General features: G+C 33.4%; 42 protein-coding genes and 1 pseudogene (1 of these 43 running past the window's edge). 12 read left to right on the forward strand and 31 right to left on the reverse strand.

Going from position 1 to position 57,671, the window contains the following annotated elements; translation table 11 throughout:
- The 3 genes and pseudogenes from B3C18_RS00060 to B3C18_RS00070 form a co-directional block, all read left to right on the forward strand.
- Positions 1–1,887: pseudogene (locus B3C18_RS00060) on the forward strand (DNA-directed RNA polymerase subunit beta'); the annotation flags it as partial.
- A 10-nt stretch (positions 1,888–1,897) separates the two neighbouring features.
- Positions 1,898–2,209, forward strand: a complete 312-nt coding sequence (locus B3C18_RS00065) for a DUF3467 domain-containing protein (RefSeq protein WP_291140465.1) — start codon at positions 1,898–1,900, stop codon at positions 2,207–2,209.
- Between the two features lie 350 nt (positions 2,210–2,559).
- The gene (locus B3C18_RS00070) at positions 2,560–3,294 is read left to right on the forward strand and encodes a hypothetical protein (protein WP_291140468.1); all 735 of its coding nucleotides are present in this window, start codon (positions 2,560–2,562) and stop codon (positions 3,292–3,294) included.
- A 74-nt stretch (positions 3,295–3,368) separates the two neighbouring features.
- Here the strand turns inward: B3C18_RS00070 and B3C18_RS00075 are convergent, their stop codons facing one another.
- Together B3C18_RS00075 and B3C18_RS00080 are read right to left on the reverse strand one after the other, a co-directional pair.
- Positions 3,369–4,961, reverse strand: coding sequence for a peptide chain release factor 3 (locus tag B3C18_RS00075; protein ID WP_116751454.1), 1,593 nt, complete (start codon positions 4,959–4,961; stop codon positions 3,369–3,371).
- A gap of 155 nt (positions 4,962–5,116) precedes the next feature.
- Positions 5,117–6,556 (reverse strand): alpha-amylase, encoded by a 1,440-nt coding sequence (locus B3C18_RS00080; protein ID WP_291140474.1) that lies wholly within the window; start codon positions 6,554–6,556, stop codon positions 5,117–5,119.
- Positions 6,557–7,045: 489 nt separating this feature from the next.
- Here B3C18_RS00080 and B3C18_RS00085 point away from each other — a divergent pair, with 489 nt between their 5' ends.
- A complete protein-coding gene (locus tag B3C18_RS00085) occupies positions 7,046–8,473 on the forward strand; it encodes a peptidylprolyl isomerase (RefSeq protein ID WP_291140477.1) in 1,428 nt (475 codons plus the stop codon).
- A 78-nt stretch (positions 8,474–8,551) separates the two neighbouring features.
- Complete coding sequence (locus B3C18_RS00090; protein ID WP_291140480.1) at positions 8,552–9,505, forward strand: AAA family ATPase; 954 nt, start codon at positions 8,552–8,554, stop codon at positions 9,503–9,505.
- 41 nt (positions 9,506–9,546) lie between these two features.
- Here the strand turns inward: B3C18_RS00090 and xrtN are convergent, their stop codons facing one another.
- On the reverse strand, positions 9,547–10,860 hold the full coding sequence (gene xrtN, locus B3C18_RS00095; RefSeq protein ID WP_291140484.1) for an exosortase N: 1,314 nt from the start codon (positions 10,858–10,860) through the stop codon (positions 9,547–9,549).
- On the reverse strand, positions 10,788–13,283 hold the full coding sequence (locus B3C18_RS00100; RefSeq protein WP_291140486.1) for an XrtN system VIT domain-containing protein: 2,496 nt from the start codon (positions 13,281–13,283) through the stop codon (positions 10,788–10,790). Before B3C18_RS00100 ends, xrtN begins: the two co-directional genes overlap by 73 nt.
- Before the next feature lie 422 nt (positions 13,284–13,705).
- Between B3C18_RS00100 and B3C18_RS00105 the strand changes: the two genes are divergently transcribed.
- Positions 13,706–16,477, forward strand: a complete 2,772-nt coding sequence (locus tag B3C18_RS00105) for a bifunctional aconitate hydratase 2/2-methylisocitrate dehydratase (protein WP_291140489.1) — start codon at positions 13,706–13,708, stop codon at positions 16,475–16,477.
- A gap of 121 nt (positions 16,478–16,598) precedes the next feature.
- On the forward strand, positions 16,599–18,863 hold the full coding sequence (locus B3C18_RS00110; protein ID WP_291140492.1) for an aconitate hydratase: 2,265 nt from the start codon (positions 16,599–16,601) through the stop codon (positions 18,861–18,863).
- A gap of 78 nt (positions 18,864–18,941) precedes the next feature.
- On the opposite strand, the gene B3C18_RS00115 is transcribed toward B3C18_RS00110, so the two are convergent.
- The gene (locus B3C18_RS00115) at positions 18,942–20,318 is read right to left on the reverse strand and encodes a Kelch repeat-containing protein (RefSeq protein WP_291140494.1); all 1,377 of its coding nucleotides are present in this window, start codon (positions 20,316–20,318) and stop codon (positions 18,942–18,944) included.
- Between the two features lie 246 nt (positions 20,319–20,564).
- On the opposite strand from B3C18_RS00115, the gene B3C18_RS00120 reads away from it, so the two are divergent.
- The gene (locus tag B3C18_RS00120; RefSeq protein ID WP_291140497.1) at positions 20,565–21,716 is read left to right on the forward strand and encodes a C40 family peptidase; all 1,152 of its coding nucleotides are present in this window, start codon (positions 20,565–20,567) and stop codon (positions 21,714–21,716) included.
- Here the strand turns inward: B3C18_RS00120 and B3C18_RS00125 are convergent.
- The 7 genes from B3C18_RS00125 to B3C18_RS00155 all read right to left on the reverse strand — a co-directional run bounded on the left by B3C18_RS00125 (position 21,708) and on the right by B3C18_RS00155 (position 28,406).
- Positions 21,708–22,109 carry a response regulator gene (locus tag B3C18_RS00125; protein WP_291140500.1) on the reverse strand — a complete coding sequence of 134 codons (402 nt, stop codon included), beginning with the start codon at positions 22,107–22,109 and terminating at the stop codon, positions 21,708–21,710. The two genes, B3C18_RS00120 and B3C18_RS00125, sit on opposite strands and share 9 nt — an antisense overlap.
- Positions 22,099–23,532, reverse strand: a complete 1,434-nt coding sequence (locus B3C18_RS00130) for a sensor histidine kinase (RefSeq protein WP_291140503.1) — start codon at positions 23,530–23,532, stop codon at positions 22,099–22,101. Before B3C18_RS00130 ends, B3C18_RS00125 begins: the two co-directional genes overlap by 11 nt.
- 423 nt (positions 23,533–23,955) lie before the next feature.
- Entirely contained in the window at positions 23,956–25,509 is a 1,554-nt protein-coding gene (locus B3C18_RS00135) for an ATP-binding protein (protein ID WP_291140506.1), read from the reverse strand.
- A complete protein-coding gene (locus tag B3C18_RS00140; RefSeq protein ID WP_291140509.1) occupies positions 25,510–26,031 on the reverse strand; it encodes a hypothetical protein in 522 nt (173 codons plus the stop codon).
- Positions 26,028–26,219, reverse strand: a complete 192-nt coding sequence (locus B3C18_RS00145; protein WP_291140512.1) for a hypothetical protein — start codon at positions 26,217–26,219, stop codon at positions 26,028–26,030. Before B3C18_RS00145 ends, B3C18_RS00140 begins: the two co-directional genes overlap by 4 nt.
- A 17-nt stretch (positions 26,220–26,236) precedes the next feature.
- A complete protein-coding gene (locus B3C18_RS00150) occupies positions 26,237–27,937 on the reverse strand; it encodes a hypothetical protein (protein ID WP_291140515.1) in 1,701 nt (566 codons plus the stop codon).
- 19 nt (positions 27,938–27,956) lie between these two features.
- Positions 27,957–28,406, reverse strand: coding sequence for a hypothetical protein (locus B3C18_RS00155; protein ID WP_291140518.1), 450 nt, complete (start codon positions 28,404–28,406; stop codon positions 27,957–27,959).
- A gap of 291 nt (positions 28,407–28,697) precedes the next feature.
- On the opposite strand from B3C18_RS00155, the gene B3C18_RS00160 reads away from it, so the two are divergent.
- Complete coding sequence (locus tag B3C18_RS00160; protein WP_291140521.1) at positions 28,698–30,107, forward strand: APC family permease; 1,410 nt, start codon at positions 28,698–28,700, stop codon at positions 30,105–30,107.
- 252 nt (positions 30,108–30,359) lie between these two features.
- On the opposite strand, the gene B3C18_RS00165 is transcribed toward B3C18_RS00160, so the two are convergent.
- From B3C18_RS00165 to B3C18_RS00195, 7 genes are all read right to left on the reverse strand, one after another.
- Positions 30,360–30,764, reverse strand: coding sequence for an MFS transporter (locus B3C18_RS00165; protein WP_291140524.1), 405 nt, complete (start codon positions 30,762–30,764; stop codon positions 30,360–30,362).
- Positions 30,765–30,921: 157 nt separating this feature from the next.
- The gene (locus tag B3C18_RS00170) at positions 30,922–31,383 is read right to left on the reverse strand and encodes a DUF1810 domain-containing protein (protein WP_291140527.1); all 462 of its coding nucleotides are present in this window, start codon (positions 31,381–31,383) and stop codon (positions 30,922–30,924) included.
- Between the two features lie 156 nt (positions 31,384–31,539).
- Positions 31,540–32,166, reverse strand: coding sequence for an alpha-ketoglutarate-dependent dioxygenase AlkB family protein (locus tag B3C18_RS00175; RefSeq protein ID WP_291140530.1), 627 nt, complete (start codon positions 32,164–32,166; stop codon positions 31,540–31,542).
- Between the two features lie 7 nt (positions 32,167–32,173).
- Complete coding sequence (xth, locus tag B3C18_RS00180; protein ID WP_291140533.1) at positions 32,174–32,950, reverse strand: exodeoxyribonuclease III; 777 nt, start codon at positions 32,948–32,950, stop codon at positions 32,174–32,176.
- A gap of 71 nt (positions 32,951–33,021) precedes the next feature.
- Positions 33,022–34,401, reverse strand: a complete 1,380-nt coding sequence (locus B3C18_RS00185) for an exonuclease domain-containing protein (RefSeq protein WP_291140536.1) — start codon at positions 34,399–34,401, stop codon at positions 33,022–33,024.
- Positions 34,402–34,443: 42 nt separating this feature from the next.
- The gene (locus tag B3C18_RS00190; RefSeq protein WP_291140539.1) at positions 34,444–35,703 is read right to left on the reverse strand and encodes a Y-family DNA polymerase; all 1,260 of its coding nucleotides are present in this window, start codon (positions 35,701–35,703) and stop codon (positions 34,444–34,446) included.
- A 128-nt stretch (positions 35,704–35,831) separates the two neighbouring features.
- A complete protein-coding gene (locus B3C18_RS00195) occupies positions 35,832–36,281 on the reverse strand; it encodes a LexA family protein (RefSeq protein WP_291140595.1) in 450 nt (149 codons plus the stop codon).
- A gap of 98 nt (positions 36,282–36,379) precedes the next feature.
- Between B3C18_RS00195 and B3C18_RS00200 the strand changes: the two genes are divergently transcribed.
- Positions 36,380–37,153, forward strand: a complete 774-nt coding sequence (locus B3C18_RS00200) for an XRE family transcriptional regulator (protein WP_053472327.1) — start codon at positions 36,380–36,382, stop codon at positions 37,151–37,153.
- 96 nt (positions 37,154–37,249) lie between these two features.
- Here B3C18_RS00200 and B3C18_RS00205 read toward each other — a convergent pair whose 3' ends face one another.
- The 10 genes from B3C18_RS00205 to B3C18_RS00250 form a co-directional block, all read right to left on the reverse strand.
- The gene (locus B3C18_RS00205) at positions 37,250–38,968 is read right to left on the reverse strand and encodes an ATP-binding protein (RefSeq protein WP_291140547.1); all 1,719 of its coding nucleotides are present in this window, start codon (positions 38,966–38,968) and stop codon (positions 37,250–37,252) included.
- 214 nt (positions 38,969–39,182) lie between these two features.
- Positions 39,183–40,307, reverse strand: a complete 1,125-nt coding sequence (locus B3C18_RS00210; protein ID WP_291140550.1) for a sensor protein KdpD — start codon at positions 40,305–40,307, stop codon at positions 39,183–39,185.
- Between the two features lie 206 nt (positions 40,308–40,513).
- Complete coding sequence (locus tag B3C18_RS00215) at positions 40,514–41,593, reverse strand: porin (protein ID WP_291140553.1); 1,080 nt, start codon at positions 41,591–41,593, stop codon at positions 40,514–40,516.
- Between the two features lie 354 nt (positions 41,594–41,947).
- The gene (locus tag B3C18_RS00220; protein WP_291140555.1) at positions 41,948–42,499 is read right to left on the reverse strand and encodes a K(+)-transporting ATPase subunit C; all 552 of its coding nucleotides are present in this window, start codon (positions 42,497–42,499) and stop codon (positions 41,948–41,950) included.
- 95 nt (positions 42,500–42,594) lie between these two features.
- On the reverse strand, positions 42,595–44,652 hold the full coding sequence (kdpB, locus tag B3C18_RS00225) for a potassium-transporting ATPase subunit KdpB (RefSeq protein ID WP_291140557.1): 2,058 nt from the start codon (positions 44,650–44,652) through the stop codon (positions 42,595–42,597).
- Positions 44,653–44,850: 198 nt separating this feature from the next.
- Positions 44,851–46,572, reverse strand: a complete 1,722-nt coding sequence (kdpA, locus tag B3C18_RS00230; protein ID WP_291140559.1) for a potassium-transporting ATPase subunit KdpA — start codon at positions 46,570–46,572, stop codon at positions 44,851–44,853.
- 91 nt (positions 46,573–46,663) lie between these two features.
- Complete coding sequence (kdpF, locus tag B3C18_RS00235; protein WP_081909388.1) at positions 46,664–46,741, reverse strand: K(+)-transporting ATPase subunit F; 78 nt, start codon at positions 46,739–46,741, stop codon at positions 46,664–46,666.
- A gap of 162 nt (positions 46,742–46,903) precedes the next feature.
- Positions 46,904–47,185, reverse strand: a complete 282-nt coding sequence (locus B3C18_RS00240; RefSeq protein ID WP_026730398.1) for a DUF7674 family protein — start codon at positions 47,183–47,185, stop codon at positions 46,904–46,906.
- 280 nt (positions 47,186–47,465) lie between these two features.
- Complete coding sequence (locus tag B3C18_RS00245; RefSeq protein ID WP_291140564.1) at positions 47,466–48,812, reverse strand: sigma-54-dependent transcriptional regulator; 1,347 nt, start codon at positions 48,810–48,812, stop codon at positions 47,466–47,468.
- 50 nt (positions 48,813–48,862) lie between these two features.
- Positions 48,863–51,301 carry a sensor histidine kinase gene (locus B3C18_RS00250; protein WP_291140567.1) on the reverse strand — a complete coding sequence of 813 codons (2,439 nt, stop codon included), beginning with the start codon at positions 51,299–51,301 and terminating at the stop codon, positions 48,863–48,865.
- A 164-nt stretch (positions 51,302–51,465) separates the two neighbouring features.
- Here B3C18_RS00250 and B3C18_RS00255 point away from each other — a divergent pair, with 164 nt between their 5' ends.
- A complete protein-coding gene (locus B3C18_RS00255; RefSeq protein WP_291140570.1) occupies positions 51,466–53,484 on the forward strand; it encodes a sigma 54-interacting response regulator in 2,019 nt (672 codons plus the stop codon).
- A 165-nt stretch (positions 53,485–53,649) separates the two neighbouring features.
- Here B3C18_RS00255 and B3C18_RS00260 read toward each other — a convergent pair whose 3' ends face one another.
- Positions 53,650–54,435, reverse strand: coding sequence for an alpha/beta fold hydrolase (locus B3C18_RS00260; protein ID WP_291140572.1), 786 nt, complete (start codon positions 54,433–54,435; stop codon positions 53,650–53,652).
- Positions 54,436–54,817: 382 nt separating this feature from the next.
- Between B3C18_RS00260 and B3C18_RS00265 the strand changes: the two genes are divergently transcribed.
- Positions 54,818–56,050 (forward strand): polysaccharide deacetylase family protein, encoded by a 1,233-nt coding sequence (locus tag B3C18_RS00265; RefSeq protein ID WP_291140575.1) that lies wholly within the window; start codon positions 54,818–54,820, stop codon positions 56,048–56,050.
- Between the two features lie 252 nt (positions 56,051–56,302).
- Here B3C18_RS00265 and B3C18_RS00270 read toward each other — a convergent pair whose 3' ends face one another.
- A protein-coding gene (locus tag B3C18_RS00270; protein ID WP_291140578.1) for an ABC transporter permease/M1 family aminopeptidase crosses the window boundary here: on the reverse strand, positions 56,303–57,671 show its 3' end. It continues 2,171 nt past the right edge of the window; 1,369 of the gene's 3,540 nt are visible here — the last part of the coding sequence; its start codon lies beyond the right edge, outside the window; it ends in the stop codon at positions 56,303–56,305.

Consider the following 57,671-nt stretch of genomic DNA (forward strand, 5'->3'; position numbering starts at 1 on the left):
GGATACTTAACAAGAAGGCTTCATGACGTTTCTCAAGATGTTATTGTTAACATCGAAGATTGTGGAACTTTAAGAGGTGTTGAAGTTTCTGCTTTGAAGAAAAATGAGGAAATCGTTGAATCATTAGGAGAAAGAATTTTAGGACGTGTTGCATTGCAAGATGTTATAAATCCACTTACTAATGAAGTAATGGTTCAATCAGGTCAACAAATTACTGAAGCAATTATGAGAACTATCGAAGCTTCTCCTATTGAAAAAGTAGAAGTTAGATCTCCATTAACTTGTGAGGCTTTAAAAGGTATTTGTGCTAAATGTTACGGTAGAAACTTAGCTACTGGAAAAATGACACAAAGAGGTGAAGCTGTCGGAGTTATTGCAGCTCAGTCTATTGGAGAACCAGGTACACAGTTAACACTTCGTACGTTCCACGTTGGAGGGGTTGCCGGAGGTATTTCTGAAGAATCTAGTATCATTACAAGATTTAATGGTAGACTTGAGATTGAAGATTTAAAAACGGTTAAAGGTGAAGACAGTGAAGGTAATGCGGTAGATATCGTAGTATCACGTTCAACTGAATTAAAATTAGTTGATGAGAAAACTGGAATCGTCTTAAATACACATAATATTCCTTATGGTTCTAGTATCTTTGTTAAAGATGGAGAAACTGTTGCTAAAGGAACTGTAATCTGTAAGTGGGACCCTTATAATGGTGTAATTGTTTCTGAGTTTACTGGTAAGATTGCTTACGAGGATTTAGAGCAAGGACAATCATTCATAGTTGAGATCGATGAGCAGACTGGTTTCCAGGAAAAAGTAATTTCTGAGGCTAGAAACAAAAAATTAATCCCAACTTTATTAGTTTATGGTAAAGAAGGTGAATTGATTCGTTCTTACAACTTACCAGTAGGTGCACACTTAATGGTTGAAAACGGTGAGAAAATTAAAGCAGGTAAAGTATTAGTAAAAATTCCACGTCGTTCTTCTAAAGCAGGCGATATCACGGGAGGTTTACCAAGAATTACTGAGTTGCTTGAGGCTCGTAATCCTTCAAACCCAGCGGTTGTATCTGAAATTGATGGTGTTGTTTCTTTTGGAAAAATCAAAAGAGGTAACCGTGAGATCGTTATCGAATCTAAATTTGGTGAAATTAAAAAGTATTTAGTTAAACTTTCTAGCCAAATCTTAGTACAAGAAAATGACTTCGTAAGGGCGGGAGTTCCATTGTCTGACGGTGCAATTACACCAGATGATATCTTAAGAATTCAAGGACCGGCTGCTGTTCAACAGTACTTGGTAAATGAAATTCAAGAGGTTTACCGTTTACAAGGGGTAAAAATTAATGACAAGCACTTTGAGGTAGTTATTCGTCAAATGATGCGTAAAGTAAGAGTTCAAGATCCAGGAGATACATTATTCCTAGAAGATCAATTAATTCACACTAAAGATTTCATCGTTCAAAACGATAAATTATATGGTATGAAAGTAGTTGAAGACGCTGGAGATTCTGCTGTATTGAAACCAGGTCAGATTATTTCTCCTCGTGATTTACGTGATGAAAATTCATTATTGAAACGAAATGATAAAAATCTTGTTGTAGCAAGAGACGTAATTACTGCAACTGCAACGCCAGTTCTACAAGGTATTACAAGAGCTTCGTTACAAACTAAATCATTCATTTCTGCGGCTTCATTCCAGGAGACAACGAAAGTACTTAACGAAGCTGCAGTAGCTGGTAAAGTAGATGACTTAGAAGGATTAAAAGAAAATGTAATTGTTGGACACAGAATTCCTGCGGGAACTGGTATGAGAGAATACGATAACACTATCGTAGGATCTAAAGACGATTACAATGAAATGATGGCTAATAAAGAAGAATACATTTATTAATTAGGAAACTATGAGTAATCCGAAACAACAACAAGAGCAAATTAACATTGAGCTAGACGAAAGTATTGCAGAAGGAATTTATTCTAATCTTGCGATTATCAATCACTCATCATCAGAGTTTGTTTTAGATTTTGTCAGCATTATGCCGGGTATTCCTAAAGCCAAGGTAAAGTCAAGAATTGTCTTGACACCACAACATGCTAAAAGATTATTAAGAGCAATAGGTGAAAATATCCATAGATTTGAGGCCGCTCATGGCGAAATCAAAGAAACGGAACAAGTACCAATACCGCTTAATTTTGGTCCGGCAGGACAAGCATAAATTTTAAAGCCCCATTTTAATGGGGCTTTTTTTGCTTTAGAGTTAACAATAAATGCAGTTAATCTGATTTAATATACTTTAATCGACTAAATTTCCCTGCGTAGTTATATTGTTCTAATTTGGCTCTGCCTATGAAAGATTAATTTTTGAAATATAATGACTTAGTAAGGTTGATTTAATTCAAATTAAAAAAAAGCGCTAATCAAATTAGCGCTTTTTTTATGCTCAAAAACGAATGAATCAATTTATAATTTGAAAATATTTTAATCTCTTCCCAACCTTTTTATTTAAAATGTACTCTATATAAGTAAGAACCATTAACAAAGGTTTTAACTTAAATAAAGTATAGTATGAAAAAGAAATTCACCTTAGAAATAAAAAATCCTTGTTCTGAAAATTTTGATAAAATGATTCCTAATGCAGGTGGTTCGTTTTGTGATTCATGCATGAAAAATGTGATCGATTTAAGTAAAAAATCAAATTCTGAAGTTGCTAGATTCATTGCCGGAAATAAAGATGCAAATATTTGTGCACGATTAAAAACAACACAGCTTGAAGAACAGTTTGAATACAGCGAGACTTCTAAAATAAATACTTTAAAATATGCGGCAGTTGCAGCAACTATTTTGCTTGCATCAAATCTTACCGCACAAGAAAAAGAACCTGTTAAAATTGAAAAAGCCTGTGCAGAGCCAATGTATAGATTAGGCAAAGTGGTTTCTAATCAAACTGTAAATGAAGAAATTCTGGTTACGATAAAAGGAAAATTATTAGAAGCAAAAACACATAAACCTTTTAATAAAGAAACATATCCAGATTTAATGTTATCTGTTAATGGTTCAGAAACTCCTGTGAAAGTAAATCCAAAAACAGGAGAGTTTTCTATAGCAGCGCAAGTTTCAAAAAATAGCAAAACACTAATAGTTACGATTTCAGGAAGCGATTATTATCTTTCAAAAGAAATACCTTTTACTATAAAAGCAGTTAAAAATAATGTTTTATCACAAAATATAATTATTGATGCAGATGAGCTGACTAAAATTTTTATTGCCGGCGGATTAGGAATTAATTATACAGATCAATAAAACAAAATGTTGGGGATGTAATGAAAAAAGGTTGTCTAATAATAGACAGCCTTTTGTATTTTCTAAAGAAATGATTAATCAAATTCAGAAGTAAAGTATAATTTCACACTTGGATATTTACTTTGCGTCATTTGAATGGTAAAATCAGAATCGGCTAAAAATACCAGCTGACCATATTTATCATGAGCAAGGAATTTTTGTTTGATACGTTTAAATTCTTTGAATTCTTCATTTTTAGCATCATCAGGTTTTACCCAGCAAGCTTTATGAACAGGGAAGTTTTCGTAAGTACATTTCGCACCATATTCGTGCTCTAAACGATATTGAATAACCTCATATTGAAGCGCTCCAACTGTTCCAATAACTTTACGATTATTCAGCTCTAAAGTAAACAACTGTGCTACACCTTCATCCATTAATTGATCAACCCCTTTTTCTAATTGCTTAGCTTTCATCGGATCAGCGTTATTGATGTATCTAAAGTGTTCCGGAGAGAAACTTGGAATTCCTTTAAAGCTCATTACTTCGCCTTCAGTTAAAGTATCTCCAATTTTAAAGTTTCCTGTGTCGTGTAAACCAACAATATCTCCAGGATAAGAAATATCAACGATTTCTTTTTTCTCTGCGAAAAAGGCATTCGGGCTTGAAAATTTTAAATTTTTCTTTTGGCGAACGTGGTAATAAGGTTTGTTTCTTTCAAAAGTTCCAGAAACAATTTTTATAAAAGCTAAACGGTCACGGTGTTTCGGATCCATGTTAGCGTGAATTTTAAATACGAAACCAGACATTTTTTCTTCTGCCGGATCAACCAAACGAGTTTCAGAATCTTTTGGTCTTGGAGACGGAGCAATTGCCACGAAACAATCTAACAATTCGCGAACTCCAAAATTATTCAAAGCTGAACCAAAAAATACTGGCTGAATTTTTCCATCTAAATAATCCTGACGTTCAAATTTTGGATAAACTTCATCAATTAATTCTAATTCTTCACGAAGTTTTTCTGCTGCTTTTTGACCAACAATTTTATCTAATTCAGGATTGTTTTGAACATCAGAAAATGCAATAGTTTCTTCGATATTTTTACGGCTGTCTCCGCTGAAAAGATTGATGTTTTCTTCCCAAAGATTATAAATTCCCTGAAAATCATAACCCATTCCGATAGGGAAACTTAATGGCGTAACTTTTAACCCCAGTTTTTGTTCCACTTCATCCATCAAATCAAAAGCATCTTTACCTTCACGGTCTAACTTATTGATGAAAACAATCATCGGAATGTTACGCATTCTACAAACAGCAACTAATTTCTCCGTTTGTTCCTCAACCCCTTTTGCAACGTCAATAACTACAATTACACTATCAACTGCGGTTAAAGTTCTAAAAGTATCTTCGGCAAAATCCTTGTGTCCCGGAGTATCAAGGATATTGATTTTTTTATCTTTATAATTAAAAGCAAGTACAGAAGTCGAAACCGAAATACCTCTCTGGCGTTCGATTTCCATAAAGTCACTCGTTGCTCCTTTTTTAATTTTATTATTTTTTACGGCTCCAGCTTCCTGAATCGCCCCTCCAAATAACAATAATTTTTCCGTTAATGTTGTTTTACCGGCATCGGGATGCGATATAATTCCAAATGTTCTTCTGCGTTGTATTTCTTTTAAAAAGCTCATATTTTGTATAAATAGGTTGCAAAAGTACTATTAATTACGGCTTAATAAAAATATTCAGTTCTTAAATTGAAAGCGATAACTTTTCAAAACAGTACTTTTTACAAAAAAGTAAGGCTGTTTTTAAAAACAGCCTTACATTGATATTGAAAAATAAATTATTGGTTAATTGACCAAACAGAATATCCTTTTGGCGGACATTGAATTTTTACCCATTTATCAGCCTGAGTTGTTGGGTACCAAGTTGAATTTCCTGTAAAATCTTTAATCTGTGTATTAGCCCAATTGGTTTGAATCCATCTTTCCTGCCAAGCATCAGAATTATTGATGTAAACTACTAATCCCGGATTTCCGTTGTAACCGTTTCTTCTTGCCACATATTCATCATTATCAGAATATAAAATAGAAGTTGTACCCGTTGCTTTGTTGTTATGAATCCAGATCAAGTTGTTTAATTTCGCTTTATCCAGCCATTCTTCATAATCTCTGTAGAAAATGGTTGGATATCCTTCGTGAGTTAAAATATACGAATACGCCAGCATTTTGCTCCAAATTTCATCTGTATCATGATTTGTTACAAAAGTCACCGCTTTATACGGATTTCTTTTCCACATCATATCATCATTTAAAAGCGCCAGATTGTTACCGTCAAAGGCATCATTCATTTTATAATAACATGCAAAGTCAAAAACAGAGCTGTTAGCAGCGTTTGCCCAGTCATTTAATACGTTTACATTCGAATCCCATAATTCTCCAACCGAAAATCCGCCTACATTAGCGTTCCATGAATTTACAACCCACGCGCCAAATCCTTTTACGTAATCAAATCTCCATCCGTCAAACTTCATGGTATTTTTGTAATATTTACCAACTCCGTCAGCTCTCAGCCAAAGCCAATCCTGAACATGAGGATTTGCATGGCATAAATCAGGGAAACCGCCAAAAGCGCCTTCATCATTATTTCCGTAGCTGTTTTTATAGAAGTCATTATAATTACGTGTAAATTTTCCAGAAGCAACACCGCTGAAATTTGTCCACGTGCTAGTGCCTGTATATGGATTTGCTTCAGATTGACCGCCGCTATTGTGATTAATTACGATATCGGCATACACTTTTATGTTTTCAGTGTGAGCAGACGTTATTAGGCTTACTAATTCTGTTTTAGAACCAAAACGAGTTTCGGTACTTCCATTTTGATTGTAATCTCCAAAATCAAAATAATCCGTTGGATCATATCCCATAGAAAATGCTCCATTTTGAGCTTTAGAAGCGGGTGGAAGCCAGATAGAGCCAATTCCAGCATTTCCCCAGGCAGTCACTTTTCCTTTTACAGTATTCCACCAGTTTCCACCCGCAGGAACGTCCCAGTAAAAAGCCTGCATCATTACGCCTCCGCCCGGATTGTCTACATATTTTCCGGTTGGAGATGATAAAGAAGCTCCGGTGCTAAAAGGTTTTCCATCGTGGTTAGTGACGTTGATAATCTTAAATTGCTGACTTTCTGCTTTAGCGTCAACATCATTCGTTTCATTTGTACATGAATACAAAAAGGTTGTAATTGCAGTAAGAAAAAATAATCTTACAATAGGTTTTTTCATAATAGATTGTGGTTAAGGTTAAATTAATAAAGTTTGAAATTGCTAATTTTAAGACTTTAAAAACAAGATATTCTTATTTTTTGCCGCTATAAATTATTAATAACGCACCTAAAGTAAGAGTTTTTTGATTCGATTTGTTTTTGTAGGAAAATAGTTTTACAACGAAAACGTTGTAGTGTTTACAACTTTTTTTTAGAGGCTTGAAAATCAATAGATATTGTTTTGGCGGTTTTGAGGTTAACAGCTTTTTGAAAAAGAAAAAGATTGGAGAATTAAACTTCTTATCGTGAATTTAAATACGATCCACATAATTTTTTGTTAATACTATGGCTGATAGTTGTATTATGTAATTGAATTGTTATTTTTGTTCGTTTTATAAAAGAAAACAGAAGTTCATTATTTAGTTTTCAGAATAACTTTTGAAAATAAATAATAGCCGATTAAAATTTAGAATACAGATCTTTACATCCAAAAATTAAATTTAAAATAATGTCATTAAAAAAATTGCAACTAAAAACAATTGATTATAAGGTAGTCTTAACAATGTGTTTTTTATTTTTTTTCAACTCAGTAATTTCAGCACAGGAAATTATTAAGGATGTTGTAGCCGAAAAGCCGGTAGAAACGGTACACGGAAAACAAAAAATTGACGGTATCATTGCTACGGTTGGAGATTATATTGTTTTAGATTCTGATATTGATAAAGGTTATTTAGAGATTGCAAGCCAAGGTGGTAATACTAAAGATATTACAAGATGCCAAATGCTTGGTAAACTTTTAGAAGATAAATTATACGCACACCAGGCCATTCAGGATAGTATTATTGTTAGTGATGCTGAAGTTAGAGGGATGATGGAAGAGCGTTTGAATTATATGATTCAGCAAGTTGGCGATATCAACAAAGTGGTAGAATATTATAAAAAGAGTTCTGTAGAAGAATTTAAAACATATTTTGCTGACATCTTAAAAGAGCAAAAATTAGCCTCAGAAATGAGAGATAAAATTGTAAAAGATGTAGAGATTACTCCAGAGGAAGTTCGTAACTTTTTTAAAAAAATCCCTAAAGATGAATTGCCGACTTTTGGAGCTGAAATGGAAGTAGCGCAGATTGTTACTGAACCTAAAGTTTCTAACGAAGATAAACAGAAAGTTAAGGATAGATTAAACGCTATTAGACAAGATGTTTTAGAAGGTTCAAGTTTTGCTACAAAAGCAGTTTTGTACTCTCAGGATCCGGGATCTGCACCAAATGGAGGTTATTATAAAATGACTCGTAAAACGCCTTTCGTAAAAGAGTTTAAAGATGTTGCGTTTAGTTTGCAGGAAGGTGAAATTTCTCAGCCATTTGAAACTACTTTTGGTTTCCACATTATAATGGTTGACAAAATAAAAGGACAGGAAGTTGAATTAAGACATATTTTAATTGCTCCGGTAGTTTCTGAAAGTGCTTTGAAAGAAGCTAAAGAAAGAGCGGCTAATATTAGAGAGAAAATCGTAAGCAAGCAAATTACTTTTGCAGAGGCTGCAAGAACAGAATCTGACGAAAAAGAAACTAGAGCAAACGGAGGAACTTTAATAAACCCAAATACTCAAGATACTCGTTTTGAATTAACTAAAATGGATCCAACTTTATACGGTCAGGTTTCTAATTTAAAAGATGATGAAGTTTCTCAGCCGCTTTTAAATACGGATGATAAAGGAAAGAAAACGTATAAATTAATAACTGTTACAAACAGAATCGACGAGCATACTGCTGACTACGCTAAAGATTATACGAAAATTAAAGAATTAGCTTTAAAAGAAAAACAAATCAATGCAATTGCAAAATGGTTTGATACTAAAATTAAAGATACATATATCAAAATTATTGGAGAGTACAGAGATTGTACGTTTGCTAACAATTGGTTGAAAAAATAATTTTTATTAAATAAAGAAAAAGAGTTAGTTTTATGAATTCATTTAACTAACTCTTTTTAATTTAAAATACATTCATAAATGTCTGACGTAACAGCAATTCATAACTTAGTTCAGAAACGCAACGAATTAAAAAACGAAATAGCAAAAATCATTGTAGGGCAGGATGCCGTTGTTGACCAAATTTTACTTTGTATATTTTCAGGAGGACATGCTCTTTTAATTGGTGTTCCTGGTTTGGCAAAAACCTTAATGATTAATACTTTATCTCAAGCTTTAGGTTTAGATTTTAAAAGAATTCAGTTTACACCGGATTTAATGCCTTCGGATATTTTAGGAAGTGAAATTTTAGATGAAAACAGACAATTTAAATTCATAAAAGGGCCAATTTTTTCTAATATCATTTTGGCTGACGAGATCAACAGAACGCCGCCAAAAACGCAGGCAGCTTTATTGGAAGCTATGCAGGAACGTTCGGTAACAATTGCAGGACAAAATTATAAATTAGATTTACCTTATTTTGTACTGGCAACACAAAACCCAATTGAGCAGGAAGGAACTTATCCTTTGCCAGAAGCGCAATTAGACCGTTTTATGTTTGCTATTAAATTAGAATATCCAACTTTTGAAGAAGAAGTAAAAGTCGTAAAGCAAACTACATCTGATAATAAAGTAGAAGTTAATCCATTATTTACAGCGCAGGAAATTATAGATTTTCAACATTTAATCAGAAGAATTCCTGTTGCAGATAATGTTATAGAATATGCAGTAACATTAGTAAGTAAAACACGTCCTGATAATGCTTTGTCAAATGATTTTGTAAAGAATTATCTAGATTGGGGAGCTGGGCCAAGAGCGTCACAAAACTTAATTTTAGCAGCAAAAGCTCACGCCGCTTTCAATGGTAAATTTTCACCGGATATTGAAGATGTAAAAGCAGTGGCAACCGGAATTTTACGCCACAGAATTATTAAAAACTACAAAGCAGACGCTGAAGGAATAACGGAAGAAGTTATTATTAAAAAGCTGATGTAAGATATATCTAAAAAGCCTGATTTTTAAATCAGGCTTTTTTTTTAGTTCAATTCTTTAATACTAGTTTCGTTTATCAAACGTACCGTTTTGTTGTGAAAAAGTTTTAGCAGTAAAACTTCGGTAAGCGATGTGTATTTTTTATTGTCATATTCATACCACCAATAAGAGAAATATCTAATATTATTCTTTTCTAATTTCGTCAGCCATATTTTTTCATTGCTTCTCATGATTTCTTTAGACTCAATGATTTTATATCCGTTTCCTGTCCAGCAAATTAAAGGTTTGTGAATAGGTGTTTTTATATAAGTTAAGGTTTCTGGAGCTGCAATCTTAAAAACTTCATTATTGACCCAGACTCCTTTTTTAATGTTATAATGAGGGTTAAGATTTTCTAACAGCGAATAATTTTGCTCCTTTTTAAGCTCTAAACTAGTAATAAACAATATTCCGGTCGCAATTATCATTGGTGAAAATTTTGGAAAAAATGAATTGCCGGTTATGCTTTCTTTTTTGGGATTAAAGAATCGTATTAGAAATAAAAGAGGAACAATTTGATAAAATATAAAACACATAATTCCAATAGTGTGATGCAGTATATTTTCCTCGGTACAATTGAATAAAACTAAAGTGATAATTCTGAAATAATTGGAGATAATATTCAGAACTACTATTATACAGCAAAACAATAAAATTTGCAGAATGTTGAAATACTTTTGGTTTTTGCGTTCTTCTAAAGTCAATAAAAAAGCTCCGAATAATAATCCCGTTTTAAACATCGATAAACCCATACAAGCGGTATCTATCGAAACTTTTGCATTATTGATATAAAAATTAACACCTTCTATTTTAGTTATCGGAATGAAATTTTTTAATGTTAAATACACTCCGTAACAAAGCGTCTGTTTTATTTCGACAGTTAAATAATTGAATAACTGATCAAAAATTGACGAAAACAAAAAGAGACAGATAAAAGCGATAAAAGAAAACTTTTGGGTAAAGCTGTAATAAACAAAACATCCAAATAACAAAAGAGCATGAAAATGCAATGACTTTGTATGCAGTCTGTAGCTTATAAATTCTAATAAAAAAATTAATGCAAGCAGCGGATAACTTATTCTTAAAGTAGTTTTTCTTCCTGCATAAAGAAATAGGAAAATAGAAAATATAACGCCAAAAAAATTATTGTCTAGTCCTGTTGATACAATACTATAGTTTAGAACTAAAAGCATGATTATAGCAAGAATAGCAATTAATTTGGCGTGTGACTGCAGTAAAACTTTTATTAAGCTTTTTGTTTTTTGTTTCTTTGATAGTAAAATAAAAGAGTAGTCAAGCCAATAATAATCATTACCCATTCATGAGGTTCCGGAACCGCACCGTCATTTTTAATCGAAGCGTTGCCAAGAGTATCCACATTTTTCTCGATTCCGTTATTTTTGTAATCTGCATCCGTTTCCAAAACAATTAAAGACGAAATTGGCGTTACAATATTGGCATCTTTTGCAAGGTTTACATATTGATTTGCGGCTAAAGTATCATTCTGAATTTTAATTTGTTCTTCTAAAACTTTTCCAAAAGCATACATTCTGTAAATATGATTTGGTCCATTACTTTTAATAGTACTGTCTTTTGGTTTTTCCTGAATCGAAATGTTTGAAGGTTCAATATTGACCACATTATCAGCAGTTTTATACTTAATGAAATAATTTTCTTCCAGCATTTTTAAACTATTTCTGAAATTGGTCTCGTAAAAATCTACATATTTTTGCTCTTTTACAGTCTGCCAAAACGGATTAATCTCTCCAGAAATATTAATAACTTTCAGGTTTTGTGATTTAGTCTGACTTCGAATCTTTTTTAAATATTCAGATTCCTTAAGTTCTTCAAAATTTGCAGAAAAATTTCCGGATTTGGTTATAATCAAACTATTTTGTTTGATTGTATATAAGGGTAATAAAGAATAATGCAAGTATTTGAAATCTAGAAAAACAGTTTCGAAGTTTTCTTTGTTTATTTCTTTTTTCTCCTTGTCATCATACACATAAAATTCCTTTCCTTTTACGTTTACAAATGATTCTATTTCGTTTAAAGTCCAGCTGCTGTTTAAATCTAAAATGACCTCTGATGCATTAAAAGGAATATTTACTTTTTGACTCTCTTTTACCTCGTATATTTTATCCTTCCATGCAAAAGAATTTAACTTCGATATTTTGCTCAAAGGTATCATTGCCTCCCAATCATCAAGACCTTTTGATTCATTGATATAGAAATTATTTTGCAGTTTAAAATTCTTACTTGTCTCTACATCACTTTTTCCTGTCATCTGGATTCTTGAAATTGTAGAAGCATTTGATATATTTGGGCCCTTAATAGAAAGGCTTTCATATTTCAATTTATTATCTTCAACTTTTAAAGGAGTAGTGAAGCCGCATTTAAAAGTTCTTGGCGTTTTATAGTTTACAGGAAAAACCCTCACAACAACTTTGTTTCCTTCTCTCCATTGCATTAAAGATGGATCGCGACTTTCTGCACCAACAATTTGTTTGTATGCTTTTTCTGCTTTCTCTTTTGTCGTTAAAACTCCTTTTCTTTCAATACCGTTTACCCATAATGAAAGTGAAGTTGCAACAGAACCTTCAGGAAGCTGGAAAGAATAAATGGCTTCCTGATCTCTCCATGTATCTTTATCACAGGCAATATCCATAGTAATTTCTGTATAAGCAAGCCTGCTGTCTGGATATAATTTTACATCTTCTTTGATGTCTTTGGTAATCAAATCTTCACCGCTCCACAACTTTTCTTCGGTTTCTAATCGTTTGTCAAAATTAGATTTAAGAATATTAATTCGGTCGTCTTGGCTCAGATTAAGATCTTCACAAAAAATGTAAGCTATTGTAATAAAAGGATTGTGGATTTTTCTTTCGTTAAATTGTTGAATTCCAAAAGAACCAAGATCGTAATCAAAGTACTTTTCAGGGGCAGTATAAACGATGTCTTTTTTGAGTAAAATTTCATTTAAAAAGTTAGGTTCAAGACTTTGTGATATTTTAATATAATTGGGTAAATCTTCATTTGAAGTAAAAGAGCTGATGGGACGTCTAACATTAATAAGCCTGCTTTCTCTGTCAAGCATTATAACAAAAGAAAATAAGAGAACTAAAATAAACCCAAAACCTGCGATGAATGAAATCAAATGTCTTTTGTTTTCCTGAAAATAACGAGCTATAGTTACTATATGGATAATGGAAACAAGTAAAGGGACTAATGCATAAAAACCAATTCCTAATAATAGAATTCCAATGCAGGCAAAGGGTGTAAGGGGCAATAGATAAAATGTGAAATACAATATTAAACTATAAGATAATCCATTTATAAAAAAGATAGAAAGAATAAAACTATTTTCTTGTGGTTTTTGGTAAATGAAAAAATTACTAATAAAAAAGAGTAAAATGGTGAAGTAAACCCAGAACGGAAGATCTTCAAATATAGGTACGAAAATATTTAGGCAGAAACATCCAATAAACCAGTTAAGTATAAGAAAAGGAGTTAAATGAAGGTATTTCTCCCTTTTTCTAAGAATAAGAAATGTAACGGTAACTCCGTAAATAAACTCCATTATCAATGTAAGAGTGCCTAATGCTCCAGCACCGAAAAATTTAGTGTTTTCATTTAATAATAAAATCAATAAAAAAAAGCCACTGAATAAACTGGTAAAGACACTAAAGCCCACACCAATTTGACTAATGTAATCGTTCGCATTTTCTAATTTGTATTTCATAGTTTTGTGTTTTTGAAAGAACTTTGAATTGCAAAGTTAAAAGAAAAATTGAATTACAAATATTTTATGAACTTTTTTTAATGTGAAATTTGATAAAACTTTAACTCGGGAAAAAGACTAAAAACAGACGTCAAAAATCGCAACTATAACGTTATAATTGTTTATTTAGAACTATTCTTTGCGAAAATAGAGGTAAAATCTCACTTACTTTATAACACCAAATTTCGACTTTGTTAAAGAAAAGATTTTAAAATATCAATAATTCATTTTTTTAATACAAAATTGATATTTTGACAAAAACAAGCAGTGAAAATCGTTTTTTAACAATAATAATTTTTGAAAAGGCGACTTCTATTATATTATTTTTAATTATCCGCATTAATGATTAAATTTGCGAACAAAAAAATAAATCTGCCTTAATTATGAATATTTATAAGGATTATATCCAAGAGATTGAAGAACGTAAAAATCAGGGACTTCACCCAAAACCAATCGATAGCGCTGAATTATTAAGCGAAATTATTGCACAAATTAAAGATTTAGATAACGAGTACAGAGAAGATTCTCTTAAATTTTTCATTTACAATACTTTACCAGGAACAACAAGTGCTGCTGGTGAAAAAGCCAAGTTTTTAAAAGAAATTATTCTGGGGCAAGCTGTAGTAAAAGAAATTACACCAACTTTTGCTTTTGAATTATTATCACATATGAAAGGCGGACCTTCTATAGAGGTATTGCTGGATTTAGCTTTAGGAAATGACGCTGCCATTGCAAAAGAAGCAGCTAAAGTTCTTAAAACACAAGTTTTCCTTTATGAGGCTGATACTGACCGTTTAATAGAGGCATTCAAAAACAATAATGCAGTTGCAAAAGAAATCCTTGAAAGTTATGCTCAGGCTGAGTTTTTTACAAAACTTCCAGAAGTAGCAGATACAATTAAAGTAGTTACTTTTATTGCTGGTGAAGGTGATATCTCAACAGATTTACTTTCTCCGGGTAATCAGGCGCACTCACGTTCAGATCGTGAATTACATGGTCAATGTATGATTACGCCTCAAGCGCAGCAAGAAATTAAAGCTTTACAAGCACAACATCCTGATGCAAGTGTAATGTTGATCGCTGAAAAAGGAACAATGGGAGTAGGTTCTTCTAGAATGTCAGGTGTAAACAACGTGGCACTTTGGACAGGAAAACAAGCAAGCCCATATATTCCATTCGTTAATATCGCGCCAATTGTTGGTGGAACAAACGGAATTTCTCCAATTTTCCTAACAACTGTAGATGTTACCGGTGGTATTGGTTTAGACCTTAAAAACTGGGTTAAAAAAGTTGATGCTGATGGAAATGTTATTCGTAACGAAAACGACGAGCCAATCCTAGAGCAAACTTATTCTGTTGAAACAGGTACAGTTTTAACAATCAACATTAAAGAGAAAAAACTTTATAATGGCGATCAGGAATTAATTGACATTTCTAAGGCATTTACGCCTCAAAAAATGGAATTCATTAAAGCTGGTGGTTCATACGCTATCGTGTTTGGTAAAAAACTTCAAACATTAGCAGCGAAAATTTTAAATGTTGAAGCTCCGCTTGTATTTGCTCCATCAAAAGAAATCTCTATTGAAGGACAAGGGCTTACAGCTGTAGAAAAAATCTTTAACAGAAACGCTGTTGGTGTACCCGCAGGTAAAGTATTACACGCTGGTTCTGATGTTCGTGTAGAAGTTAATATTGTAGGTTCACAAGATACTACAGGTCTTATGACTGCTCAGGAATTAGAATCTATGGCGGCAACAGTAATTTCACCAATCGTTGACGGTGCATACCAATCAGGATGTCACACGGCTTCGGTTTGGGATAAAAAAGCGCAGGCAAACATTCCAAAATTGATGAAATTCATGAACGATTTTGGTTTGATCACAGCTCGTGACCCAAAAGGTGTTTATCATGCAATGACAGACGTTATCCATAAAGTACTTAACGATATTACGATTGATGAGTGGGCTATCATTATTGGTGGTGACTCTCATACAAGAATGTCAAAAGGTGTTGCTTTTGGTGCTGATTCAGGAACTGTTGCTCTTGCTCTTGCTACTGGTGAGGCTTCAATGCCAATTCCGGAATCTGTAAAGGTAACATTCAAAGGAGATATGAAAAGTTACATGGATTTCCGTGATGTGGTTCATGCTACACAAGCGCAAATGCTTCACCAATTTGGTGGAGAAAATGTTTTCCAAGGTAGAATTATTGAGGTTCACATTGGAACACTTACTGCTGACCAGGCCTTTACATTTACAGACTGGACTGCAGAGATGAAAGCAAAAGCTTCTATCTGTATTTCTGAAGATGATACTTTAATTGAATCATTGGAAATTGCAAAAGGAAGAATCCAGATCATGATTGATAAAGGTATGGATAATGAAAAACGTGTTCTTCAGGGATTAATCAACAAAGCTGATAAGAGAATTACAGAGATTAAATCTGCAGAGAAACCAGCTTTAACTCCAGATGCAAATGCTAAATATTATGCTGAAGTTGTAGTTGATCTTGATCTGATTGCTGAGCCAATGATTGCTGACCCAGACGTAAATAACGTTGATGTTTCTAAAAGATATACTCACGATACCATCAGACCTCTTTCTTTTTACGGAGGAGTGAAAAAAGTAGATCTTGGATTTATTGGATCTTGTATGGTTCACAAAGGAGATATGAAAATCCTTGCTCAAATGTTGAAAAATGTTGAAGCACAAAACGGTAAAGTTGAATTCAATGCTCCACTAGTTGTTGCGCCGCCTACATATAATATCGTAGATGAGCTTAAAGCTGAAGGTGACTGGGAAGTTTTACAAAAATATTCAGGTTTCGAATTCGACGATAATGCTCCAAAAGGTGCTGCACGTACTGAATATGAAAACATGTTATACTTAGAGCGTCCGGGATGTAACCTTTGTATGGGTAACCAGGAAAAAGCGGCAAAAGGTGATACAGTAATGGCAACTTCAACTCGTCTTTTCCAAGGAAGAGTTGTAGAAGATACTGAAGGTAAAAAAGGAGAGTCATTGCTTTCTTCTACACCAGTTGTAGTTTTATCTACAATTTTGGGTAGAACTCCAACATTAGCTGAATATACAACTGCGGTTGAAGGTATTAACCTGACTAAGTTTGCGCCTTCTAATAAGTCGTTAGTAATGTAATCTTACGATTATTAATATTTCAAAAGCCCGAGTGATAAACTCGGGCTTTTTCTTTTCTGGCACTTCTATTTTTTGTAACTTGTCATGTTCAAAATAAAAAAAACAAAAACAATTATAACTTATGGCTTTTGATATTGAAATGATTAAAAAAGTGTATGAGAACATGCCAGGTCGTGTTGACAAAGCACGCGAGATTGTTGGTCGTCCACTTACTTTAACGGAGAAAATTTTATACAATCACCTTTGGGATGGAAATCCAACAAAGGCGTTTGGAAGAGGAGTTGATTATGTTGATTTTGCACCAGATCGTGTTGCATGTCAGGATGCAACGGCTCAAATGGCATTATTACAATTTATGCACGCTGGAAAATCTAAAGTGGCAGTACCTACAACGGTTCACTGTGATCACTTGATTCAGGCAAAAGTAGACGCTGCAACCGATTTAGCGAGAGCAAAAACACAAAGTAATGAAGTTTTCGATTTCTTATCGTCGGTTTCTAATAAATACGGAATTGGTTTCTGGAAACCGGGAGCAGGAATTATTCACCAGGTAGTGCTTGAAAACTACGCTTTCCCAGGAGGAATGATGATCGGAACCGATTCTCACACGGTAAATGCAGGAGGTTTAGGAATGGTAGCCATTGGTGTTGGTGGAGCTGATGCCGTAGACGTTATGTCGGGTATGGCTTGGGAACTTAAATTTCCTAAATTAATTGGAGTTAAATTAACGGGTAAGTTATCAGGATGGACAGCTCCAAAAGATGTTATTCTTAAAGTTGCCGGAATTCTTACTGTAAAAGGAGGAACTGGTGCAATCGTTGAATATTTTGGAGAAGGCGCAACTTCTATGTCATGTACTGGTAAAGGAACTATTTGTAACATGGGAGCAGAAATTGGAGCTACAACTTCAACTTTTGGTTATGATGATTCTATGAGTCGTTACCTGCGTTCTACAAACAGAGCTGATGTTGCAGAGGCTGCAGATAAAGTGGCTTCTTATTTAACAGGAGATCCAGAAGTTTATGCAAACCCAGAGAAATATTTTGATCAGGTTATCGAAATCAATTTATCTCAATTAGAGCCGCACTTAAACGGTCCTTTTACGCCAGATTTAGCTACTCCAATTTCTAAAATGAAAGAAGAAGCAATCAAAAATAACTGGCCGTTACAAATTCAGGTTGGATTAATTGGTTCTTGTACCAACTCTTCTTACGAAGATATTTCTCGTGCAGCTTCTTTAGCAAGACAAGTTGCAGATAAAAACTTAAAAACAAAAGCCGAGTTTACCATTACTCCGGGTTCAGAAGTAGTTCGTTCAACCATTGAAAGAGACGGATTTATTGATACTTTTCATAAAATTGGAGCAACCGTTTTTGCTAACGCCTGCGGACCATGTATTGGTATGTGGGATAGAGAAGGAGCAGAAAAAGAAGAAAGAAACACAATTGTACACTCTTTCAACCGTAACTTCTCAAAACGTGCAGACGGTAACCCTAATACATTAGCTTTCGTAGGTTCTCCGGAATTAGTAACTGCAATGGCGATTGCCGGAGATTTAGGATTTAATCCATTAACAGATAAATTAATCAACGAAGACGGTGAAGAAGTAATGCTTGATGCTCCAACAGGAGATGAGCTTCCAGCTAAAGGTTTTTATGCCGAAGATCCGGGATTTCAGGCTCCGGCTGCCGATGGTTCAGGCGTTCAGGTTGTAGTTAGTCCTACATCAGAGCGTTTACAATTATTAGCTCCGTTTGATGCTTGGGATGGAAAAAACATTACAGGTGCTAAATTGCTAATCAAAGCATTTGGAAAATGTACTACGGATCATATTTCTATGGCTGGACCATGGTTACGTTTCCGCGGGCACTTAGATAATATTTCTAACAATATGTTGATTGGTGCAGTAAATGCATTTAACCAAAAAACGAACTCGGTTAAAAATCAATTAACAGGACAATACGATGCTGTTCCTGCTGTTGCACGTGCATACAAAGCGGCTGGAGTTCCGTCTATCGTTGTGGGAGATCATAACTATGGTGAAGGTTCATCTCGTGAGCATGCGGCTATGGAACCACGTTTCTTAGGCGTTAAAGCAGTATTAGTAAAATCGTTTGCCCGTATTCACGAAACAAATCTTAAAAAACAAGGTCTTTTAGGATTGACTTTTGCAAACGAAGCAGATTACGATAAAATTCAGGAAAACGATACAATCAACTTTACTGATTTAACTGAATTTGCTCCGGGAAAACCATTAACGTTAGAATTTGTTCACGCAGATGGTACAAAATCAATTATTTTGGCTAATCATACTTATAACGCTGGACAAATTGGATGGTTCGTTGCAGGTTCTGCACTAAACTTAATTGCAGCTGGAAAAGCTTAATCTTTAAGATTTATTATATACCAAAAACGCTCTGTGAAAACAGAGCGTTTTTTATTTGTACTAAAGAAAATAAGCTTATTAATTAGTTTTAGCCAAATCTGATTCCTGATATAAAGTTTTAATCCGATTTGGTTTCGTTCTTTCAAATTCTTCAATTGAAATACTATAGGTTTTATCAGATGGTGTTTTAGAATAATCAGTATAAGTATAGCCGCCAATGATGTACAATTTATCATTGTAAAAATGCAATGCACTAAATTTTAAAGGAAGATCAACGAGATATTCTTTTAATACTTTTGATTTTGTATCATAGACGTACATTTTTTGGTCTTCAAAAAAGTAGATGATATTATCATGATAAGTAATAGCGGGTCTTTCCATACTCGAAAAAAGATGACCTTCTGTCTGCCATTTTTCGGAAACTAAATCAAAAGTTTCAATTTCTGATAAAGGCTTTCCATTATTTCCTCCAATTAAAAATATTTGATCACCAATTAGGATTCCATTTACTTCTTTCGCTGTTGACATATTTGAAAGTTCGTACCAATAACCCGTCCCAATATTGTATAAATGCACTTTATTGGTAAAATCTTTTTTACCGCTTTCGGTCATTTTTACAGAACCGCCCATTACAATAATGTTATCTTTATAGGTAAATGAAGCAAAATCAGCAGCCTGATGCGGATTCGTATTATCAACTTTTATGGTTTGTTTAGTAAGGTCGAAAACCTCGATTTGATCTTGTAAATATTCAAATTTACCATTTACAGAAATTCTTTTTCCGCCTAATACATAAATGGAATTGTCATATAAATGAATATTGTGATGCGCTCTTTTTGTGAATTTAATTGGTGAAATCTCCCAGATATCATTCTTGATGTCGTAAGCAGCAAAATCTCCTTTGTAAAATAGAAAAGTAGCATTTCGACTTAATTCATCCTGAAGGTCTTTTAATGTAGGCTCTACTTTTTCTGCGGCGAGTTTCTTCCAGGAATCAGCTTCGCGGGATCCATTTCCGCCAATTACATAAATTTTGCCATCTTTTAAAAATGATCCAAAAGAGAAAATAGGATTTTTGAGAGATGCTAATAACTCATAATTTAATTTTGATTTTAGCTTTAACTCATGATTAGCTTTGATCGTTAATTCCGATAAATCTTCAGTCTTTTGTTTTAAAATAACTTTAAAATTTGCTTCTCTAAGCTTATTTACGGTGATTTTGGTTGTCTTGTAACTAATGTGAGAGAATTGTAAAGTATCGTTTTCACGAAAGTTCAATCCGTCTTTTAAACTAAATTGCCCGTTTTTATCGGTTAAAGCCGTTGTGTTTTTAGATAAATAAAAAACATTCACATCTTGAACAGGTTGATTATCGACAGAAATAACAATTCCTTTTAATTCTTGAGCAATTGAAAATATTGGAAATAGAAGAAAAATAAAAAGTAGTTTTTTCACAAGTTTTAAGGTTAAGTTATTTTCAGTTTTTGCAAATTCTATGAATATTATTAAAAAACTGCGGTTCAAAAAGTTGGCTCAATTTTTATGCCGAGCTTGTTAATTTGAAGTAAATTAGTTGTTAAAAAAGGTTTGTTTTTTAGTTTAAAAAGTTAAATTCGCCTTTTAGGTAATATATTCGCGCTTTTTTGAGTTTAAAATAGTATCTAAACTTAAAAAAGGAGTAATAAACTTTAATAGGTAAATATGGTTTTTAGATTAATTATAGTATTGTTTTTTTTCAGTGTTGGAGCTTTTTCTCAGGAAAAATTTATCAAACATAAAATCTCAAAAGGAGAAAACCTTACTGTAATTGCTAAAAAATACGGATTAAAAGCTAAAGATATTAAAGAAGCAAATCCAGATGCGCCTAAAGTTTTAAAACTCAATTCGATTTTATTAATTCCGAATAAAAACGCAAAGTCTCCACAAAATACTCCTCAAACAGTTGCCAATAATAACCCCGGTTCACATGAAGTTTTGCAAAAAGAAACACTTTGGGGAATATCAAAAAAATATAATGTTTCTGTTGATGATTTGAAAAAAGCAAATCCTACATTAGAAACAGAAGGATTGAAAATAGGTCAGCAAATTATAATTCCATCAAATAGTAGTTTAACAGTTTCTGAGAGTACAGTAAAAAACCCCGAACCTGAAAAAACAGAAATAGTTCCTTCTACAGATGTTGACTTAGTTGTAGAAGTCCAGCCAAAAGAAACAAAATACGCAATAGCAAAGAAATACGGAATAACGGTAAAAGAATTAGAACGTCAAAATCCATTTATAAAAGGGAAACTTCCAGTTGGATACGTTTTAAAAATAAGGACAACTAAAGAAAAAGCTGATGCATTAAACGCAGTAAGTTCTCCAGTGCCTCAATTAGAAAATCCAACTACTGCACCTACAACTCAAATTGCAGATAATACAGTAGTCATAAAAAAGGATTCAACTTTTGTTTACAATGGCAATCACTCTGATTTAATTGATCAATTGATTCTAAATGCAACAGAAAATATCGGAACCCGTTACCGTTCTGGCGGAACTACAAAAGCAGGTTTTGATTGCTCAGGTTTAATGTTCTGTACCTTCGGAAATTTTGATATAAAACTGCCAAGAAGCTCCATCGAGCAATCTCGCATTGGTACAAAAGTAGCTACTACAGAAGCGCAAAAAGGAGATTTAATTTTCTTTAAAACTAACGGAAGACGCCATATAAATCACGTCGGAATGGTAGTTGAAAATGCTGACGGTGAAATCAAATTTGTTCATTCTTCGACTCATGGGGGTGTTATGATTTCTTCAACCAAAGAAGCTTATTACCAAAGAGCTTTTTCACAAATCAATCGTATTTTAGAATAAAAAATAGCTGGTAAGCTGTTTCTTTAATTCTTCAATTGGAAAGGGTTTATTTAAAAAATCCTTCACGTATATATTGTCTTTTATTCGGTTGATTTCTTCCTGATCTAAAGTAGAAGACATTACGAAAATCTGAATTTCGTTTTTAATTTCTTCGTTTAGAGTTTCGAATATATCCAGAAATTCAAAACCGTTCATTATCGGCATCTGGATATCTAATAAAATAATTAAAGAGTGGCAGATTTTTTTATTTTTAATAATCCACTGCAAGCCCTCAAGTCCATTATTGGCAACAAAAATCTGATCGATATCCAGAACTTTTTTCAGCAGTTTTTTTGTAACAAGCTGATCAATTAAATTGTCTTCAATTAATAGAAATAAAGGTTTAAGCTCCATAAGAAGTTGGTATTGTTACAATAAATTTACTTCCAATATTGCTTTCAGAAAACACCGAAATATTTCCTTTAATGTTTTCTACCGCTTCTTTAACGATATAAAGACCTAACCCTGAGCCTTTATTTTTGTTTGTTCCAAAATACATTTCAAAAATATAATCCTTGCAGTCGTCGTTAATTCCAATTCCATTATCAGAGACCTCAATATTGTTAAAACCTTCGTGTATATAAGTTTTAATCGAAATAAACATTTCTTGTTTGGTGTTATCAGCGTACTTGATAGCGTTAGAAAGTAAATTGCTGATAATGATTTTTAAACGCAGGCCGTCACTTTCAATTTTGTCAACTAATAATTCCTGTGTAAAAGTTATTTTGCTGGCATTTTCAATATGCATCAATTGCGAAATAGCTTCATTAAAAATCTCCTGCAGACTTACAGGTTCCATAATAATTTGTTTCCTTTTATTTTTAGAATAGTCAATAATATCGCTGATAAACTGATCTTGTTTCGCAAGACTCTGATACATCAAACGCAGATAATCTCTTATTTGATCAACATCATCTTCCAGCTGTGTAATTTCAATCAAGCCTTTTAAAGAAGTTATAGGTGATCTTAAATCATGCGAAGCACTGTATACAAAACGATCTAACTCGTTATTTGCTAAAATTAGATTTTCATTTTTAACCTCAATTTCCTTTTTGGAAACAATCAAACGTTTTACCATTATCGAATAATAAGAACAAACACTTAAAATGATTATTAAAGTGAAAATAAAATTAGTAATGATAAGCAAGTTTTTGATTTTACGAGTTCCTTCTCCTAGCGTACTGGAAAAATTACGTTCGTTAATAGTAAGTTTAGCGCTAATACTGCTTATTTGGTGAAGAAAACTTATTTGATCTGCATCTGTTAAAGTATTATGCTGGATTTTAGCATTAACTTGAGTTCCAATAATAAAAAGTTTCTCGATTAAAGCATCCCCTTGTTCCCATTCATGAATAGCTTTTGCTAAAAACGGAACATTTTTAAAATTAACAAACAACCAAACTAGATCATCTAAATCATCTTTATGATTTCGACCAATTGTAAAACCCTGCCTTGCTACTTTATTGTCACCGGCTTTTAAAAGTGTTTTTCTGGCAATACCATCGCCTTGAGGCACTTTTAGTTCTTCTAGATATAGTTTATACTGATTTGGATCTTTGTTGTATAGATAGGTAATAAGATGAAGTGAAGCATCTTTTTGCCCTTTAGAATAATGAGATTCTCCGTTTACATATGCCCTGTTAGCAGATAATATTTTGATCGTTAAAAAGTTGATGCAAATTAACAATGCACATGAAATAAAAACGATCAAAATTAAAATAAAAACATTAGGCAAACGAAAGCTCTTTAAAGATCGAATCTTGTCTATGATTTTCATATTAGTAGGTTAATATTAATATCCGGTCTATATCAAGCTTGTATGATTTTCTCTTTTTAGAATAGTATTGAGGCTGACTATTTTAAAGATTAAAAATAAACAATTGTTAATAAAAATACTTAAATTTTAAGACTTATTGAGTCTTTTACCAAATTTAGTAAAAAATATGAATCTTTTTACAAGCGGTTGTTTTTTTCTTATTTATTTTTATATTTAAAATTTAAACAATTGATAATTAAAATTTTATGTTTGTTTTAAATAATTGTAAATTTAAAAACAACATTTGATTGTTACTTTATTTGATGAAAAATGTTATAGTAAAGCATGATTTTTTGTTTAATAGTATAAAATAAAAAACTGCAAAAAATATTTGCAGTTTAATGTATTGTAATACAGGAATATTAGAAATAAAAGTTAATCAATTTAAATAATAATAGAACGCTTTCCTGTTATCTTATCATTAGATGAAGTCTCCCAAGAAACCCCAGATGCTGGAACTGCTCGTTCACGTCCCCAGATTCTAATTGCTTCAATCTTTTCTGGAGCGGTTTTACTTAGTGGAACAATGTTTTTAAAACATTTTTCGAAAAGATTATCATCTACAAGATTATCTCCATGAATCACGGCCTGAATAGCAACATCTCTTACCGCACCTTCAATATCCGAACCTGCAAATCCATCCGAAATTTCAACAAGTTGATTTAATGTAGCTGGTGAAGGCTGGGTTAATAAATTACGATTTATATAAAGATTTATAATATCTTTCCTTTCGATCTCTCCGGGTAAGTCAACAAAAAATAACTCATCAAAACGCCCTCTTCGTAATAGTTCAGGAGGTAATTTACTAACGTCATTTGCTGTAGATACCACAAAAACTTTTGCCATACTTTCCTGCAGCCAAAATAAAAACTGTCCAACCATTCTTGTTGAAGTCCCTCCGTCATTTGATCCAGTTGCACCAGAAAGGCCCTTTTCAATTTCGTCAATCCACAGTACGCAAGGTGCGGCATTATCTGCAGATGCTAACGCTTCTTTTAGTCGGTTTTCAGATTGTCCGAGATATTGTCCCTGAATAGCAGCAAGATCAAGACGATATAATGGAAGGTTCCAATTTGCAGCAATAAATTTGGCAGATAAAGACTTACCGCATCCAGGAACTCCTACAAGTAAAACACCTCTTGGATGTCGCATTTTTCTCGCTTTTAAGTCTGCTGTTAAAAGTTGTTTTTGATTATCCAGCCAATGTTGTAATCCTGTCAATCCTGCAACGGATAGAGTAGAAGAGTCAATTTTTACCTTTTCCAGACCTGATATATCACTAAATAATTTGTCTTTGGCATTACTTAATTCTTTAATATCTTCTTTGGTTAAAGAACCTTTGGCCATTTGAGTTGCTAAAACATTTTCGGCCTCTATTTTGGTCATATTTGCTAAAATAGCTGCAGCCATTTTATAATCTGTTTCATCCCATTCGAGCGGAATAGAACCTTTATAAGGAGTAACACATTCTTTAACAACTTCTAACATTTCATCTTCGTTAGGCGCATCCAGTGTAATGGTCATTCCTAATCGCTGTAATTGAGGCCAAATAGATTTGGTGGTAATTAAACAAATACTTCCACCTCTTTCAATAGCCTGAACTACACAATCATAAAGATGTCTCGAAACTAAATTATCATCTTCAATATCACTTACTTCAGTAAAAACAAATGTCAAATTTTGTCTTTGCGAAATATTTTGAACGGCATAGTCTAAACCACCGGCAACTGAGCGATCATCGTTGACACTTTTTTTTGTTTTAATATCAATAGTTCCTTGAGATAAATTATGATAATAAATGGGAATATTGATTTCTTCTGCTAATTGTTGAATAACTTCCAGTACTCTTGCCCGCTCTATACTTTTGATAGATATAAAAGGTATTCTTGCTCTAAACATTCGCAAAAGCGAAGTTTTGAATTCTGATTTGTTTGCCATCTAGAATATTATTTTTCTGCCCGTTGAAGCGGTTGTTTCACTACTATTTTTTTGATCCGACTTGATTTCTGTAGAAATTGTATTGAATTGAAAAGAATTTAGTAACATTAATATTTTTTCATTTTTTGAAGTGTTAGAATTATTCTTTTTTAATGATGTTCTAATTTCAGTAATAAAATCCTCCAGATCTTTTTTTAATGTTTTTCTTAAATCTTCAGGTAGACCCTGTATGCTGATAAAACGATCTAACAGAATAAGGTTTTGTTTCCCGTTTCTTAAGGCAATTTCAAAATCATCCTCGGTTTTCAGATTTTGTAATTGAAAAGATCTTTGAAATTTATCCAGCCAATTTTGTTTCCGTTTTTTATATACTTCTTCAATTTTCGAATAAAAACGATTAGCAGTTCCGGCATCAATTAAAAATGTCCCATTGTTTAATTGATCTAAAACTGAATCGTCACCATTTGCAAATTGATTAAGTAGATTTACCCATTCAGAATATGTTGTTGGACCATTTATCATTGGGCTTTAATTCTGGGATTAATAAATTGATTTGGAGGTACAATATCCCATTCTGGAAATTTTGCGTTCTGTAATTCGGCTTCCGTTCTGCCTTGAAAAAGATTTGGCTTAATGCTGATTTCTTTTTTCAATTCTTGCATGTTATCTTCAGATTCTTCTGAATGATTATCTAAAATTATTTTTGTCATGATTGATTTTTTTGAAATTAAATAATATTTCTAGCTGTTTCGTGTGATACGCTTGAAAAATCTTCTGGAGTAATTGATGCAATAAGAGCTCTTACTTGTTCTGCCTTACTGTCTTCTGTAGTGTGTTCTATTCTATAGTCAACCGTTTCGGCAATACAGCCTCTTAAAACTTCTTTTGCTTTTTGTTTTCGCTCTTCCACATTTTCAATAACTCTATTTTTGGCTTTCTTATATGTCGAAACCGAATTCCAGATTATAACGCCGCCAATTCCACAACCTAGAATTCCAACTATTGCATGAAGACTAAAAGCCCATAAACCAAGAAAACAAATTAATACTCCAATAATTATGGCTGCATAAGGAAAAGAGATTTTGCCTAATTCTGTTTCTAAAATTTTATCATAATAAGATTCCTGTTCTTTTAAAAGCTCATTTTCTTCACTTCCATCTTTTGTAGAGGCTTTAAAATCATCAATTGAAAGTTCAATATATTGAGGGATGTTATTTCTACTTTGAGCAGTAAAGGTGTCGTATGCTTCTAATATCCAAGGCTGACTTATTGAAACTGCAAGAGCCTGGGTTACTTTAGTTGCTCCGGATAATTCAGGATTAAAGGATGCATTTGTCAAAAGTTGTAAAAAATCTACCTTTTCATCAAAAATATGTTTTTCGGCATCCATTAAAGATTGGGCAGCATTTTTGTCACCATCCATTTGAATAATAAGTTGGTTTAGTCTTACTTGCTCTTGTAATGGCAACTCTTCATCATCAAAGTTGGTAACAAGCAGAGATAAAATTTCATCTAATTGTACCTTAATTCCTTTTGAAAAATCAGCAGATGAAGAAATGATATTTTTAAAATGTGTATTTAAAATATCATGTGTTTTGGCTTCTTTTAAGGAATTTTCAAGTGAATTCCAATTGCTTGAAAATTTTTCTAATAAAGGATATTTACCTTCAGATAAAGGACCTAATGCTGTAAAAAAATTAACCCATTGCGATTTTTGTTCATTTATAAATTGATCACCTTGTGTAAGTTGATCAAGCCAGTTTTTAACATTCACCATCATTAGTTGTCTTGCAGCTGGCGGGAATACTCCTGTAGTAACTGCTTCAAGAATGATAATGAATTCTCTATCAAGATTATGTGGATTTTGATGCATAAAATAACGCTCAAGCCATTTCAAACTTGCCTCATTTCTTGTCAATCTTCGCATGACCATCATGAAGAAAAGTGTAGTTTTGTAATCATCTCTTTTTAAAGCTTCATTCAAAGCTTTTTCGGTAGTGCTTTTATCGTTTCGTATCCAGGCGGTTAAAGAAACTAATGCAGGTGCTAACCAATATCCAGGTGCTTTTATCATTACTTCTTCGGTTGTAAATCTTAAAGTATCTTCACCTATTACACCTGTGTCAACACCTTGTAAGATACCTGTTGCCATTCTTCTGACTTCGGCATAATAACCAAATCTAATTTGCAGGTCTTGTTTTAAATTTCCTTGGCGCGTTTCTGCAAGCTGTAATGATTTGTGTTTTATATCAGCTTCTACAAAATCAGCAAAAGAATCTGCTAGTTTTACCAACTCACTTTCTAATTGATCTTGTTTGAAATTTAATGTTCCTAATTCAGAATGAACTCCTTTCATATCTGAACTAATTGACCTTAACGCACTATTTATAATCGAAAGGTCTGCATATGAGATTACTTGTTGAGACATAGTTATTTGTTTATTAATGTTATAGTTTTGTTGCTGTTCCGTCTTCTCTTATTAAAATGATTTTGTCTTTATAAATTTCAACCATAGCATAAGCATTATGCTTAGCAACAGATCGTGCTTTTTCGAATTCAGCTTCCATTGTTTCGGTAATCTTGTAGTGCTTAATAATTTGACTTCCGCTTAAATCCAATGTGTGTACTTCATATGGATGCCCTAAAAAACATTTAGAAAGAATTCCCAATGGTAAATTAGAAAGTTCAGCCGTACCAAATTCTTCCTGAATAGCTTTTATAAGCTCATCCATTCCTTTTGTATCAGTTAATGTTTTAGCATCTAATCCCGCAATAAGATCAAGATATTTTTTTGAGCGTTTTTTTAAAAGATCTCGATCACTAATGAAACCATTTGTTAAGCTTTGCTTATCTGTGCTAAAATTTATATTGTCGTTTTGTAAAATGATTCTAGCCATGTTATTATTGAATTTTTTTAAGTTTTCGATTTTCAAATGTAAATAGCTCAATAAGTTATATTTTATGGAAAACCGTAATTGAAGTTTTTATTCAAAAAAAGTTCTTATGGAAAAGTTTGCGTAAGGGATAGAAACGGCATCCTTTTATGGTGGGGTTCACCATAAAAGATAGAGTGGATAGCCCGACCCGGAGGGATACGCCCAAAATATTTTTAATAACCTAAAATTTATAACAGAAAATCTAAAATTTCAGAAAAAAGTATATCTTTAACCAACCCAAAAACCAAAAAAATGCAAGAAGAAAACCAAGAACACTTTAAAAGAGAACTAGGATTATTAGACGGAACCATGCTTGTAGTGGGTTCTATGATTGGATCTGGAATATTTATTGTAAGTGCTGACATCGCCAGGCAAGTTGGATCTGCCGGATGGCTTACTTTAATTTGGCTGATTTCAGGATTAATTACCATTATCGCAGCCGTAAGTTATGGCGAATTAAGTGCAATGTTCCCAAAAGCCGGAGGACAATATGTATACTTAAAAGAAGCTTACAACAAATTAATTGCCTTTTTATACGGCTGGAGTTTTTTCGCCGTAATTCAAACCGGAACAATCGCAGCGGTTGGAGTAGCTTTCTCAAAATTTGCTGCTTATCTATACGAACCTTTGAGTGATGAAAATATACTTTATGAAATTGGTTCATTTAAACTAAATGCAGCGCAGTTAGTATCGATTTTTACGATTATTTTATTGACTTATATTAACAGTCGCGGGGTTAAAAACGGAAAAATTCTTCAAACCGTTCTTACGATTATCAAAATTTTATCATTGCTGGGATTAATTGTTTTTGGATTAACGCTTGCTGCAAAAGCTTCGGTTTGGGATGCCAACTGGGCAGATGCATGGAATACACGTTCGTTTAATAAAGAAACAGGTTCTTGGTTTCCAATTGGTGGAACGGCTTTAATTACAGGAATTTCTGCAGCAATGGTTGGATCTTTATTTTCAAGTGATGCCTGGAACGGTGTTACTTTTATTGCAGGAGAAATTAAAAATCCAAAACGTAACGTAGGTTTCAGTTTATTTCTTGGAACTTTTATTGTAACGATTATTTATGTATTAACCAATATCATGTATTTGGCTGTAATTCCGTTAGACGAAATCGCAACAGCAAAATCTGATCGTGTAGCAGTTGTAGCTTCACAATATATTTTCGGAAATATTGGAACGTTGATTATTGCAATCATGATTATGATTTCGACTTTTGCCTGCAACAACGGATTAATTATGGCTGGTGCGAGAGTTTATTATACAATGGCAAAAGATGGTTTGTTCTTTAAAAAAGCTGCTGTTTTAAATGAATCAAGTGTTCCTGCATGGGCACTTTGGGCGCAATGTATCTGGGCTTCGGCTTTGTGTTTGACTGGAAAATACGGTGATTTATTAGATTTCGTAATCATTATCGTTTTGATTTTCTATATTTTAACAATTTACGGAATCTTTATTTTGCGTAAAAAAATGCCAGATGCAGAAAGACCTTATAAAGCTTTCGGATATCCATTTTTACCAATGTTATATATTATAATAGCGGCGGCAATTTGTGTTTCATTATTAATCACAAAATTCTCAACCTGCGGATGGGGAGTTTTAATTATGCTAACAGGAATTCCGGTTTACTACTTAACAAAACCAAAAGAATAGTTTTTTTGTTTCAAGTTTGAGGTTTCAAGTTTCAAACTTTATAAATAAAAAAAGCGCCTTGAGATTATCAAGGCGCTTTTTTTGTACAGCAAATTTATAATCAAAAATAAAATTCTTCAAAAAGTTTGATTAATGTGCCCACGGATTTTGCGGATTAAACGGGTTCACGCCGTCTTTTTTTATTATGCGATTCAAAAATAATAACCAGTGAAAACCCGTTTAATCTGTAAAATCCATGGGCAAAATTAAGAATTAAAGACCTTTTAAATCGTTATTAATTCTTTCTTCTGTAGGTCTTAGGAAAATAAGATATATGATAATAAGGATTCCGAATAATACGAAATCAGGTTTTAAAAATAAGATTAAAAAAGCAGCGCCTTCCAGAACTGCCCATCTCATTATTGATGCTGTTTGATAAATGGGTAATTTGTCTTCCGTTTTCAGTTTTGGATCAATTTGTTTTAATTGTGATTTGAATAAAAAAGTACTCAAAACAAAGGCTAAAACGGGAATAAAAACATACACCAATGATGATGAATCAATATTGGGAATATTTAGTTTTTCAACAGAAAGTTCACCTAAAAAGAAATAAGCGACAATTGTTCCTGCACAAATGGCAAGGTGAATAATTTGAAGGGTTTTGATTTTTTCGGTCATGATTTGGTTTTTTATGCAAGGTAAAATTAAATAGAATATAAATATAAAACTTTATATTTTCGTGTTTTTGGTGGCAAAAAAGCAGCAGATAAAAACAAAAAAGGCACTACATAATGCAGTGCCTTTATACGTAAAAATCTATGAATGTTATAAATAATTATATAACAACAGCTTCAGTAGATGATTTTATAGTTGAATTAATAATAGATATTGTAAGCGGGTCTGATTCTCCGGAGAAAAAAGCATCTAAAATTTCCTGAAATATCGGATTCGTATTTTCGGCCATTGAAAAAAGCGTCATTGAAGAACGTAATTTTCGAGCATCTAAATCGCCCAAAATCCCGTCAGCTGATTTCCTTTTAAAAGTCAATAAAATTTCAGAAATTTCAATAAGATGTTTTCCTAAAATAGGATGCTCCAAAAATTCTGAAGCTTCTTTTAGATCGGCAATCGCATAAAGATTTGAAGTATCACTAGTACCCAATCCTTTAATCTGAGGAAAAATAAACCACATCCAGTGTGTTTCTTTTTTTCCTTTTTTGATCTCAGCAAGGGCAGTAAGATAAAGTTTATTTTGCGCATCTAAGAAACGCGATAAATCATTGTTTGAATAAGCCATTTTGGTATTATATTTTAAAAAAGGGTTGCAAAACTAGTAAAAAAGAAAGGGTCTGCCTAATAAAACCTTCATACAATCAGTATTTTAACTTTTTTCGACAGAATTTTCCTCATCGTTATTAAATGGTGAAAAAACTCATTTTGAATTGTTTATAAATCATACACTACGTTTGGTTTGTCTAAAAGTAAGGTTGATTCTGGGTAAAACATTCCGTGCCGTTTTAGGAACCTGATGCTGCCAAAAACTGTTTGTTGTTCCCGCCATCAGCAAAAAAGATCCATGATGCAGCGGAATTTCGACCTGCGGAATATCTTTATTAAATTTATGACGAAGCCTGAACATTCTGGTTTCTCCAAAAGTCACCGAAGCAATAACCGGGTTTGGGCCCGTATTGTGTTCTTTATCGCTGTGCCAGCCCACGCCATCATTTCCATCTCTGTATAAATTAAGCAAAACGGTATTAAAATCCAGCTGTGTTTCTTTTTCTACACGGCCTCTAATCTTTAGTAATTCATAATTCCAGTCGGGACCTTTTGGGTCTGCTCCGGGATTATCTTTGTCTTCATACCAGGCGATCATTCTGGGAACCGTATAGGTTTTATCGTAAATTTCCATTTCGTATTCTCTCCATTTTGTTTTACGAAGCAGTCTTTCATAAAAACGATCAGATTCTTCTTTAGTGAAGAAATTATCAATCAAAATCAATTCAGAATCAGGGATGTCAAATACTTTTTTTCCTGCCAAACCTGCGGTAAATAATTCGGTGTCGTTAAATAATGTCATTTTCCATTTATTTTTTGTCAATTTCAATCCAAACAGGAGCATGATCGCTTGTTTTTTCCCAGCCTCGCACATGACGGTCAACACCACCCGAACGTAATACTGAAGCTATTTGCGGACTCAGTAAAAAATGATCAATTCTTAAACCGGCATTTCGTTCGTAAGCATTTCTGAAATAATCCCAAAAAGTGTAAATTTTCTCGTCAGGGTATAATTTCCGAATCGCATCTGTCCAACCTAGCGAAACTATAGCCGCAAAAGCTTTTCGAACCTCGGGTCTGAAAAGCGCATCGTTAACCCATTTTTCGGGTTTATAAACATCTAATTCCGTTGGCATAACATTAAAATCACCAATCAAGATTACGGGAATTTTTAGACTTAATAAAGTTTCTGCGCGTTCATGCAAACGATCAAACCATTTCAGTTTATATTCAAATTTAGGTCCCGGCAAAGGATTTCCGTTTGGAAGATAAAGACAGGCAATTACGATTCCATTAATCAAAGCTTCGATATAACGGCTTTGAACATCTTCATCATCTCCCGGAAGAATGCGGGTTACTTCTTCAATCTCCATGTTTCGAGCCAGAATTGCAACACCATTCCATTGTTTTTGTCCGTGCCAAATCGCATTGTAACCGGCATCATTAATCGCCTTAAGCGGAAAATTATCCTGTGGCGCTTTTAATTCCTGCAGGCACACAATATCTGGAGCAGCTTCATCAAGCCAGCGTAATAATACAGGCAGGCGACCGTTGATTCCGTTTACGTTATATGTTGCTATTTTCATGGTACATTTAATTAGTTGTATTATTAAATTTACTGATTATTAAGCATTTAATCTGTATAGATTTAATATTCTTATTTCAGGAACTGTTTATTAAAGAACACTTTCCCCGGATGTTTTTCTGCGTAAGCAAAAATCAAATGCTCGATATATTGATTGCTTTTATAAGGTTCAGTATAGTTTTTTACTTCTAATGGATCATGAATTGAAATATCTGACGGAATATATCCCATACCATGAAAATGCCCGTTTTCAATCCAAATGCAGCTTCTTTCGTCTTTAGATCTTCCTTTATCTATAATAGCAAAAGTGGGTCTGTTGGTTAATAAAAAATCAATAGCATTATCAACTTGTTCGTTGTGAAGTAAAACATCAGGCAGATCTTTTATTTCATTATTTTGAAAAAGTTCTCCTTCTTCCGGCCTTGTGTATTTGCAGAATCTATGATCGATTTCAAACTGTTCTGCCAGACTTCTCAATAAATTAATTCCATCATATTGGCTGTTAAATTCATGAATGCAGATTTGAAATTTACTGACTTTTCCAATCGCGAGATATTTATAACCGTTTCTCGCTTCATATTGGTAGATTCCAAATTTCGCCTCAAAGCGTTTTAAGGCTCTGTTGTAAGTTGGCCAGAGTTTTTTAATTTCCGTACATTCTAATAAAAGCGCCATTAATTCTGTACCACAGATTTCAAAGGAAATTCCGTGAATATCCCTTAAAAAATGCTGCCTTTGCGGATTAATATTGTTACCGCTGAAATGCGAAGCCACACGTTTTTTTACATTGATGGCTTTCCCTACATAAATCACTTTTTTCTGCTGATTATAAAAATAATATACACCAGGTTTTTCGGGTAAATTATTAAAATCATCAGGCGGAAGATTCGGCGGCAAACGCTGATCTTGTGCCGTTTTTTTGATCATTTTATCGATTTCTCCCGCATCGTCCCATTCCAGTAAAAGCGAAAATAAAATAGCAGTTGCATCTGCGTCTCCGCCCGCACGGTGTCTGTTTTCTAAGCCTATATTTAAGGAGTTGCAAAGATTTCCTAAACTGTAAGAACCTAAACCCGGTTTGATTTTTCTGGCTGCACGAACGGTGCAAAGTTTTTTTGCAGACCATTTGAACCCCGCTTTTTCAAGTTGATGATGAACGAATGAATAATCGAAGTTTACATTATGAGCAACAAAAACACGATCAGTAAGCATTTCTAATACTTTCTCTGAAATATCGTCGAAAATAGGTGCATTAGCCACCATTTCGTTATTAATACCTGTTAATCCAAAAATAGAAGGAGGAATGTCCTGCTCCGGATTAACGAGTGTTTCATAACGGTCAAGTACATTTTTACCATCATGAATAATAATGGCAATTTCTGTAATGCGGCTGCCACTGGCGTTCCCGCCTGTGGCTTCAATATCGACTATGGCATATTCCGTATTTTTCATCTTTATATAACGTAAAACCGATTGTTTTTCTGTTGTTTATATTTAAACTTTAACCGTAATAACATCCTTGAGTAAAGTAGAAAATTTAGGAGATAATCTGTTCTGCTTCATTTTCCATTGCCGTCCCAACGATTGTACGCCGAATTTAATTTTATTATTACCGTAACTCTGATTCATTTTATCAATCACACTCATTAAAGGCTGATGTTTAGGATTTGAAGTTTCGAATAAATTAAGCTGTGTTTCACTATTTGGCGTTAAGCCCATTACAATTACACCCGCTTTTTTATAACGATAGCCTTTTTTAAAAATAGCTTTAAAACCCTTTTGTGCAGCCTCATTAAGTTCTATTGTCGAATTGGTTGGAAAATCAGTAGTGATGGTAATACTTCGTGAATATTGTGATTCTTCATTCTTTATAAAACTCGTCTGGATAAAAACGGTTACCATATTGCAATGACATTCCTGGCGTCTTAATTTTTCAGCACAAGAAGCTGTAAACGTGCTGATTCGTTCTGAGATTTCTTCAAAAGTAGTATACCTTTTTTCGAAAGATCTCGTAGTGGCAATCATTTTACGATCTGCGGCCTCTTCTAATCCTAAAGTTGGTTTTCCTTCTAATTCATGTTTTAACCGAAGCCCAACTACAGACATTTCTTTTCTTACCCAGGCATCTGGAAGCTGTGTAAATTCATAAGCCGTGTTGATTTTTTTTAATTTAAGGCGTTTAGCATGTTTTCTTCCAATTCCCCAGACGTCTTCAATTTTAGTCCATTTTAATGCTTTAATTCTTTTTTCTTCAGAATCAATACAATAAACACCCTGCGTACGATCGGCAAATTTTCGAGCAATTTTATTCGCCATTTTAGCCAAAGCTTTGGTAGGCGCAAAACCTATACTAACCGGAATTCCTGTTCCTTGAGTGACTTCTTTTCGCATTTTTAAGCCCAGGGTATTCAAATCAAATAAATCGTAACCCGAAAATTTCAGGAAAGCTTCATCAATACTGTAAATCTCGACTTCGGAAGTATAAGTTCGAAGCAGATTCATAACCCGATTGCTCATATCTCCATATAGCGGATAATTGGAAGAATACACAAAAATATTTTTTTCTTTAAAAACAGATTCATACTTAAAAGCCGGAATAGCCATTGGAATACCCAAAGCTTTAGCTTCGTCTGAACGCGAAATAACACAACCATCATTGTTAGAGAGAATAACGATAGGTTTTCCTCTTAAATGCGGTTCAAATACTCTTTGGCAAGAAGCGTAAAAATTGTTACAATCGACTAAAGCAAACATTTTCTAAATGTGTTTTTTTATTTCTATTTCTGTTTTGTCACCCTGAGCGAAGTCGAAGGGCTTCATTGTATAAAGGTCTTTGACTTCGCTCAGACTGACAATTGACTTCGCTCAGCGTGACATTCAACTTAAAAAGTTTTAATACAATGAACCACAATTCCCCAAATCACAAAATTATTTTCCGGAGTTACTTTTATAGGCTGATAATCTTCATTTTCGGCAATAAGCCAAATAATGTCTTTTTCTATTCTGATACGTTTTACGGTAAATTCGCCATCAATTTGGCAAACAGCAATTTTATTATTTTGCGGCTCCAGACTTTTATCAATAATCAATAAATCGCCATCATTGATACCGGCATTTTTCATAGAATGCCCTTTTACTCTGGCAAAATAAGTAGTGTATTTATGTTTGATAAATTCTTTATTGAGATCAATCGATAATTCGATAAAGTCATCAGCAGGCGAAGGAAAACCTGCGCTGATACCAACGTCAAAAAAAGGTAATTTTACTTTTGAACTTACATCCGGAATGTACAATTCTATTGATTTTGTGGTATTTATATTGCTCAATTTCATAATCACTTCAAAAAAATGTTTTTTTGTATAAAGCAAAATTAGTACAGTTGATAACATTTTTTCATATATTTGCTGTTCCAAATTATAACAAATTAATTATGTCCTTATTTTCAGATAACATCAGAGCATTGAGGGTTAAGCATAAAATATCGCAGGAGAAATTAGCTGAGAACCTTAGTATTACTAGAGGAAGATACGTTAAATACGAAGATGGAACTTCGGAAGCACCGTATGATATTTTAAAGAAAATTGCCTTATATTTTCATATGAGTATTGACTTGATATTATCTGTCGATATACGTAAAATTGATGTGCAAAATTTGATAAAACTGGAAGGCAATCGACTTATTTTACCCATTCAAGTGGATAGTTTTGGAGAAAACTTTATTGAAATTGTATCTCAAAAAGCAAAAGCAGGTTATCTAAACGGATATGCTGATCCGGAATATATTGAAAGTTTACAGCAAATTACACTACCTTTTTTAGGACCGGGAAAACATCGCGGATTTCCTGTTGAAGGTGATTCAATGCCTCCACACGAAGATGGTTCTATTATTATTGGCCGTTATGTGGAAAAGCTAGGAGAGGTGATGGATGGAAAAACCTATATTCTTATTACCAAGAATGAAGGAATGGTATATAAGCGTCTCAATAAAAACAAAAAGAACGCCTTGGTTTTAGAATCGGATAATAGTTTTTATCCAAATTATGAAGTGAAAGCTTCTGATATTTTAGAGATTTGGGAATACGAATGTAATATTGGCCGTTCGGATAAAAAACAAGAAATCACAGAAACAGGAGCAATGAAGGATTTGCTTTTAGAATTAAAAAGAGAAGTTAGGGAGATTAAGAATAATACTTCGAATACGTAAAAAAAGTTTTGCCACGAAGGCGCTAAGGCACAAAGCTATTTAAAAAAGACTTAAAAAAACTTTGTGTCTTAGTGCCTTCGTGGCAGGAAAAAAAATCTAAACCTTTAACGAAAACCAAAACGTACTTCCCAATCCCAAATTACTTTCTACACCAACGCTTCCATTCTGCGCTTCAATAAATTCTTTGCTTATCGCTAAACCTAATCCCGTTCCGGATTTCTGACTTCCCGGAACCTGAAAATATTTATCAAAAACTTTGTCTTTATATCTTGTATCAATTCCTTTTCCGGTGTCGATAACCTGAAATACGATTTGATTGTTTTCTTTTTTTAATTTGATGATAATCGTACTTTTTTCAGAAGAATATCTTATCGCATTTGACAAATAATTAATCAAAACCCAGCCAGTTTTCTCGCTGTCGGCTTTTACGTCTTGCAGATTTTCATCGGCATCAATTAAAAGGTTTATTTGTTTTTGATCAGCCTGAACTTTTACCGCTTCAACAGCATAATTTACAATTTCATGCGGACTGCTTTTTTCGATATTCAACTGAATATTTCCGGTTTCTAATTGAGATAGATTAAGCAATTCTCCCGTAATTTTCAATAAGCGCTGACTATCATCTTTTATACTTTCTACTAATTGTTTCTGGTCTTCGTTCATGTCCCCCGTTTTACCATTTTCAAGCAATTGAAGACTTAATTTTATAGACGCAATTGGTGTTTTTAATTCGTGCGAAACTGTGGCAATAAAATTGGTTTTGGCAAAATCCAGTTCTTTAAAAAGCGTAATATTTCGCAGAATAATTACATCGCCAATATTGATTTCTTTTTCTTCTCCCGTTGGGATTATGGTAATATTCAGAATTTCTTTTTCGAAATAACTTTCCTTTCCGTGCGCGTAAATTTTAAGCGGTTGTTTTTTAGGGGAATCTGAATCCTCTTTTAAAATTAAAGAACGAATCAAATCATTCGACAAGGCTAGAGTAGAAGCAGATTTTCCAATAACATCTTCCAATTTCAGACCAATAATTTTCAGTGCTTCGTCATTGGCAAACAAAACTATTCCTTCATTGTCCAGACCAATAATAGGATCGTTCATATTATTGATTAAAGTTTCCAGTCGTTTCTTTTCGAAAAAGAGTTTGTACAAATTACTATCGTTATATTCCTGAAGTTTCTGCGCCATTGTATTAAACGATTTTGCCAAATCTCCAAATTCGCTATGACTCGTAAAATGAACACGTTCTGAATAGTTTTTATTGGCAATTTCCTTAATACTCAGTGTTAATTCCTTTATCGGATTGGCAATATTATTGGGCAGATTGATCAGTAAATTAAAAGCAATTAAAAAACATAAAGTTCCCACAATGGCAATCCATAAATTAGCATTTTCAGCGGTATGTTTGGCAATATCACTTTTCTGTTTTATGGCATCCAGATTCAATTTCATAATAGCAAAAATGTCCTGTCTAACCTGTGCTTTTAAAGCTTCATTAGAACCATTTTTCTCTAAAAGAGCAAAACTTCTTTCAAGACTGGCAGTTGCTTCTTTTTCTCCTGGTTCGGTAACATTTTGTGTTTGTTTTTCAAGATATTCCTTGAAAACATGAATCTTACTATCAGGGCTCGCTTTAATTTCATCCAAAGACAAAATCATATTTCGTGAATATTCCAGCGTATTATAATTCGCTTTCAGAATATTCTCTGTGTCTGCTTTTATCAAAAAAACAGAATAACCACTAACTAACGAAAGTATGATGATCATTAAAAATAACAACCCAACTCCCAGATTCAATTTGGTTTTAATTCTCATTTTATAAAACATTTAATTTTTTTGAACTTTTTTTGAACCATATAAGTAATATAAGAAAATATTAGAATTGTTTTTTTTTAACCGTAAAGGCGCAAAGGTTTCGCAAAGCACGCAAAGATTAGATTAAAAAAGACTTTGTGTCTTAGCGCCTTCGTGGCAAACCAAACATCCTAATTAAAATGAACTTATATCACTTATATGGTTTAATATTTTTTCACGATAAGATAACAAGATCAACATTTGATAATGACAGTTTGTTTAGCAAACGTCTAAAAATTGTTGTAGACAAAATTACTTTAAATAAATTCAAATGCGGTTTCCCGATACATACAGTTGTGATTTGTTTTTCTTCAACTGTTGCTAAAATCGCATCGGCAATATTTTTGTTTTCTAGTTTAATAACTTCTGCGCCTAATTGTACGGCGAGTTTAAAATTATTAATTAAATGTCGCTGTTTATCCAGAGCAATTTTCGTACTGCTTTCCTGAGGCGTTTCTACATACAAAACATACCACGATCCGTTGTAATAACTTGCGAGTCGTGCCGCTTTTCTAATTACAATTTTAGCTGTTTTGTCATTACTGCTAATGCAGGCCAAAAGTTTCTCATGTCGTAAAGCATGAAGATTCGGAACTTCATTTTCAACTTTCCGAACGACCTGACTCGCTACTTCTTTCAAGGCCAATTCTCGAAGTTGTAAAATTTGTTCCGATTTAAAAAAGTTCGTTAAAGCCGTCTGAATTTTATCCGGAGTATAAATTTTTCCTTCCTTCAAACGCGCAATTAAATCTTCAGATGTTAAGTCGATATTCACGACTTCATCCGCCAATCGCAAAACATTGTCTGGAATACGTTCCTGAACATCAATGTTGGTAATGCGTTTTACGTCTTCATTTAAACTTTCAATATGCTGAATATTAACTGCCGAAATTACATTAATTCCAGCTTCCAGAATTTCTAAAACATCCTGCCAGCGTTTTTCATTTTTGCTTCCTTCAATGTTCGTGTGCGCTAATTCATCAACAATAACGACTTCGGGTCTGAGATTGATAATTGCTTGAACATCGAGTTCTTCTAATTCTTTTCCTTTATAGAAAATGGTCCGTCTCGGAATTATAGGCAAACCGGCTAATAATTCATGCGTTTCCTTTCGCATGTGCGTTTCGATGTAGCCAATTTTTACATCGATTCCGTTTTTTAATAACGAATGCGCTTCCTGAAGCATACGAAAAGTTTTGCCCACACCGGCGCTCATTCCAATGTAGATTTTAAACTTTCCCTTTCGTGATTTCTGAATTAAATCGAGAAAGTGCTGTGCGTTATTATTTTCGTTTTCCATATTTTTTGCCACGAAGGCGCTAAGTCACAAAGTTTTTTTTAAGCCACAGATTACACAGATTAGAAGGATTTTTTTTTAGCCACGAATTACACAAATTTTTATTTAATATAATTCGTGAAAATTTGTGTAATTCGTGGCAAATAAATCTACACAAAGCGATTAAAAAATCCTTTTAATCTGTGTAATCTGTGGCAAGAAATATTCTCCTAAAAACTAATCGCCAGCGAAGTCGTTACAAACGTATTCGTGTCCGTTGGAAGATTGTCTTTATTGGTGAAGATTTCATCTTTACTTGAAAGATTTCTCGCTTCAATTCTAAACATAACATTATCAGTAACTAAGTAATCAAAGTTAGCCGAAAATCCGTAAGTTTTAAAACCATTTGGCGTTTCAGTTGCGATAATTACACCTTTTTCATCACTATAATATTCGCCGCGAGCTGCAAGCTGAATTTTATCTGTTGGTTTGTATTGCAGAATCAAAACTGGCGAAAACCAAGTGTCGTATTTATTACTGCTTTTAGCTGATTGTTGTGATCCAACATCAAAACCAGCCGTAACATTTGTTTTTTCCGTTACCTTAAACTGTCCATAGAAATTATTGAAATAACGCCATTTTTTGTCGATATCCGGCTGTTCGTTTCCAACATAAGTACTCCAGTTTAAAACAACTCGATCAGACGGTTTGTAGGTAACCTGAGTCCCAAAAGCAGGCGTTTGATTTCCTTCTATTTTCTCAATTCGCTGCCAGCCATTCAAGTACATACCCGCCAAATACCATTTTCCAGATTCAGAAGTATAACCAATTTTAACTCCCGTTTCATAATAAGGAGAATTCTCAGCCATAATACTTCTCGTTAAAGTCTGGCAGTCTTTTCCAATCGCACTTTCAAAACCAATATGCGAAGGCATAATTCCCGCATCAATCCATAAATTATGACTTTTCGAAATCTTTACACCAACATTAGCTTCGTAAACATTTTTCAATAAACCTTGCTCGGCAGCCATATTATATTCGGCATAAGTTCCAGCCATTAAGGCAAAATTTCCTCGAATATTTTCTTTCGAATAATTCACTTTTGCCATACCTAAATTCAGGTTTACCTCATTACTTTTATTATAACTGTAAAAAAATCCCGGACGCGTATGATCTTCCGGTTTTGCAAAATCATAACTATAATAAGCGTCTACATATCCCGAAAACGTAAACGGACTTTTTGATTCTTCTTGTGCATGTAAATTGCTAAAACCAAAAGCGATTAAAGCAGTAAGTATTATTTTTTTCATTTTTGTGGTATTCTATTATTTATTTAGTAGATTTTTTAGGAGCTAATCCCGCTATCCGTTTCAATCTTTTCCTGGCTAAAGAAGCCAGAAAAAGGATTTCCACTACTATCGGGGCTAGGGCATTTGGGGTAAAAAGGCGTTTTGTCTCCTGCAAGGTTTCTAAAACCTTGTAGGTATAATTATAAGATCAACGTCTCGATTTGTCATTGCGAGGAACGAAGCAATCACATTTGTAAAGTCAACTTTATGTATAATTGTTAGTGAGGTTGCTTCGTTCCTCGCAATGACATTAAATGAGTGAATCACTCTGTCAAACCCGACAGGTTTTCAAAACCTGTCGGGTTTAAAAACGTATTATTTCAACTGATCAAGTGCCACATTCAATTCCAAAACATTAACCGTTTCAGGACCTACAACAGCAGTATTAATTTTAGATTCAACCAAAGATTTTACTTTAGTTTCATCCAGTTTTCTTTCTTTAGCAATTCGTTTTACCTGAATCAAAGCGCCTTGCGGAGAAATATTCGGATCTAAACCACTTCCTGAAGCCGTAACCATATCAGATGGAATATCAGATTTTTTCAAGTACGGATGAACGAGTAAAAGCGTATCAATTCTTTTTTGAATCAAAGCCAAATAATCGGCGTTGCTTGGGCCTTTGTTGCTTCCGGCACTTCCGGCAGCATTATAATCAACAGCCGAAGGTCTTCCCCAGAAATAATTCGACTTATCGAATTTCTGACCAATTTTTTGATAGCCAACCACTTTTCCGTTAACCGAAATAGTTTCTCCTTTCCCTTGATTCGGAGCCAATTGTGCGATTCCGTAAATCGCTAAAGGATAAATAACCGCAAACAAAATCAAAGTAAATACGGTAAGTTTTAATAGTGAAAATAGATTTTTCATTTTTTTCATTTTTAGAGGTTCTAGGGGACTAAGATTCTGAGGAACTAAGAAAAAAACTTAGCACCTTAGCATCTCAGAACCTTAGCAACTTTTGTTTACATAAATAGAGCTACCAACAAATCAATAACCTTGATTCCGATAAAAGGAACAATTAGACCACCTAAACCATAAATCAAAAGGTTTCTTTTTAAGATGGCACTAGCTCCAATTGGTCGGTAATCAACCCCTTTCAGCGCAAGCGGAATCAATATCGGAATGATAATCGCATTGAAAATTACCGCTGATAAAATCGCACTTTCAGGACTGTGCAAATGCATGATATTCAAACCTTGCAACGCAGGAATCGCAGTAATAAAAAGAGCAGGAACAATAGCAAAATATTTCGCAACGTCATTTGCAATAGAAAAAGTAGTTAAAGTGCCTCGAGTCATTAAAAGCTGTTTTCCAATTTCAACAATCTCAATTAGTTTCGTTGGATCATTGTCAAGATCGACCATGTTTCCTGCTTCTTTTGCAGCTTGTGTTCCGCTGTTCATGGCAACTCCAACATTGGCTTGAGCAAGAGCCGGAGCATCATTTGTTCCGTCACCCATCATGGCAACCAGTCTTCCTTCAGCTTGTTCTTTTCTGATGTAATTCATTTTATCCTCAGGTTTAGCCTCGGCAATAAAATCATCAACACCAGCTGCTTCGGCAATAAACTTAGCTGTAAGCGGATTATCACCAGTAACCATTACCGTTTTGATTCCCATTCTGCGCAAGCGCTCAAAACGTTCTTTCATTCCGGTTTTGATAATATCCTGAAGTTCGATAACACCTTGAACTTCATTGTTTTTGATTACTACTAATGGAGTTCCTCCGTTCGATGAAATTGTGATTACTTGTTGCGCAGTATCTTCTGGAAATGCATTTCCGGCTTGCTGTGCAATATTTTTTGCAGCGTCCTGAGCACCTTTACGAATGTTAGTTCCGTCTTTTAATACGACTCCAGAAGTTCTGGTTTCTGCAGTAAATTTGATGGTATGTGAAATATCAGAAGTAGTTTTTAAAAAGCTGGCTTTCGTTTCATTTTTTACATCGATTATCTCACTTAGCTCGAGAATACTTTTTCCTTCCGGAGTATCATCAGCAAGCGAACTCAAAACAGCCGATTTCACGAAATCATCAAAAGAAATTCCTTTTGTTGGATAAAAATTGGTTGCTTTTCTGTTTCCAATGGTAATGGTTCCGGTTTTATCCAAAAGCAATACATCAATATCTCCGGCAGTTTCAACCGCTTTCCCCGATTTTGTAATTACATTAGCACGCAACGCTCTGTCCATTCCCGCAATACCAATCGCAGAAAGTAAACCTCCAATTGTAGTTGGAATCAAACACACGAATAAAGCAATGAAAGCCGCGATCGTGATGGGTGCGTTGGCATAGTCGGCAAACGGTTTTAGCGTAACGCACACAATCACAAAGATCAAAGTAAATGCGGCTAATAAAATGGTTAAGGCAATTTCGTTTGGAGTTTTCTGACGGCTCGCACCTTCAACCAAAGCAATCATTTTATCTAAAAAGCTTTCGCCAGGTTCAGAAGTTACTTTTACTTTAATTTTATCAGATAATACTTTTGTTCCTCCGGTAACAGATGATTTATCTCCGCCAGCTTCCCGAATTACAGGAGCACTTTCTCCGGTAATGGCACTTTCGTCGATTGTTGCCAGACCTTCGATAATTTCTCCGTCGGCAGCAATTAAATCTCCAGCTTCACAAACGAAAATATCGTCTTTTTTTAATGCTGAAGAACTAATGTTTCTAATTTCTCCGTTAGGTAAAATTTGTCTTGCAGGAGTTTCTTCTCTGGTTTTTCTTAAACTGTCGGCTTGTGCTTTTCCTCTTGCTTCGGCAATGGCTTCGGCGAAATTGGCAAATAAAAGCGTTGCCAGTAAAATGAAGAATACAATTAGATTATAAATAAAACTGCCTTGATCAGTTGCTCCCATTAATATGGAAATGCAGACAGCAAACATAATGGCTGTTCCAATTTCTACGGTAAACATTACCGGATTTTTGATCATCATTTTTGGATTAAGCTTCACAAAAGATTGCGCTAAGGCTTCTTTTACTTGTTTACTTTCAAACAATGATGTGGATTTATTAGTTGTCATTTTTTATGTTATTTTGTTTAACTGATTTATTTAAACACATAGAGACATAGATTTTTACTTTGTGGTAAAGGCGTTTCACTTGTATACATTCACATAGCTATGTGTTAGAAACTAGTTTCTTTTGATTTTCTTTTTTAGATAAAGAAAAGACTATGTTTCTATGTGTTTAAAATATTTTCAGCATTGAAAAATGAATTGTTATTTTAAAGTAAAGAATTCTGCCAATGGACCTAAAGCCAGCGCTGGGAAGAATGATAAAGCAGCGATAATTGCGATTACGGCAAAAGTCATGATTCCGAAAATTGAAGTGTCAGTTTTTAAAGTTCCTGCACTTTCTGGGATATATTTTTTACCTGCCAATAAACCTGCAATTGCTAATGGACCAATGATTGGAATAAAACGGCTTAGCAGTAATACAATTCCTGTAGTAATATTCCAGAACGGATTATTATCTCCCAAACCTTCAAAACCAGAACCGTTGTTAGCAGCACTTGAAGTATATTCGTATAACATTTCTGAGAATCCGTGATTTCCTGGATTGTTTAGCCATCCTGTTGCGTTTCCGTTAAACCAATAACCCATTGCAGTGTCATGCGCAGCAAAATAAGATGCTAAAGCAGTTCCCGCTAATATCAATAAAGGGTGAAGAATAGCAATAAAAGCAGCAATTTTAACTTCCCGAGCTTCGATTTTCTTCCCTAAAAATTCCGGGGTTCGACCAACCATTAAACCGGAGATAAATACAGCCAGAATAATGAAAATATAGTAGTTCAAAATACCAACACCACATCCGCCGTAAAAGGCATTTACCATCATTGATAATAACTGCATAGTACCAGACATAGGCATTGAACTATCGTGCATACTGTTTACAGAACCTGTAGAGATTACCGTTGTAGCAATACTCCAGAAACCTGACATTGCGGGTCCAAACCGAACTTCTTTTCCTTCCATCGCTCCGGTTGCTTGTGCAATACCCATTTTTTCGATAGCTGGATTTCCGTTGATTTCACTTATAACTGTTGGAACAACCAGAAGTAAAAACCCAACCGTCATTACACCAAATATGATGTTTGATAATTTTCTTTTGTTTAGGAAAAATCCAAGTGCAAAAATCATGGCAAACGGAATAATCATTTGTGCCCAAAGTTCAACTTGGTTAGTAAAATAAGTTGGATTTTCTAATGGATGAGCTGAGTTGGCTCCAAAAAATCCACCACCATTTGTACCAATATGTTTAATAGCAATAAAGGCTGCAGCTGGTCCGCGAGAAACTTCTACATGATCACCTTGTAACGTTGTAATAGCATCTTTTCCTTCAAAAGTCATTGGAGTTCCGCTGAAAACTAACGCAATAGCTACAATTGCTGAAAGCGGTAATAAGATACGAGTACAGCTTTTGATGAAATAATTGTAAAAATTGCCCAATTGTTCTGTTGTTCTTTCTTTCATTGCTGTAAAAATCATTGCAGCAGCAGCCATACCGATACCGGCAGAAACAAATTGAAGGAACATCAAGACGATTTGTGAAAGGTAAGAAACCCCGCTTTCGCCTGAATAATGCTGTAAGTTACAATTGACTAAAAATGAAATAGCAGTATTAAATGCCAAATCAGGCGTCATAGAGGGGTTGTTATCCGGGTTAAGAGGTAAAGAACCCTGAAATAGTAAGACAAAAAAGCAAAGAAAGAACCAAACCATATTAATACTTAAAAGTGCTTTTAAGTGTTGTTTCCAGTTCATTTCTTCAGTGGAATTAATACCACTGATTTTAAAGATAAATTTTTCAATTGGATTGAAAATCGGGTCAAGAAGTGTTTTATCTCCCAAATAAACTTTAGCAATATATTTTCCTAATGGAATCGCTAAAACAATGGTTAGGATAAAAATACCAATGACGCCTAATAATTCTGTGTTCATAATATGTGAGTTTTTGTAAAATGTAAGATGTAATTTGTAAAAGGAGATGGACGCATAACATCTAACATCTCACTTATAACTTTTTACATTATTAAAATTTTTCGGGTTTGATTAATACATAAACCAAATACACGAAAACGGCGATTGAAATAATAAATAGTGCGGTCATGATTTAGATTTTTTCAAAAAATTCAACAGAGAGAAAACAAATTGCAAACAGCACGACGGCCAGTCCGAGTAAAAGAAAAGTGATCATAGGTAATTATTTTAGAGTTCAGATTTCAGATTTTAGATTATGTTGGAGCGATTAAACGATTAAACAGTTAACCAATTAAACGCCAGAGGCATTAACCTGCTTGATATATTCCGCTTTAAGCGTTTGTGGAAAAAGATGTGAAATATTGCAGTGACGGACTTCCATAAAAGAAGAAACCGAAAAAACATACACATTAGAAATGGCATTTTTAGTTTCGATGCTTCCGGTTATAAATAGACGTTCAGCAAGTGCCAAGCATTTTTTTGCTCGAACGATGTTTCCAGAAATAATAGATTTTTTGGTTATCTCAGCAAACCGTTCGGCTTGTTTGTAGATTGAGGTTACTTGATTTTTCATTTGGAATGAATTTTTAATGTTCTTCCTCCTTATGCCAAAATATGTTCCGAAAAAATCAAGTCATAGCTAAAGTGCTGTCAATAAAAGGAATGTAGTTGTGTGCCAAAAATCAGGCATAAAAAAAGCCTATCAAAATGATAAGCTTTTATTGAAATGATAAGGTTATTTCGATTATTACCAATTCCTGCAAGGTTTTCAAAACCTTGTAGGTATTCTATTTAAGTCTAAAGTTCAAATTATTTAAAATCTAAACCTACAAGGTTTTGAAAACCTTGCAGAATCACGGCTGTATATTATATTCTTCTAGTTTTCTATACAAAGTCGCAATTCCAATTTCTAACAATCTAGCCGTTTCTGCTTTATTTCCTTTAGTATAATTTAAAACCTTTTGAATATGAAGTTTTTCAACACTCTGCATGGAGAAAGCTGACATTGATTTGTTACTTTTTTCAGCTTGATGTTGCATTTCATAAGGCAGAACATCTGAAGTTAAAGTATCGCCATTACTCAAAATAACTGATCTTTCGATAATATTTTTAAGTTCACGGATATTTCCCGGCCAGGAATAGTTTTCTAATTTCTGCAGAAAATCATCTGAGATATGTAATGTTTTTTTATTCGTTTTTTCAGAAAATTGTTTAACAAAATGATGCGTCAAAACCGCAATATCTTTAATTCTTTCTCTTAAAGAAGGCAGTTTAATTTCGAAGATATTCAAACGAAAATACAAATCAGAACGAAAACGATGTTCATCACTTTCTGTTTTTAAATCTCGGTTTGTAGCCGCAATTAATCTGAAATTTGATTTTTTTGGAGTGGTGTCGCCAACCGGAATATATTCGGAAGTTTCTAAAACGCGCAATAACTTAGCCTGAAGATCAATTGGCATTTCTCCAATTTCATCCAGAAATAAAGTTCCGCCATTGGCTTCTTCAATAAAACCTTTTTTATCTTTTAAAGCTCCCGTAAAAGCGCCTTGTTTGTGTCCGAAAAGTTCACTTTCCAAAATTTCCTTACTAAAAGTACTGCAGTTTAAAGCCACAAAAGATTTCCCGACGCGATTACTGTTTTCATGAATGGCCTGTGCAAAAACTTCTTTTCCGGTTCCCGTTTCTCCTGTAAGTAAAACAGTCGAATCTGTTTTCGCTACTTTTTGTGCGAGATCAATAACCTGTTCAATTCCTTTTGATTTTCCAACAATAGTGCTGAAGGAATATTTATCGTTGATACGTTTTTCAAGTTGCTGTACTTTCTTTTGCAAATGAACTTTTTCCATCGCTTTATAAAGAAGCGGAATAATTTTATCGTTATCGTCACCTTTTACAATATAATCGAAAGCACCATTTTTCATTGCCTGAACGCCGTCTGGAATATTTCCAAAAGCAGTTAACAGAATAACTTCCGTGAGCGGAAAACTTCCTTTTATGTTTTGAAGAAAATCAACGCCGTTTCCGTCAGGCAGTTTTACATCACATAAAACAACATCAATATCCGTTTGTTCCAGTTTTTTAAAACCTGATTTTAAATCTTTGGCTTCAAAAACTTCAAATCCTTCCGATTTTATAATACGTGCCAATAGACTTCTCAGTTTCTCTTCGTCGTCTATAATTAAAATTTTGTGTGTCATTTGCAGATAAGCTAAAACCAAGTAGGTATTTTGATGTACAAATGTAGGTTTTAAATCATTTTCCTTTTTTGATTCAGCGGAAATTCTTGCGAAAATTCGATTTTCAAAATCGTTCCGTTATTATTTTCCATAGTCAATTTTCCTTCAAGATCATCCGTTAAACCTTTTATCAGGCTCATTCCGAAAGAGTTTGCTTTTTTATCGTTGAGGTTCAAATCAAAGCCAATTCCATTATCAGAAATAGTCAAAACATATTGATTTTCGGCTATAGTTTCAAGCGTAATATAAATCATTCCCGTTCGGTCTTCGGGAAAAGCATATTTAATAGAATTCGTAATCGCTTCATTCAAAATTAACCCAAGCGGAACTGCATGTGCCACATCTAATTCCAGCGGATCAATTTTTACTTCAAAGCGAATTCTCTGTCCAAGCGAAAAAGAATCTCGTAAATATTCGACCAATTCCTTAATATAATTAGGCATATTGATTGTCGAAATATTCTCGGAATTATACAGTTTTTGATGAATCAAAGACATCGAATGAATTCTGTGCTGACTGTTTTTTATCGCCGACAAAGCCATATCATTTTCTAAATAAGCAGACTGCGAATTCAGCAGACTAATTACAGTTTGCAGATTATTTTTTACACGATGGTGAATTTCTTTCAACAGCCATTCTTTCTCATCCAGTAAATGCTTTAGATTAATGTTTTTCTGGTTGATTTCTTTTTCTTTGATTTCAAGTTTGGCGTGATTTCGTTGTTTTAATCGGTATCGGTTAAATAATAATGCAATCACTACGAGTAACAATACTAAACTCCATATAGAGACACTATTCAATAGTTTTGATTTTTGCAATTCGCTTTTTTGCAATTTATCCTGATTATTTAAAAGTTTAATTTTTTGTTCCTTATTAGCCGTTTCATATTGAATTTTAAGTTCGTCAATTTGTTTGTTTTTATCCACTCCATGAGTTGAATCCATTATTTTTTTGTAATCTTTAAAACGTTCTAGAGCACCTTTAAAATCACCATTGATCGAATCTGTTTTATACAATAAAAGCTGAAGTGCATGCGAATTATATTTGTCATTGGTTTTTAAAAGTACGGCAGCTTTATCATAATAAAATTTAGCTTCTTGAGGCTTATTTATTTTGATATAAAAAAGAGCTATTATAATATATTCGTGAATGACTTCTCTAAAAGTTTCCGGACCATTTAACTGCTGTGCATAATAAGCCGTTTCTTTAAAGTATTTTTCGGCTTTAACAAAATCCTTTATTTCGTCATAAGAATTGGCTTTAACATAGGCAACAGACATTTTATCAAAAGTGCTTTTAGGAGGATGCTTTTCTGTCATTGAATTAATATAAACAATCGCTTCTTTAGTTTTTCCTTTTAAGGATAAAGCCGCTACAGCACTATAAAAACTTTTGTACCAAGTGCCGGTATCAATAGTATGCTGGCCTATTTCGATACTCTTTTTGTACAATTCTAAGGCTTCTTCGTGATGACCATAATGATTATATACATCTCCCAAACGCATATAAAAAATGTCACCAAATGTATAATCCTTTTCGGCATCCATTCTTTTTACACTTTTTAGAGCATAATATAATGCGCTTGGGGTATTGTGCATTGCCATTTCAATATAAGCAATTGTAGTTTCTGCAAATTGCTGATGTGTAAAACCAATTTTTCGTAAATCAACTAAATTTTGATACAGTCTTTTTTTAGCTTCGTTTATTTTATTTGTCCAAAAATAGATTGTTGTAATCTTCATGTAATTTTCTATTCTCTTTTCTTCTAAACCTAAAGAGGCGTAAAGCGAAACAGCTTCTTGCAGTATTTTTTCTTTTTCGGGATCGAGATTGAATAAAAGAGTTCCGTAAGCGTCTAAAGCTTCGGCAAGACCTAATTTGTCATTTTGTTTTCGGCATTCATCTATAACCTGTAAAAATATTTTTTTTCCTTCCGGTTGATTATTAGCCTGATAATAATATTTGCCTAATAACAGCAAACTTCGATGCTGCCATTTTTGTACTTTAATCTGATTACTTGCCAGAACTGCTTTATCAATATAAAGTTTTGCATTTTGTAAATCCTGTGGTTTTGTTCCGGGCTTAAAAAGATAAAAACTTCCTAACTGAAGTAATAATTTAATTTGGTCTTCACCTTTTGATTTAGCCAAAAGCTTTAGTACAGAAGTGATGTTTCCTTTATCTATGAACTCACTTCCAATTAATTTTGCACCATCATTAAAGCCTTCAGTATAGCTTAGTGAAACAGGCAATTTGTAGGCTTTACAAGCAACAACTACAGCACTATCGACATCTATTGCGCCTTGGTTAGCATTATACAAATACATCGAACACGATTGTATTAATAGTCTCTTTTTAGCAAGATCATATTTAGCAACTGCAGGGGCTATTTGTGCAAATAATGAATTGGTAATTAACAAAATCAAATAGAAAGTAAACGGTCGTTTCATAATTTGTTAAAAATTAGTTTTTTGGATTGGTTTTAGTAAACAAATATAGAAATAAAGAAGTGTGCTTTTTTTGAAAAATATCAAGAAAATTCACATTAAATGTGATTTTTTTTGATTTAAATTTTCAAAAACACTGAGATTACTGGTATTATTTAACTAATTTTATGCCAGTGAATTATAAAGATTATAATATAAATAATACTACATTTATGGGAACCTTGTCTGATAAAAGCACCCAATCTGACGAAACCGACTTTAAAAAAGAAATACTAATTGTTGAAGATCAATTTATTGAAGCACATGATTTGCAGCTAATTCTGGAAAAAGCAAATTATAATGTTATAGGAATTGTGCGTTCTGTCGATCAGGCTTTGGATGCAATTCAGACTCAAAAACCAGATTTGGTATTTTTGGATATTATGCTCAAAGGAGATAAAAACGGAATTTATCTGGCACATATTTTAAAGGAAAAAAATATCGGCTTTATCTTTATTTCAGCAAATTCAAGCAAGAGAATTCTGGACCAGGCTAAAACTACACAGCCATACGGATTTATTGTAAAACCTTTTAGGGAACAAGATATTCTAACAACGCTCGAAATTGCTTTTTACAGACAAAAATACAGTCTGGAATCGCAGTTAATGCAGCAATTAGAATTGAAAAATGAGCTTACAGAATTAATCAATTCAAACCTGAAACTCGAAGAAGCTTTATTGGCTTTTGCCAAAATCATTCAAACTTTTATTTGCTTTGATTATTTAGAAGTTGGATTTGTAAATGCAGAACAATATTCGAACCTCGGAATCATCCGAAAAAATATCGATCAGTACCAAATTATAAGCGTACAAAAGTTTTCTCAAATTGCCGATATATCCATAAAAGAGTTAAACGAAACCTACGTAAAATCTCAAATAGACATAAAACCAATTATTTACAGTGAAGAATCGCTGATTAATAATTTTCAGGCCGCGCCGATAAAAGGAATTATTTCGCATAATTTCGGAATCAAATCATATTTGGTTTTTCCACTTTCAATTGCACTTTCGCAGCGTTTTTGTTTTACGTTTTACAGCCGTAATTTTAATGTTTATTCCGATGAAAATCTGAAATTATTATCCAATCTTGAAAATACATTTTCCCAATTTATTTCCCGTTTTTATTCTTCTGAAAAAATAATTGTTGAAACAAAAGAAATTCCGCAGAAAAAAGAAAAAATCGAAAACACAAAATCAGGTTTTGAAGGAATAATTGGCAACAGCTCACAAATGGTAACGGTTTTTAATTATATCAAAAAAGTCGCGCCATCTGATACTTCGGTTCTAATTTTAGGAGAAAGCGGAACTGGAAAAGAAAAAATTGCCAAAAGCATTCACGATTTATCGCCAAGAAAAGACAAACCATTAATTATTATAAATTGTGGTGCGATTCCTGAAAATCTAGCTGAATCACTACTTTTCGGACATGAAAAAGGTGCTTTTACAGGAGCTTTAGAAAAACGAATAGGGAAGTTTGAACTGGCAAACGGCGGAACAATTTTTTTGGATGAAATAGGAGAAATGCCGTTAGAACTTCAGGTAAAATTATTGCGTGTTTTACAAGAACGCGAAATAGAACGTGTAGGCGGATTGATGCCGATAAAAATTGATGTCCGCATTATTGCAGCAACCAATAAAAACCTTGAAGAAGAAGTTGCTGCCGGACGTTTTAGAATGGATTTATATTATCGTTTACATGTTTTCCCAATAATGGTTCCCTCATTAAAAAAGAGAAAAGAAGATATTCCTGAACTGGCAGATTATTTTATAAAAGTTTACAGCGAAAGAATGAGTCGAAAAGTGCCAACGCTTTCTGATAATGCTTTACAGCAAATAACAAATTACGATTGGCCGGGAAATATTAGAGAACTCGAACATCTTATACAACGTACATTATTGCTCACAGAAGGAAATACAATTAAAGCAATTGAATTTTCGCCTTCGTCAAAAATGCATGCACAGCAAAATACCGATTCTTTTTCGATTAAAACCATTTTAGAAAACGAGCGTGATTACATTTTATATATTCTTAAAAAATGTAACGGAAAAATCTCCGGCGCGGGCGGCGCAGCCGAAATTCTGGATATTCATCCTTCAACCTTAAATTCAAAAATCAAGAAATTAGAAATTAAGCGAGAAATAAGTTAATCTACCGTATAAAATACTTAACACATAGAAACATAGTTTTTCTTTATCTATAAAAAGAAAATTAAAAGAAACTAGTTTCTAACACATAGATCTATGTTTGTTAATGCAAGTGAAACGCCTTTTAACAACAGCAAAACCTATGTTTCTATGTGTTTAAAAAATAAATTAGGTAACCTTTTCAATCCATCTTGCAACACTTTCTGCAACTTCCTGCGACTCGCTCTGAACAATTACAAAATGATTTTTGTTTTTAAATTCTTTGTAACATGTTATGGAATGCAGGTTTCTATGTTTTCTAAAATTCCAATGAACCAATTTCGGAGAAATAATTTGGTCTTCAGAACAAGAAATAAAAAAGAGCGGAACATGTTTTTTTCTGAAATTGATTTTGGCATTTTTTGAAAATAAATTTCGTAGCGCTTTTTTAGATTCAGGAATAATGAATTTGTCATATTCCGTTTTTTGTTCCTTTATTGATTCAATGTTGAAGAATATATTTTTCCAATTTTCGAATGATAAGATGAAAGTTTTTTTAGAAGAAAAAATACCAAATGAAAAAGGTATAATGTTTTTATAAAATGAAAATTTTAAAGCCGTAAAACCTTTTGGCGGAAAAGGATTGATACAGATCCCAGCTTCAGCTAAATCTTTCTGAACTAATAATTGCACTAAAAGTCCGCCATAAGAATGTCCAACTAAAATAGGTTTCTCTGGAAGTTTTTCAATAATTTCGGTATAATAACACAAAAGATCAAATAAAGTAATCGATCCAATTTTCACACACGGATTTAGTTTTCTTAAATTTTCAGCCGAATCATTTTTATGAAGCCAGGGCGGAGCCACAACTTTGTATCCTTTATTTTCAAAAAAAGTAATCCATTCTTCCCAATAAAAATGGCTCACAAAAGCTCCCGAAATAAACACAATTGTTTTTGTATTAGATAGATACATAGCAGGATTTTTTAGTTGTATTTTAAAATACAATCTACATGCCCTTTTGCGAAGTATTGATTATAGAGGATTTCCTGCTTTTTGACCTTAATCAGACTTATTATATTTCGTTAAATACTTTTAATGTGTTGAAATATCATTCTTTTAAAGCTTACTAGTTATTATAGTTAGCTAAAATTAGACGCTGATTTTACGGATTCACTTCGTGAAAACGCGGATAAAAACGGATTTTTTATTTCTATTTTATCATCTAAAAAATCAAATCTGTGTCAATCAGCGTTTTCACGAAGTGAATCCGTTTTATCCGCGTTCAATTAATCACAATCATTGAATTTATGTTTAAAGAAAATGTATCTTTAGAACCTCTAATTCTAACCTTAAAATGAAAATACCACATTCCAGAATAAAATCCTTTTTATTCACTTTTGCTCTCCTAATTAATTCAGCATTTGTTTGTTTTGCAAATGATTATACTACTAAAACAGATTCAACAAAAACGAAAACTATTTCCTTTAAAATCAAATTGAAATCAGACAATAAAGTCAAAATAAAACCAGCTCCTTTAAAATTCAACAAACATTTTGCATACAGTTTTACGCTTGATGATGGATATCGATCTGCTTATTTAACCGCTTTTCCGTTATTGAATGGAGGAAAAATCAGCAATCCAGATAAAAACGAATGGAAAATTGATCAGGGAGGAGACGGAACAACTTCAAAAGGTCTTTTTTATTCAGACGGATTCGGAAATAAAATACCGTTTAAACTGGCTTTGGCAGTAAACGGCGGTTCAGTTCGGGATTTACCAGCAAACCGCGGACATCTTTCGTGGCCGGAAATTAAAGAAATGTACAATGCCGGCTGGGATATTTTGAATCACGGTTTTCACCACGCAACAAAACACGGCACAAATTATTTGACAGAAGTAACCGAAAATACCACATCGATAAAACAAAATCTGGATTTTACAATGTCGCATTTTGTGGTTCCGGGCGGAGAAGGTGATGAGAAATATTATTTGGAATATGAAAAAGAGGCGCTTAATAACGGGCATTTTTCGGTTGCGTCTTATTATGGTGTTGGTCCAGTTTTTAATGTAGATTCAAAAGTAAATTTAGATAAAATGATTACGGCTAGAACTTTTGTACAGAGTTCAAAAGACACAACGAGTTTTAAAACGATGGATCGTTATTTAAAAACCATAGATTCAATTGTAAAACAACCTAATACAGTTTGGTTTAACGAATTTACCCACGGAACAGGAAATACAAATTTGTGGAATTTAAGCATGCGCTTTCCTGATTTTAAATACTATATGACAACGCTTGCCAATAAATATGGTGCAAAAGGAAACGATTCTATCTGGATGGCGCCGTGGCAGGAAGTTTACGAATACATTTGGTTAAGAGACAGAATTAAAGTTGATTACAAACAAAAGAATAAGGAAATTGAAGTTACGATTGAACTGCCTGAAATCCCAGAAAATTTTAGACATAAAGATATTTCTTTAGCAATCGATACTTCTTCAAAATTTGAAATCGAATCCAATAAAGATTTAAAAATTAAAGACGACGGAAAAACAACTCACAAACAGATTTTGATTCAATTGAAATAAAAGTTTTTTGCCACAGATTAAAAGGATTAAAATGATTTTTTTTTGCCACGAATTCACGAATTTCTCTAATTCCTATTTTTGAATGGTTTTTATTTCAAACATAGCCCGTGGTTTCAACCACGGGTACACAATATATAATTACACCCAATTCGTAACGTTTCCCGCGGTTGAAACCGCGAGCTATGTTTTGAGTATTTGCGAAACACTAAAATTAAAAATTAGTGGAAATTCGCGAAATTCGTGGCAAAAAAACTAATCAATCTCCTTTTCGTTATCCTTTATAAAAGTATCAATATTCATTAAATACGGATCAATAACAATGCGTTGAGGTTTTGTTTTGAGTTTAACTTTACCTTCAATTTTATTGTTTTTGATAGTAAAAGGATAAAGAAACAATTTTCCGTTTTCATCATAAATTCCAATATCTATAGTGGTATCGTTTGCAATTTGTTTTCGTTCTCCAGTTGCATTTTCTTTATATTTTTTAGAATCAGCTTTAAAAGAAACTTCATAAAAACCATTCTTTTTACTATTTGAAACAAATTCTATTTTTGAGGAATACGTGATAATCTGCTTAAACATTTCATCTAATTTAGAATGTAGTTTTTTATCCGTCACAGCATAAAATTCTTTTAATAAATCTTCAGAATCAGGAAACGGATTTGGATATTTATAATGATTCAGAAAATTTTTCAAAGCCAGATTTACTTTTTCTTCACCAATTAAAACCCGAAGCTGATGCATTATCAGCATTCCTTTATCATAAGGTAAATGCGGGGTTTCGTAATTCGTTTTATACAAAGGCGTTTCAAGATCATAACTTCGGCTGCTCAAATATAAATCCAGGTGAATTTTTAAAGTTTCCAGCGTTTTTTCCAAACCATGTTCTTTTTCATACAACATCAGTTCGGTGTATTGCGCCAGAGTTTCAGTCAAAATCCAGCTTCCTTCTTTTTGTTCCGGACTTATTTGTGAATTCCCCCACCATTCATGCGACAATTCATGAGCCGTTAATTGATTAATTACATCTTCCTTATCCTTGTTGTTGAGGTTGCTGTAAAAACCGAAATTCTCTTTCATAAAAACTGTCGACGGATATGAAGTTGCAGCAAATCCATCGGCGAAAGCAGAAACTTCGGCATAACGAATTGTTTTGTACGGATATTTACCAAAATTAGTTTGGCAGTAATCTAAAGTATTTTTTACATCCTGAATTAGTTTTTTAATGTTTCTCGAATGTCTTTCATCATAAAAAACTTCAATAGAAATACCTTTATAATTCGTTTTTTGAATTTCATATTCGGCAGAAGAAAAAGCAAAACGAAATGGAATCTTACCGTTAGATTTATAATGAAAATAATTGCGATCGCTTTTTTTCCAATTCCCAATTAAATCTCCAACACCAATCGCGGTTTGATTTTTAGAAGTCGAAACCACAGCATCATAATCAACAAAATCATATCTAATTTCCGATTTGTCTTCCAGTTTTTTAAGAGGCGTCTGCGGTTTCAAATGTCTTTTTGTTCGCTCTTTTTTACTGCTGATTTCATTGGATTCCTGATAACCAAAAAGTGGAAAGTAACGGCTTATTCGCATAAACGAACCATTTTCGATTATAGAA

It is taken from the genome of Flavobacterium sp. UBA7680, assembly GCF_002482975.1.
GTDB lineage: Bacteria > Bacteroidota > Bacteroidia > Flavobacteriales > Flavobacteriaceae > Flavobacterium.

What these genes read in the sequence shown, in the direction of transcription:
- B3C18_RS00065 (WP_291140465.1), top strand. Translation starts at nt 1,898, where the DNA reads ATGAGTAATCCGAAACAACAACAAGAGCAAATTAACATTGAGCTAGAC.
- B3C18_RS00070 (WP_291140468.1), top strand. Translation starts at nt 2,560, where the DNA reads ATGAAAAAGAAATTCACCTTAGAAATAAAAAATCCTTGTTCTGAAAAT.
- B3C18_RS00075 (WP_116751454.1), bottom strand. Translation starts at nt 4,961, where the DNA reads ATGAGCTTTTTAAAAGAAATACAACGCAGAAGAACATTTGGAATTATA.
- B3C18_RS00080 (WP_291140474.1), bottom strand. Translation starts at nt 6,556, where the DNA reads ATGAAAAAACCTATTGTAAGATTATTTTTTCTTACTGCAATTACAACC.
- B3C18_RS00085 (WP_291140477.1), top strand. Translation starts at nt 7,046, where the DNA reads ATGTCATTAAAAAAATTGCAACTAAAAACAATTGATTATAAGGTAGTC.
- B3C18_RS00090 (WP_291140480.1), top strand. Translation starts at nt 8,552, where the DNA reads ATGTCTGACGTAACAGCAATTCATAACTTAGTTCAGAAACGCAACGAA.
- xrtN (WP_291140484.1), bottom strand. Translation starts at nt 10,860, where the DNA reads ATGGGTAATGATTATTATTGGCTTGACTACTCTTTTATTTTACTATCA.
- B3C18_RS00100 (WP_291140486.1), bottom strand. Translation starts at nt 13,283, where the DNA reads ATGAAATACAAATTAGAAAATGCGAACGATTACATTAGTCAAATTGGT.
- B3C18_RS00105 (WP_291140489.1), top strand. Translation starts at nt 13,706, where the DNA reads ATGAATATTTATAAGGATTATATCCAAGAGATTGAAGAACGTAAAAAT.
- B3C18_RS00110 (WP_291140492.1), top strand. Translation starts at nt 16,599, where the DNA reads ATGGCTTTTGATATTGAAATGATTAAAAAAGTGTATGAGAACATGCCA.
- B3C18_RS00120 (WP_291140497.1), top strand. Translation starts at nt 20,565, where the DNA reads ATGGTTTTTAGATTAATTATAGTATTGTTTTTTTTCAGTGTTGGAGCT.
- B3C18_RS00125 (WP_291140500.1), bottom strand. Translation starts at nt 22,109, where the DNA reads ATGGAGCTTAAACCTTTATTTCTATTAATTGAAGACAATTTAATTGAT.
- B3C18_RS00130 (WP_291140503.1), bottom strand. Translation starts at nt 23,532, where the DNA reads ATGAAAATCATAGACAAGATTCGATCTTTAAAGAGCTTTCGTTTGCCT.
- B3C18_RS00135 (WP_291140506.1), bottom strand. Translation starts at nt 25,509, where the DNA reads ATGGCAAACAAATCAGAATTCAAAACTTCGCTTTTGCGAATGTTTAGA.
- B3C18_RS00140 (WP_291140509.1), bottom strand. Translation starts at nt 26,031, where the DNA reads ATGATAAATGGTCCAACAACATATTCTGAATGGGTAAATCTACTTAAT.
- B3C18_RS00145 (WP_291140512.1), bottom strand. Translation starts at nt 26,219, where the DNA reads ATGACAAAAATAATTTTAGATAATCATTCAGAAGAATCTGAAGATAAC.
- B3C18_RS00150 (WP_291140515.1), bottom strand. Translation starts at nt 27,937, where the DNA reads ATGTCTCAACAAGTAATCTCATATGCAGACCTTTCGATTATAAATAGT.
- B3C18_RS00155 (WP_291140518.1), bottom strand. Translation starts at nt 28,406, where the DNA reads ATGGCTAGAATCATTTTACAAAACGACAATATAAATTTTAGCACAGAT.
- B3C18_RS00160 (WP_291140521.1), top strand. Translation starts at nt 28,698, where the DNA reads ATGCAAGAAGAAAACCAAGAACACTTTAAAAGAGAACTAGGATTATTA.
- B3C18_RS00165 (WP_291140524.1), bottom strand. Translation starts at nt 30,764, where the DNA reads ATGACCGAAAAAATCAAAACCCTTCAAATTATTCACCTTGCCATTTGT.
- B3C18_RS00170 (WP_291140527.1), bottom strand. Translation starts at nt 31,383, where the DNA reads ATGGCTTATTCAAACAATGATTTATCGCGTTTCTTAGATGCGCAAAAT.
- B3C18_RS00175 (WP_291140530.1), bottom strand. Translation starts at nt 32,166, where the DNA reads ATGACATTATTTAACGACACCGAATTATTTACCGCAGGTTTGGCAGGA.
- xth (WP_291140533.1), bottom strand. Translation starts at nt 32,950, where the DNA reads ATGAAAATAGCAACATATAACGTAAACGGAATCAACGGTCGCCTGCCT.
- B3C18_RS00185 (WP_291140536.1), bottom strand. Translation starts at nt 34,401, where the DNA reads ATGAAAAATACGGAATATGCCATAGTCGATATTGAAGCCACAGGCGGG.
- B3C18_RS00190 (WP_291140539.1), bottom strand. Translation starts at nt 35,703, where the DNA reads ATGTTTGCTTTAGTCGATTGTAACAATTTTTACGCTTCTTGCCAAAGA.
- B3C18_RS00195 (WP_291140595.1), bottom strand. Translation starts at nt 36,281, where the DNA reads ATGAAATTGAGCAATATAAATACCACAAAATCAATAGAATTGTACATT.
- B3C18_RS00200 (WP_053472327.1), top strand. Translation starts at nt 36,380, where the DNA reads ATGTCCTTATTTTCAGATAACATCAGAGCATTGAGGGTTAAGCATAAA.
- B3C18_RS00205 (WP_291140547.1), bottom strand. Translation starts at nt 38,968, where the DNA reads ATGAGAATTAAAACCAAATTGAATCTGGGAGTTGGGTTGTTATTTTTA.
- B3C18_RS00210 (WP_291140550.1), bottom strand. Translation starts at nt 40,307, where the DNA reads ATGGAAAACGAAAATAATAACGCACAGCACTTTCTCGATTTAATTCAG.
- B3C18_RS00215 (WP_291140553.1), bottom strand. Translation starts at nt 41,593, where the DNA reads ATGAAAAAAATAATACTTACTGCTTTAATCGCTTTTGGTTTTAGCAAT.
- B3C18_RS00220 (WP_291140555.1), bottom strand. Translation starts at nt 42,499, where the DNA reads ATGAAAAATCTATTTTCACTATTAAAACTTACCGTATTTACTTTGATT.
- kdpB (WP_291140557.1), bottom strand. Translation starts at nt 44,652, where the DNA reads ATGACAACTAATAAATCCACATCATTGTTTGAAAGTAAACAAGTAAAA.
- kdpA (WP_291140559.1), bottom strand. Translation starts at nt 46,572, where the DNA reads ATGAACACAGAATTATTAGGCGTCATTGGTATTTTTATCCTAACCATT.
- kdpF (WP_081909388.1), bottom strand. Translation starts at nt 46,741, where the DNA reads ATGACCGCACTATTTATTATTTCAATCGCCGTTTTCGTGTATTTGGTT.
- B3C18_RS00240 (WP_026730398.1), bottom strand. Translation starts at nt 47,185, where the DNA reads ATGAAAAATCAAGTAACCTCAATCTACAAACAAGCCGAACGGTTTGCT.
- B3C18_RS00245 (WP_291140564.1), bottom strand. Translation starts at nt 48,812, where the DNA reads ATGACACACAAAATTTTAATTATAGACGACGAAGAGAAACTGAGAAGT.
- B3C18_RS00250 (WP_291140567.1), bottom strand. Translation starts at nt 51,301, where the DNA reads ATGAAACGACCGTTTACTTTCTATTTGATTTTGTTAATTACCAATTCA.
- B3C18_RS00255 (WP_291140570.1), top strand. Translation starts at nt 51,466, where the DNA reads ATGCCAGTGAATTATAAAGATTATAATATAAATAATACTACATTTATG.
- B3C18_RS00260 (WP_291140572.1), bottom strand. Translation starts at nt 54,435, where the DNA reads ATGTATCTATCTAATACAAAAACAATTGTGTTTATTTCGGGAGCTTTT.
- B3C18_RS00265 (WP_291140575.1), top strand. Translation starts at nt 54,818, where the DNA reads ATGAAAATACCACATTCCAGAATAAAATCCTTTTTATTCACTTTTGCT.